Source organism: Actinomadura latina NBRC 106108 (assembly GCF_001552195.1).
In the GTDB taxonomy this organism is placed as follows: Bacteria; Actinomycetota; Actinomycetes; order Streptosporangiales; family Streptosporangiaceae; genus Spirillospora; species Spirillospora latina.
In genome coordinates, this window is record NZ_BCQS01000024.1 from 1 (window position 1) to 46,168 (window position 46,168).

General features: G+C 76.9%; 52 protein-coding genes. 32 read left to right on the forward strand and 20 right to left on the reverse strand.

Annotated elements, in window-relative coordinates:
- A partial coding sequence (locus tag AL2_RS26525) for a DUF885 domain-containing protein (protein WP_067638183.1) occupies positions 1-1,123 on the forward strand: 1,123 nt, incomplete at its 5' end.
- A gap of 31 nt (positions 1,124-1,154) precedes the next feature.
- Here the strand turns inward: AL2_RS26525 and AL2_RS26530 are convergent.
- Both AL2_RS26530 and AL2_RS26535 read right to left on the reverse strand, forming a co-directional pair.
- Positions 1,155-1,460, reverse strand: coding sequence for a hypothetical protein (locus tag AL2_RS26530; protein ID WP_157438381.1), 306 nt, complete (start codon positions 1,458-1,460; stop codon positions 1,155-1,157).
- Between the two features lie 107 nt (positions 1,461-1,567).
- The gene (locus AL2_RS26535) at positions 1,568-2,539 is read right to left on the reverse strand and encodes an alpha/beta hydrolase (protein WP_067638187.1); all 972 of its coding nucleotides are present in this window, start codon (positions 2,537-2,539) and stop codon (positions 1,568-1,570) included.
- 163 nt (positions 2,540-2,702) lie between these two features.
- Between AL2_RS26535 and AL2_RS26540 the strand changes: the two genes are divergently transcribed.
- The gene (locus tag AL2_RS26540; protein ID WP_067638189.1) at positions 2,703-3,242 is read left to right on the forward strand and encodes an RNA ligase 1 family protein; all 540 of its coding nucleotides are present in this window, start codon (positions 2,703-2,705) and stop codon (positions 3,240-3,242) included.
- A gap of 37 nt (positions 3,243-3,279) precedes the next feature.
- Here AL2_RS26540 and AL2_RS26545 read toward each other — a convergent pair whose 3' ends face one another.
- From AL2_RS26545 to AL2_RS26555, 3 genes are all read right to left on the reverse strand, one after another.
- Positions 3,280-3,648 (reverse strand): DUF4180 domain-containing protein, encoded by a 369-nt coding sequence (locus AL2_RS26545; RefSeq protein ID WP_067638192.1) that lies wholly within the window; start codon positions 3,646-3,648, stop codon positions 3,280-3,282.
- Positions 3,641-4,099: a helix-turn-helix domain-containing protein gene (locus tag AL2_RS26550; protein ID WP_210748672.1), complete on the reverse strand. Its 459-nt coding sequence runs from the start codon at positions 4,097-4,099 to the stop codon at positions 3,641-3,643. Before AL2_RS26550 ends, AL2_RS26545 begins: the two co-directional genes overlap by 8 nt.
- A gap of 79 nt (positions 4,100-4,178) precedes the next feature.
- A complete protein-coding gene (locus tag AL2_RS26555) occupies positions 4,179-4,895 on the reverse strand; it encodes a TetR/AcrR family transcriptional regulator (RefSeq protein WP_067638197.1) in 717 nt (238 codons plus the stop codon).
- A 104-nt stretch (positions 4,896-4,999) separates the two neighbouring features.
- On the opposite strand from AL2_RS26555, the gene AL2_RS26560 reads away from it, so the two are divergent.
- On the forward strand, positions 5,000-5,977 hold the full coding sequence (locus tag AL2_RS26560) for an ATP-binding cassette domain-containing protein (RefSeq protein WP_067638199.1): 978 nt from the start codon (positions 5,000-5,002) through the stop codon (positions 5,975-5,977).
- Positions 5,974-6,816, forward strand: a complete 843-nt coding sequence (locus AL2_RS26565; protein ID WP_067638201.1) for an ABC transporter permease — start codon at positions 5,974-5,976, stop codon at positions 6,814-6,816. The genes AL2_RS26560 and AL2_RS26565 overlap by 4 nt, the downstream gene beginning before the upstream one ends.
- A 59-nt stretch (positions 6,817-6,875) precedes the next feature.
- Here AL2_RS26565 and rsgA read toward each other — a convergent pair whose 3' ends face one another.
- A complete protein-coding gene (gene rsgA, locus AL2_RS26570) occupies positions 6,876-7,985 on the reverse strand; it encodes a ribosome small subunit-dependent GTPase A (protein WP_067638203.1) in 1,110 nt (369 codons plus the stop codon).
- A gap of 370 nt (positions 7,986-8,355) precedes the next feature.
- Between rsgA and AL2_RS26575 the strand changes: the two genes are divergently transcribed.
- The 4 genes from AL2_RS26575 to AL2_RS26590 all read left to right on the forward strand — a co-directional run bounded on the left by AL2_RS26575 (position 8,356) and on the right by AL2_RS26590 (position 11,715).
- Positions 8,356-9,366, forward strand: coding sequence for a hypothetical protein (locus AL2_RS26575; RefSeq protein WP_067638205.1), 1,011 nt, complete (start codon positions 8,356-8,358; stop codon positions 9,364-9,366).
- 77 nt (positions 9,367-9,443) lie between these two features.
- Positions 9,444-10,733 carry a hypothetical protein gene (locus tag AL2_RS26580; RefSeq protein WP_157438383.1) on the forward strand — a complete coding sequence of 430 codons (1,290 nt, stop codon included), beginning with the start codon at positions 9,444-9,446 and terminating at the stop codon, positions 10,731-10,733.
- Positions 10,734-10,934: 201 nt separating this feature from the next.
- Positions 10,935-11,234 (forward strand): 4a-hydroxytetrahydrobiopterin dehydratase, encoded by a 300-nt coding sequence (locus tag AL2_RS26585; protein ID WP_067638208.1) that lies wholly within the window; start codon positions 10,935-10,937, stop codon positions 11,232-11,234.
- 7 nt (positions 11,235-11,241) lie between these two features.
- The gene (locus AL2_RS26590; RefSeq protein WP_067638210.1) at positions 11,242-11,715 is read left to right on the forward strand and encodes a TIGR00725 family protein; all 474 of its coding nucleotides are present in this window, start codon (positions 11,242-11,244) and stop codon (positions 11,713-11,715) included.
- On the opposite strand, the gene AL2_RS26595 is transcribed toward AL2_RS26590, so the two are convergent.
- Genes AL2_RS26595 through AL2_RS26605 form a run of 3 tightly spaced genes read right to left on the reverse strand, consistent with a single transcriptional unit; the run spans position 11,712 to position 14,598 of the window.
- Positions 11,712-12,503 (reverse strand): SDR family NAD(P)-dependent oxidoreductase, encoded by a 792-nt coding sequence (locus tag AL2_RS26595; protein ID WP_067638212.1) that lies wholly within the window; start codon positions 12,501-12,503, stop codon positions 11,712-11,714. The genes AL2_RS26590 and AL2_RS26595 overlap by 4 nt on opposite strands.
- An 11-nt stretch (positions 12,504-12,514) precedes the next feature.
- On the reverse strand, positions 12,515-12,754 hold the full coding sequence (locus AL2_RS26600) for a hypothetical protein (protein WP_067638214.1): 240 nt from the start codon (positions 12,752-12,754) through the stop codon (positions 12,515-12,517).
- On the reverse strand, positions 12,751-14,598 hold the full coding sequence (locus AL2_RS26605) for a hypothetical protein (protein ID WP_245666958.1): 1,848 nt from the start codon (positions 14,596-14,598) through the stop codon (positions 12,751-12,753). Before AL2_RS26605 ends, AL2_RS26600 begins: the two co-directional genes overlap by 4 nt.
- Positions 14,599-14,727: 129 nt before the next feature.
- On the opposite strand from AL2_RS26605, the gene AL2_RS26610 reads away from it, so the two are divergent.
- Both AL2_RS26610 and AL2_RS26615 read left to right on the forward strand, forming a co-directional pair.
- Positions 14,728-15,132 carry a cupredoxin domain-containing protein gene (locus AL2_RS26610; protein WP_067638218.1) on the forward strand — a complete coding sequence of 135 codons (405 nt, stop codon included), beginning with the start codon at positions 14,728-14,730 and terminating at the stop codon, positions 15,130-15,132.
- Position 15,133: 1 nt separating this feature from the next.
- A complete protein-coding gene (locus AL2_RS26615; RefSeq protein ID WP_245666960.1) occupies positions 15,134-16,480 on the forward strand; it encodes a hypothetical protein in 1,347 nt (448 codons plus the stop codon).
- 44 nt (positions 16,481-16,524) lie between these two features.
- Here AL2_RS26615 and AL2_RS37705 read toward each other — a convergent pair whose 3' ends face one another.
- Positions 16,525-16,785 carry a hypothetical protein gene (locus AL2_RS37705; protein WP_157438384.1) on the reverse strand — a complete coding sequence of 87 codons (261 nt, stop codon included), beginning with the start codon at positions 16,783-16,785 and terminating at the stop codon, positions 16,525-16,527.
- 75 nt (positions 16,786-16,860) lie between these two features.
- Positions 16,861-17,385, reverse strand: a complete 525-nt coding sequence (locus AL2_RS26620) for a pyridoxamine 5'-phosphate oxidase family protein (protein WP_067638219.1) — start codon at positions 17,383-17,385, stop codon at positions 16,861-16,863.
- An 87-nt stretch (positions 17,386-17,472) separates the two neighbouring features.
- Here AL2_RS26620 and AL2_RS26625 point away from each other — a divergent pair, with 87 nt between their 5' ends.
- Both AL2_RS26625 and AL2_RS26630 read left to right on the forward strand, forming a co-directional pair.
- Positions 17,473-17,943 carry a PPOX class F420-dependent oxidoreductase gene (locus AL2_RS26625; RefSeq protein WP_067638221.1) on the forward strand — a complete coding sequence of 157 codons (471 nt, stop codon included), beginning with the start codon at positions 17,473-17,475 and terminating at the stop codon, positions 17,941-17,943.
- 120 nt (positions 17,944-18,063) lie between these two features.
- On the forward strand, positions 18,064-18,435 hold the full coding sequence (locus tag AL2_RS26630) for a VOC family protein (protein WP_067638223.1): 372 nt from the start codon (positions 18,064-18,066) through the stop codon (positions 18,433-18,435).
- Here the strand turns inward: AL2_RS26630 and AL2_RS26635 are convergent.
- Positions 18,432-19,817: a cytochrome P450 gene (locus AL2_RS26635; protein WP_245666962.1), complete on the reverse strand. Its 1,386-nt coding sequence runs from the start codon at positions 19,815-19,817 to the stop codon at positions 18,432-18,434. The two genes, AL2_RS26630 and AL2_RS26635, sit on opposite strands and share 4 nt — an antisense overlap.
- 61 nt (positions 19,818-19,878) lie before the next feature.
- On the opposite strand from AL2_RS26635, the gene AL2_RS26640 reads away from it, so the two are divergent.
- Positions 19,879-20,688, forward strand: coding sequence for an IclR family transcriptional regulator (locus AL2_RS26640; protein WP_168444859.1), 810 nt, complete (start codon positions 19,879-19,881; stop codon positions 20,686-20,688).
- Positions 20,689-20,702: 14 nt separating this feature from the next.
- On the opposite strand, the gene AL2_RS26645 is transcribed toward AL2_RS26640, so the two are convergent.
- Entirely contained in the window at positions 20,703-21,584 is an 882-nt protein-coding gene (locus AL2_RS26645; RefSeq protein WP_067638225.1) for a LysR family transcriptional regulator, read from the reverse strand.
- Between the two features lie 84 nt (positions 21,585-21,668).
- Between AL2_RS26645 and AL2_RS26650 the strand changes: the two genes are divergently transcribed.
- The 8 genes from AL2_RS26650 to AL2_RS26685 all read left to right on the forward strand — a co-directional run bounded on the left by AL2_RS26650 (position 21,669) and on the right by AL2_RS26685 (position 28,806).
- Complete coding sequence (locus tag AL2_RS26650) at positions 21,669-22,769, forward strand: aminotransferase class V-fold PLP-dependent enzyme (protein ID WP_083946936.1); 1,101 nt, start codon at positions 21,669-21,671, stop codon at positions 22,767-22,769.
- Positions 22,770-22,864: 95 nt separating this feature from the next.
- Positions 22,865-23,890 carry an NAD-dependent epimerase/dehydratase family protein gene (locus AL2_RS26655; protein WP_067638227.1) on the forward strand — a complete coding sequence of 342 codons (1,026 nt, stop codon included), beginning with the start codon at positions 22,865-22,867 and terminating at the stop codon, positions 23,888-23,890.
- A gap of 37 nt (positions 23,891-23,927) precedes the next feature.
- On the forward strand, positions 23,928-24,596 hold the full coding sequence (locus AL2_RS26660; protein ID WP_218003711.1) for a glycosyltransferase family 2 protein: 669 nt from the start codon (positions 23,928-23,930) through the stop codon (positions 24,594-24,596).
- On the forward strand, positions 24,593-25,261 hold the full coding sequence (locus tag AL2_RS26665) for a TIGR04282 family arsenosugar biosynthesis glycosyltransferase (protein WP_067638229.1): 669 nt from the start codon (positions 24,593-24,595) through the stop codon (positions 25,259-25,261). The genes AL2_RS26660 and AL2_RS26665 overlap by 4 nt, the downstream gene beginning before the upstream one ends.
- Positions 25,258-25,875 (forward strand): class I SAM-dependent methyltransferase, encoded by a 618-nt coding sequence (locus AL2_RS26670; RefSeq protein ID WP_067638231.1) that lies wholly within the window; start codon positions 25,258-25,260, stop codon positions 25,873-25,875. The genes AL2_RS26665 and AL2_RS26670 overlap by 4 nt, the downstream gene beginning before the upstream one ends.
- Positions 25,851-26,996 (forward strand): molybdopterin-dependent oxidoreductase, encoded by a 1,146-nt coding sequence (locus AL2_RS26675; RefSeq protein ID WP_083946942.1) that lies wholly within the window; start codon positions 25,851-25,853, stop codon positions 26,994-26,996. Before AL2_RS26670 ends, AL2_RS26675 begins: the two co-directional genes overlap by 25 nt.
- Positions 26,993-27,403, forward strand: a complete 411-nt coding sequence (locus AL2_RS26680) for a hypothetical protein (protein ID WP_067638233.1) — start codon at positions 26,993-26,995, stop codon at positions 27,401-27,403. Before AL2_RS26675 ends, AL2_RS26680 begins: the two co-directional genes overlap by 4 nt.
- Entirely contained in the window at positions 27,400-28,806 is a 1,407-nt protein-coding gene (locus AL2_RS26685; RefSeq protein ID WP_067638235.1) for a hypothetical protein, read from the forward strand. Before AL2_RS26680 ends, AL2_RS26685 begins: the two co-directional genes overlap by 4 nt.
- Positions 28,807-28,825: 19 nt before the next feature.
- Here the strand turns inward: AL2_RS26685 and AL2_RS26690 are convergent, their stop codons facing one another.
- Entirely contained in the window at positions 28,826-29,593 is a 768-nt protein-coding gene (locus AL2_RS26690) for an SDR family oxidoreductase (protein WP_067638237.1), read from the reverse strand.
- A 70-nt stretch (positions 29,594-29,663) separates the two neighbouring features.
- Between AL2_RS26690 and AL2_RS26695 the strand changes: the two genes are divergently transcribed.
- Complete coding sequence (locus AL2_RS26695; protein WP_174550886.1) at positions 29,664-30,521, forward strand: LysR family transcriptional regulator; 858 nt, start codon at positions 29,664-29,666, stop codon at positions 30,519-30,521.
- A gap of 52 nt (positions 30,522-30,573) precedes the next feature.
- Here the strand turns inward: AL2_RS26695 and AL2_RS26700 are convergent, their stop codons facing one another.
- Positions 30,574-31,578 carry a 3-oxoacyl-ACP synthase III family protein gene (locus AL2_RS26700; RefSeq protein ID WP_067638281.1) on the reverse strand — a complete coding sequence of 335 codons (1,005 nt, stop codon included), beginning with the start codon at positions 31,576-31,578 and terminating at the stop codon, positions 30,574-30,576.
- A 155-nt stretch (positions 31,579-31,733) separates the two neighbouring features.
- Here AL2_RS26700 and AL2_RS26705 point away from each other — a divergent pair, with 155 nt between their 5' ends.
- From AL2_RS26705 to AL2_RS26715, 3 genes are all read left to right on the forward strand, one after another.
- A complete protein-coding gene (locus tag AL2_RS26705; protein WP_067638239.1) occupies positions 31,734-32,795 on the forward strand; it encodes an ACP S-malonyltransferase in 1,062 nt (353 codons plus the stop codon).
- Positions 32,795-34,582 (forward strand): acyl-CoA dehydrogenase family protein, encoded by a 1,788-nt coding sequence (locus AL2_RS26710; RefSeq protein ID WP_067638241.1) that lies wholly within the window; start codon positions 32,795-32,797, stop codon positions 34,580-34,582. Before AL2_RS26705 ends, AL2_RS26710 begins: the two co-directional genes overlap by 1 nt.
- 154 nt (positions 34,583-34,736) lie before the next feature.
- On the forward strand, positions 34,737-35,312 hold the full coding sequence (locus AL2_RS26715; RefSeq protein WP_067638243.1) for a TerD family protein: 576 nt from the start codon (positions 34,737-34,739) through the stop codon (positions 35,310-35,312).
- Positions 35,313-35,378: 66 nt separating this feature from the next.
- On the opposite strand, the gene AL2_RS26720 is transcribed toward AL2_RS26715, so the two are convergent.
- On the reverse strand, positions 35,379-37,112 hold the full coding sequence (locus AL2_RS26720) for a class I adenylate-forming enzyme family protein (protein ID WP_245666964.1): 1,734 nt from the start codon (positions 37,110-37,112) through the stop codon (positions 35,379-35,381).
- A gap of 191 nt (positions 37,113-37,303) precedes the next feature.
- Between AL2_RS26720 and AL2_RS26725 the strand changes: the two genes are divergently transcribed.
- Positions 37,304-38,083, forward strand: a complete 780-nt coding sequence (locus AL2_RS26725) for an HAD-IIA family hydrolase (RefSeq protein WP_067638245.1) — start codon at positions 37,304-37,306, stop codon at positions 38,081-38,083.
- Positions 38,084-38,115: 32 nt separating this feature from the next.
- Here AL2_RS26725 and AL2_RS26730 read toward each other — a convergent pair whose 3' ends face one another.
- A complete protein-coding gene (locus AL2_RS26730) occupies positions 38,116-38,523 on the reverse strand; it encodes an ester cyclase (protein ID WP_067638247.1) in 408 nt (135 codons plus the stop codon).
- A 53-nt stretch (positions 38,524-38,576) separates the two neighbouring features.
- Between AL2_RS26730 and AL2_RS26735 the strand changes: the two genes are divergently transcribed.
- Complete coding sequence (locus AL2_RS26735; RefSeq protein ID WP_067638249.1) at positions 38,577-39,200, forward strand: IMPACT family protein; 624 nt, start codon at positions 38,577-38,579, stop codon at positions 39,198-39,200.
- 59 nt (positions 39,201-39,259) lie between these two features.
- On the opposite strand, the gene AL2_RS26740 is transcribed toward AL2_RS26735, so the two are convergent.
- Positions 39,260-40,045, reverse strand: coding sequence for an alpha/beta fold hydrolase (locus tag AL2_RS26740; RefSeq protein ID WP_067638251.1), 786 nt, complete (start codon positions 40,043-40,045; stop codon positions 39,260-39,262).
- 125 nt (positions 40,046-40,170) lie between these two features.
- Here AL2_RS26740 and AL2_RS26745 point away from each other — a divergent pair, with 125 nt between their 5' ends.
- Together AL2_RS26745 and AL2_RS26750 are read left to right on the forward strand one after the other, a co-directional pair.
- Positions 40,171-40,485: a TetR/AcrR family transcriptional regulator gene (locus AL2_RS26745; protein WP_067638254.1), complete on the forward strand. Its 315-nt coding sequence runs from the start codon at positions 40,171-40,173 to the stop codon at positions 40,483-40,485.
- Positions 40,486-40,501: 16 nt separating this feature from the next.
- Positions 40,502-41,269, forward strand: coding sequence for a sulfite exporter TauE/SafE family protein (locus tag AL2_RS26750; RefSeq protein WP_067638256.1), 768 nt, complete (start codon positions 40,502-40,504; stop codon positions 41,267-41,269).
- A 54-nt stretch (positions 41,270-41,323) separates the two neighbouring features.
- Here AL2_RS26750 and AL2_RS26755 read toward each other — a convergent pair whose 3' ends face one another.
- Both AL2_RS26755 and AL2_RS26760 read right to left on the reverse strand, forming a co-directional pair.
- Positions 41,324-42,274 (reverse strand): GlxA family transcriptional regulator, encoded by a 951-nt coding sequence (locus tag AL2_RS26755; RefSeq protein ID WP_067638258.1) that lies wholly within the window; start codon positions 42,272-42,274, stop codon positions 41,324-41,326.
- Between the two features lie 7 nt (positions 42,275-42,281).
- On the reverse strand, positions 42,282-42,893 hold the full coding sequence (locus AL2_RS26760; RefSeq protein ID WP_067638260.1) for a cysteine hydrolase family protein: 612 nt from the start codon (positions 42,891-42,893) through the stop codon (positions 42,282-42,284).
- A 180-nt stretch (positions 42,894-43,073) separates the two neighbouring features.
- On the opposite strand from AL2_RS26760, the gene AL2_RS26765 reads away from it, so the two are divergent.
- The 3 genes from AL2_RS26765 to AL2_RS26775 all read left to right on the forward strand — a co-directional run.
- A complete protein-coding gene (locus AL2_RS26765) occupies positions 43,074-44,432 on the forward strand; it encodes a carboxylate-amine ligase (protein ID WP_067638262.1) in 1,359 nt (452 codons plus the stop codon).
- Positions 44,429-45,577, forward strand: a complete 1,149-nt coding sequence (locus AL2_RS26770; protein ID WP_083946938.1) for an iron-containing redox enzyme family protein — start codon at positions 44,429-44,431, stop codon at positions 45,575-45,577. Before AL2_RS26765 ends, AL2_RS26770 begins: the two co-directional genes overlap by 4 nt.
- On the forward strand, positions 45,574-46,168 hold a 595-nt coding region (locus tag AL2_RS26775; RefSeq protein ID WP_067638264.1), incomplete at its 3' end, for a HemK2/MTQ2 family protein methyltransferase. The genes AL2_RS26770 and AL2_RS26775, both read left to right, overlap by 4 nt.

The window sequence follows — 46,168 nt, forward strand, 5'->3', positions numbered from 1 at the left end:
GCATGGCGGGGGTCCGCTGGCGGGTGCGCTGGAGGGGGCGGTGCGGGCGGCGTCGGCGGCGCTGGCGGAGTTCGCGTCGTTCCTGACGGGGTGGCTGGCGGCGCGGGCGCCGGAGCGGGACGCGCTGGGCGCCGACCGGTACCTGCTGGGGGTGCGGGATTTCCTGGGGACGGAGCTGGATCTGGCGGAAACGTACGCGTGGGGCTGGGAGGAGCTGGCGCGGATCGAGTCGGAGATGGCGGGTGCGGCGGGGGAGATCCTGCCGGGGGAGCCGCTGCCTGCGGTGATGGCGGCGCTGGACGCCGATCCGGCGTACCGGGTGGCGGGTGCGGAGGCGTTCCGGGGGTGGATCCAGGAGCTGGCGGACCGGGCGATCGCGGAGCTGGACGGGGCGCATTTCGATATTCCGGAGCCGTTGCGGCGGATCGAGTGCCGGATCCCGCCGGTGGAGTCGGGGATCTACTACCTGGCGCCGGCGGAGGACCTGTCGCGTCCGGGGACGGTGTGGTGGACGGTGGAGGATCCGTCGGCGGAGATCGTGACGTGGACGGTGCCGACGACGATGTTCCACGAGGGGGTGCCGGGTCATCATCTGCAGCTGGGGGTGACGACGCTGAATCCGCGGCTGAACCGGTTCCAGCGGGTGGCGGGCGAGTTGCATCCGGGGCATTGCGAGGGGTGGGGCCTGTACGCGGAGCGGCTGATGGGCGAGCTGGGGCATTACGCGGATCCGGCGCACCGGCTGGGGATGCTGGCGGGTGGGCAGCGGTTCCGGGCGGCGCGGGTGATCCTGGACATCGGGTTGCATCTGGAGCTGCCGATTCCGGCGGGGGCGGGGTTCCATGAGGGGGAGCGGTGGACGCCGGAGCTGGGGTCGGAGTTCCTGCGGTCGCACAAGGGCCCGGATCCGGATTCGGTGGTGGCGTTCGAGATCGACCGGTATCTGGGGCGGCCGGGGCAGGCGATCGCCTACAAGGTGGGGGAGAGGGTGTGGCTGGAGGCGCGTGAGGCGGCGCGCCGACGGGCCGGTGCGGCGTTCGATCTGAAGGAGTTCCACCGGCGGGCGCTGGATCTGGGGCCGATGGGCCTGGATCTGCTGCGCGCGGAGCTGGAGCGGGTCTGATTCAGACTGGGGCTGACCCGGTCAGATTGGGTCAGACGGGTTCGGACTGGTTCGTGGGGCGGGCGAGGGCGGCGGCGGTTTCGCGGAGCCGGCGGCGGGCGCGGTGGTGCGCGGGGTCGGCGCCGGCGGCCGGCCGGGGGGCGCCGGGGGTGGCGCCGGACGGGTCGTCGGGTGTGCTGGCGATGTGGCAGGCCCGCTCGTCGCCGGTGTCGAGGACGTGTTTGACGTACTGGGGCGGCCAGCGCAGCAGGATGCGGCGGCCGCAGGTGGGGCAGGCCCATTCCTCCAGCCCGGACTCGGCGGCCCGGACCATCCGCAAGTGGTGCGTCCTCTGCAAGGCGGCGACCTCCCTCGACCGTCGGCGTGTCCCGGCTCGGATTGTGAGTGTGTGATTTCCCACGTCAAGCCGGTTAAACGGGCCGGGCAAGCGGCTTTAAGGTCGGGTCAACGGGTTTCGGGGCGGTCCGGGGCCCGGGTGAGGGCGTGCTGGACGGCGGCGCCGATCTCGGCGACGGCTTCGGCGGGGCGGCGCGCGAAGGCGCCCCAGCCGAGGAAGCCGTGGTCCAGGCCGGTGCCGGTGATGAGGGTGACGGGGACGCCGGCGGCGTGCAGGCGGGCGGCGTGCCGTTCGGCCTGGGGGCGGAGCCGGTCGTGCTCGGCGGTCGCGATGATCGCGGGCGGCAGGGTGGCGGGGTCGGGGTCCAGCAGCGGGGAGACGTCGGGGCGGGTGGGGTCGGTGCGGCGCAGGTAGGCGCGCAGGGCGCGGTCCACGCCGGAGCGGGGGAGTTCCAGTCCGTCGGGGTCGGGCAGCGGCGGTGGGACGTCGCGCAGGTCGAGTGCCGGGTACAGCAGCACCTGCAGGACGGGGCGGTCGGGGCCGGGGGTGCGCAGGATCCCGGCGGCCGCGGCGGCGATCTGGCCGCCGGCGCTGTCGCCGGCGACCGCGACCCGGGCGGGGTCGGCGCGGAGGCGGGCGGCGTTGCGGACGGTCCAGCGGACGGCGGCGACGGCGTCGTCCACCGCGGCGGGGAAGGGGTCCTCGGGCGGGCGCCGGTAGCCGACCGACAGCCAGGCGACGCCGCTGGCGAGGGCCAGGGTCCGCACGACGGGGTCGTAGGAGTCGACGTCGCCGAGCACCCATCCGCCGCCGTGGAAGTACACCAGCACGGGGGCGGGGCCGTCGCAGGCGGGCCGGTAGAGCCGTGCGGGCAGCGGCCCGGCCGGTCCGTCGACGGTGAGGTCCCGGACGGTGTCGACGGGCGGGCGCGGGGACCGGGTGAGGTCGGCGGCGTGCTCGCGCCGCGCGTCCTCGACCGTCCCGCCGGGCCCGTCCGGCCGGGCGGATTCCGCGGATCCGGCGGGGTCGGCGAGGCGGCGGCGCAGGAACGCCAGGTACTGCGGATCGCGGCCCTTCACATCCGGGAGCCTACGTCCTGGGGGCGCGTTCAGGCGGGGGGTGCCGAGGAAAACCCGTTGCCGCCCGCGGCGCGGCCGGGGCACTCTGATCATGGGCGCCCCGGATCCCGTCCCCGCTGTCACCCTGGGGGCGGGATCCCGCGCGCTGCGACCGGGAGGAACCATGCGCAAGATCCCCACGGTGTTCGTCCGCGACTGGGACGGCGACCCGCGCCATGTCACCCGCGAGCCCGACCCCGGCTGCGCGTGGGTGTTCGCCGGCGAGGGCCGCGCCACCCGCAAGTACGACGGCACCTGCGTCCGTTTCGACGGCGAGCGGTGGCTGGCCCGCCGCGAGGTCAAGGCCGGGCGCCCGGCCCCGCCCGGCTTCACCGCCGTGTCCACGGACCCGGCCACCGGCAAGACGACCGGGTGGGAGCCGGCCGAGCAGTCGGCGTTCTGGAAGCACCTGCGCGCCGCCATCGGCGAGGACGCCTTCCCGTCGGGCACGTACGAGCTCATCGGCCCCAGGATCAACGGGAACCCGGAGGGTGCCGACCGGCATCTGCTGGTCCCGCACGGCGCCGACGACCTGGGCGACGTCCCGCTCGACCACGACGGGCTGGCCGCCTGGCTGCGGGCCCGCCCCTACGAGGGCATCGTGTGGCACGCCCCCGACGGCCGCATGGCCAAGCTCAAGCGCCGCGACTTCCCGCCCGCGTGACCGGCCCGGCCGGCCCGGCCGCCTGACCGGCCGGTGCTCACCGGGCCGTGCGCAGGCGGGCGCCGAGGGCGGGCAGGTCCGGGACGAACCACACGTGGCCGGCGGCGTTCGACTCGCGCACCAGGGCGGCCAGCGCCGGGCTGGCCGCCACGTGCGCGGACACGTCGCCGACCACCGCCAGCCGCACCCGGTAGTTGACGAACTTCTGCATGACCTCCCCGGCGAACCGGGTGCCGAGGGTGAAGAACCGCTCGTCCAGCCGGGACGCCGGCACCGCCACCACCTCCGCGCCCAGGTAGGTCGCGCCGATCAGGTCGAGGGCGTCGCGCTCGGTCGCGACCGGCGGGCCGTCCGGGTCGCATACCAGCACCCTGGTTCCGGCCAGGTCCCGGATCTCGTCAGCCATGCGGTCCCTTCCCGTCCAGCAGCCCGTTGCCGCCGCCGATCACCTCGTCGAGCAGGCGCAGCACGTCCGCGGTCGCGGCGGCCCCGCCCAGGATCACGATCTTCAACCGGCTCCGCTCCTCGTCGTGGACGACCTGCAGCCGCAGCGCCCGCCCCGGGTCGCCGGTGCCGACGCCCGCCTGCACGAGGGTGGCGAGCCGGGCGGCCGCGTCCCGGCCGACGCCGTCGACCTGCACGATGCTCGACACCTCCACCGCCGCCCCGCCCGGCCCCGGCTCGGGCCTCGGCTCGGGCCGGCCGGTCAGCTGCTCCAGGGCGGCGCGCGAGATCCGGTACTGCTTGCCGATCCGCACCGCGTTCAGCCGGCCGTCCCGGATGTAGCCGCGGACCGTCCGCACGTGCAGCCCGAGCAGGTCCGCGACCTCCTCGACCGAGTACATTTTCTCCGTCATCACTCCCTAAGGTAACGCATATAGGGAGTGATAGGGATGGTTGGGGAAGGCGGTCTGCCCGACTACGGCTTGCGGGCGTTCAGGGCAGGGCGGCGGCGATGCAGTCCAGGACGCGGTCCAGTCCGTAGCGGAACTGCTCCTCGGCGGTCATGTGGGGGAGGCGCGCGTCCCTCACGATCCGCTCGAACATCGGGTAGCGGCCGGTGCCCAGCAGTTCGCGGACGTAGGGGCCGCTCTCCCGCATCCAGCGTTCCGGCGTCATCCCGCCCCGGCGGGCCTCGCGGGCCCACTCGATCTCGCCGCGGACCACGCGCTCGACGTAGCCGTTCAGCATGTCCAGCAGGACGAGCGTCTGGTCGATGGGGATCCCGACGTCCAGGGCGCCGAGCGCGAACTCCGCCAGCCGCAGCCGGTTGGGGCCGAGGGTGGCGCGCGGGCGGTGCAGGCTCGCCAGCCACGGGTGGCGCAGCCACACCTCCCGGGTGTTCTCGGCGATCAGCGTCAGGTCGGCGCGCCAGTCCCCGGACGGGCGGTCGGGTATGCCGGCCTCCAGCAGGACGTGGTCGGTCATCAGCTCGATCAGGTCGTCGCGCGAGGGGACGTAGCGGTACAGCGACATCGCGCCGGTGCCGAGGTCGGCGGCGATGCGGCGCATCGACGCGGCGTCCAGGCCGTCGGCGTCGGCGATGCGGATCGCGGCCTCGGTGATCTGGGCGCGGCTGTAGGCGGGGCGCGGCCCCCGGCCCTGCCGCTCGGGAACCGACCAGATGCTGCCCTGCCGCTCGGCGCCTGCCACCGGACCTCCTCGTCGTCGTTGCGGGCATCCTAGTTGCGTACGACGTACCCAGTTGTCTACCGTGGCATCCACAAGATGCGTACACCGTACCCAGAGGGGGCGTCGTGACCGACGAACCGATCGTGGTGGCCGAGGCGCTGCGCAAGCGCTACGGCACCACCCAGGCCCTGGACGGCCTCGACCTCGCCGTCCCCGCCGGGACCGTCTGCGGGGTCCTCGGCCCCAACGGCGCCGGCAAGACCACCGCCGTGCGGATCCTGGCGACCCTCGCCGACGCCGACTCCGGGCACGCCCGCATCGCCGGCCACGACGTCGCCCGCCGGCCCGACCAGGTCCGCGCCCGCATCGGGCTGGCCGGCCAGCACGCCGCCGTCGACGAGAAGCTCACCGGCCGCGGCAACCTGCGCATGTTCGGCCGCCTCTACCACCTGCCCCGGCGCGAGGCCCGCCGCCGCGCCGACGAGCTGCTGGAGCGGTTCGGGCTGGCCGGCGCCGCCGACCGGCAGGTCGCCGGCTACTCCGGCGGCATGCGCCGCCGCCTCGACCTGATCACCAGCCTGATCCTGCGCCCCCAGGTGCTGTTCCTGGACGAGCCCACCACCGGCCTGGACCCGCGCAGCCGCGGCGAGATCTGGGACGCCGTCCGCGGCCTGGTCGCCGAGGGCACCACCGTCCTGCTCACCACCCAGTACCTGGACGAGGCCGACCGGATCGCCGACGACATCGCCGTCATCGACCACGGCCGCGTCATCGCCACCGGCGCCCCCGACGAGCTGAAGGCCTCCATCGGCGACCGCCTCGACGTCGTCCTGGACGACCCCGCCACCGCCGGCACCGCCGCCGACGTCCTGCACGCCCTCGCCGGCGCCTACCCCGTCCTGGACGGCGGCCGCCTCTCGGTCCCGCTGCCCGCCGGCGCCGTCCGGCTCGCCGACGTCGTCCGCGAACTCGACCGCGCCGGCGTCGCCGCCGCCGACGCCGGGCTGCGCCGCCCCACCCTCGACGAGGTGTTCCTGCGCCTCACCGGCGACGCCGCGGCCCCCGCCGCCGGCGGCGGCCGGGAGAAGGAGACCGCCCGATGACCGCCCTCACCGCCCCGGTCGCCCCGGCGTCCCGCGCCGGGCGGCTGCGCTGGACCCTCGCCGACGGCCTCACCCTCATCGGGCGCGAACTGTCGCGCATCCGGCAGGAACCCGGCGAGCTCGTCGCCGCGCTGATCTTCCCCGCGGTCATGGTCGTGCTGTTCGGGTACGTGTTCGGCAGCGCGATCTCGGTCCCCGGCGGCGGCGACTACCGCGAGTACCTCATGCCCGGCCTGTTCGCCATGGTCACCTTCACCTCCACCATGGCCGTCACCCTGCGGGTCGCCACCGACGCCTCCCGCGGCGTCATGGACCGGTTCCGCTCCATGCCGATGGCCCGCGCCGCCGTCCCGTTCGGGCAGACCGGCGCCGAGATCCTCAACGGCCTGCTCGGCATGACCATCATGGCCGCCGCCGGGCTGATCGTCGGCTGGCGCGCCCGCAACGGGATCTGGCCCACCGCCGAGGCGTTCGCGCTGCTGGCCCTCATGCGGTACGCGCTGGCCTGGGCCGGCTGCTACCTCGGCCTCGTGGTGAAGAACGAGCAGACCGCCGACCAGCTCATCCCGCTGGTGTTCCCGGTCACCATGCTGTCCAACTCCTTCGTCCCCACCGGCGGCATGCCCAGGGTCCTGCAGGTCATCGCCGACTGGAACCCCGCCAGCGCCCTCACCGCGGCCTGCCGCGACCTGTTCGGCAACCCCGGCGCGTCCGCCGCCGGCGCCGACCCGGCCTGGCCCATCGCCCACCCCGTCACCGCAACCCTCGGCTGGGCGCTGCTCCTGCTCGCGGTGTTCGTGCCGCTGTCGGTGCGGACCTACCGGCGCCGCGGCCGGTGACCCCTGCGGCCCGGTGACCCCGCGGCCCGCGGCGGAAACCGCCGCGGGCCGCGGTCACCTCAGCGGTCCCGGCCCCGCTCCCGGTACATGCGCCGCTGCGCCCTGCTGATCGCCTTCCGGCGGTCCTCGCGCTCGGAGCGCAGCCGCGCGTCGGCGCGGGACGCCGCCCACTCGTTCTCGCGCATCAGCCGCCGGTAGCTGTCCAGGCGGCGGCGCGGCAGCGTCCCGTCCTCGACGGCGGCCAGCACGGCGCAGCCCGGCTCGGACCGGTGCGCGCAGTCCGCGAACCGGCACCCGGCGGCCAGCTCCGCCACGTCGGCGAACGTGCGCTCCAGGCCCCCGGACGCCTCGAACAGGCCGACGCCGCGCAGCCCCGGCGTGTCGATCAGGACGCCGCCGCCCGGCAGCGGCAGCAGCTCCCGCCGCACGGTGGTGTGCCGGCCCTTGCCGTCGCCGTCCCGGACCGCGCCGGTGGCCAGCGCCGCCGCGCCCAGCAGCGCGTTGCCGAGCGTGGACTTGCCCGCGCCCGACGGCCCGACCAGCACCACCGTCCCGGCCACGACGGCCCGGACGGCGTCGACCCCGTCGCCGGTCGCGGCGCTGCACGCCACCACGTCCACGCCGGGCGCCGCGGCCGCGGCCGCCGCCTCGGCCTCGGCGGTGCCGGGCACCTGGTCGGCCTTGGTCAGCACGACCACCGGCCGCGCGCCGCTCTCCCAGGCCAGCGCCACCAGCCGCTCGATCCGCCCCGGGGCCGGGCGGGCGGCCAGCGACACCACCACCGCGACGGTGTCGACATTGGCGGCCAGGACCTGGCCGCGCGAATCACGCGACGCCGACGACCGCACGATCGCGGTCCGGCGCGGCAGCAGCGCCGCCACCGCCGCCCGCCCGTCCGGGCCGTCCGGGCGCAGCGCCGCCCAGTCGCCCGTGCACGGCACCGACAGCGCATCAGCGGACAGCGGATCAGACAGCAGATCAGCGGACAGGGCCGCCGTGGACGCCCGGGCCGGGCCGTCCTCGGTGACCACGTCGCACAGGCCGCGGTCGACCGCGGCCACGCGCGCGGGCATCAGCCCCGCCGCGCGATGAGAGGTGAACTCGATCTCCAGGGCCTCGTCCCAGCCGTAGGCGGCGAGAGGGGACGGGCCCGCGAATGCGGAAGACAATGCTTGGAACCCTTGCGTGAAAGGGGCCCCGGCGCACGGACGCCGCAACGATCGTGCGGGATCAGGTCAGCCGGCGGCCCGGAGGATGAGGACGGGACGAGTGCTGCGGGCAGCAGCGACCGAGGCGACGGCCATACATCCCCACCTCCTCACGCGTTCCCGCGCGACATTACCCGCCGGCCCGCCGCGCCGCCAGCCATTAACGCGGCGCCGCCCCCCGGCCCCTGGGGCGGCGAGATCGGCCCTGACGGGAAGGCGCCGCCTGACGGCCGCACGGCGGCTCCCTCCGGCCGGGCTCCCCCGGGCGGGGGAGAGGGATCGGCCGCGGCGGGGAGGCGCCGCCCCGCCCGCCGGCCGCAGGATCACTGCCATGGCCACCACCCGCGTCGCGCAAGCCCGCGACCCGTCCGAGGAGCAGGCCGCCGCAGGGCGCCGCCTGACGGCCGCCGCGCTCGCCCTGCTACTGGCCTACGGGGCGCTGCGCGCGTACTGGGCGGCCGGGCACCGGCCCGGACGGCTGTCGCCCACCGGCACCGACCTGCTGGTCTTCACCGGCTGGGGCAGCGCCGCGCTGTGCGGGGCCGCCGCGCTCGTCCTGGCCGCGCTGGCCCTCCCGCGCACCGCCGGCCGCGCCCGCACCCCGCTGCTCGCCGCCGCCTGGACGGCCGCGGTGTGCCTGGTCGCCTCGGCGGCGCTGCTGCTCCTCGACGTCGTCGGCGCGATCCTGCCCGGCCTCGGCATCGGCCTCTACCCGCTGGGCGCGCTGTCGCGGGCCGCGTGCGCCGCCGCCGGGATCCTGACCGCCCTGGCGGCCCGCGCCCACGCCCGCCGCACCCGCGCCGGATGCGGCGCCTGCGGGCGGGCCGCGGCCGCGCCCGGCCCGCTGGAGCACACGCCCGCGTGGGCGTACGGGGCCGCCTACCTCGCCGCCGCCGGCTGCCTCGCCCGGATCATCGCCCAGGCCGCCGTCGGGTTCGGGGAGTCCCCGCTGACCGGCGGCGCCTCGGCGGTCCTGTTCGAGACCGGATTCGTGCTCGGCGGGACCCTGCTGCCGCTCGCGCTCGTCCACCCCTTCGGGCGGACCTGGCCGCGGTGGGTCCCCGGCCTGGCCGGACGGCCCGTCCCGCGCCGGCTGGTGCTGTGGCCCGGCACCGCGATCTCCGGCGGCCTCACCGTCTACTTCGGCGTCGGGCTGCTCCAGATGATCTGGGAGCGGCTCCACGGCCGCAACCCGTTCCCGCCCGGCGGCGGCCTCGACCTCCCCGAGACGTTCTTCTGGATCGCCGTCCCCGCCTACCTCGCCTGGGGCGCCGGGATGGCCGCCGCCGCCCGCGCCTACGCCCGCCGCACCCGCCGCCCCTGCCCCACCTGCGGGCACTGACCGCCGAACCGGGGGAGTGACGGCGCCGAACGGAAGTTATGGTGATTTGGGGGCGGATCGCGATAAGGGGCGTGGCCGTGGACGGCAAGGACCAGCAGGACACCGACCGGCAGGACACCGACCAGCGGGAGAGCGGGCTCGCCGAGCGGGCCCGGCGCGCAGACCGGGACGCCGCCGAGCGGCTGGCGGAGATCTGGGACGGGCTGGCGCCGGCCGCCGCGTCCGCCGCGCGGCTGGCCGCGCAGGCCGGGGAACCGGTCCGCGACGCGGCCCGGGACGCCGCCGCGCTCGCCGCCGAACGCATCCTGGAGCAGGTGTCGGGCACGCCCGCCATGAAGACGATCGAGCGGGCGGCCCGGGACACCGCCGTCCGCGCCGCGCGCGCCGCCGCCGAGCGCGCCGTCACCGAGGCCCGCGCCGCCGCGGCCGCCAACCCCGCCACCGCGGGCGCGTTCGAGGCCGCGACCACCGCGATGACCCTCGCCGAGCAGCTCGCCGGGCAGGCCGCCCGGCATCCCCTGGCCGCCGCCGCGCGCCGCGCCGCCGCCGAGAGCCCCCTCGCCCGCGCCGCCACCGGCGCCGCGCTGGAGACCGCCCGGGACGTGGCGGGGCGCACCGCGTCCGCGCCCGTCGTGCAGGCCGCCACCAGGGCCGTCGTGGACGCCGCGATCGACACCGTCGCCGACGCCGCCGTGGACGCCGCCATGATCGCCGGCCGCGACGTCGTCGCCCGGGTCGTCCGCGAGACCGCCGACCAGGCCGCCCGCGACATCGCCGCCGCCCTGCGCGACACCGCCCGCGACACCGCCCGCGAGACGGGCCTGGCCGACGAGCTCGCGCCGCTCACCGGCGCGGCCGGCGAGCTGGCCGCGCGCGCCGCCGGGTCCGAGACCGCCCGCGCGGCCGGGGACCTGCTCACCGCCGCCAAGGACAGCGCCTTCGCCCGCACCGCCCGTGACCTGGCCGTCCGCGCCGCGGGCCGCGCCGCCGCCGGCGCCATGGAGGCCGTGCTGCGCGAGCTGCTGCGCGACGCCCTCAGGCTCGCCATGAAGGAGCAGCTGCGCGGCATGATCCTGGACGTCTCCCGCGACGTCGTCGTGGACGTCGCCAAGACCACCTGGACCACCGCCACCCGCCCCGCGCCCGTCAAGGCCACCGTCAAGGCGACCGTCGTCGAGACGGGCGCGCGGACCGGCGACCCGTGGGAGCGGGCCACCGCCCCGTCCACCACCGTCGAGGTCGAGGCCACCGCCGAGGTCGAGGTCGAGGGCGGCGTCGTGGGCGGCGCCGAGGCGGGCGGGCAGGCCGGTGATCCGTGGGCGCGGGCCACGGCCGAGATCACCGTGGAATCCCCGCCCGGGGCGTGAACCGGCCCTCAGAAGATCGACCCCAGTAGCGGAAGGGAGCGCTGGGTCGCCGCGGACCACACCGCCACCACAGTCGGCGGCACAGTTGGCGGCACAGTTGGCGGCACGGTCCTGTACGACCTGGCGCCGGGCGCGGGGTGACCGGCGTGCCGCAGTGGGAAGGGACAACAGCATCAGCGCCGACGAACAGGGAGCGACACGATGGCCGACACGCTCGACGACGCCGCCGTCGCGGAACGCCTGGGCGGGCTGCCCGCCTGGGACCGCGACGGCGACGCGATCCGCAGGCAGGTGAAGGCGCCCTCGTTCATGGCCGGGATCGACGTCGTCACCGATGTCGCCCGCGCCGCCGAGGACGCCGACCACCATCCCGACATCGACATCCGCTGGCGGACGCTGACGTTCACGCTGTCCACCCACAGCGCCGGCGGCCTCACCGGCAAGGACTTCGACCTCGCCGCCGTGATCGACGAGATCGCGGCCCGGCACGGCGCCGGGTAGCCGCGTCATGGCCGTCCAGGTGGCGGTGTGCGGGCCCGGCGAGTGCACCGAACGCGAATGGGACCTGGCCTACGAGACCGGGCGGCTCCTCGCCGGGCGCGGCGCCGTCGTGCTGTGCGGGGGGCTCGGCGGCGTGATGGCCGCCGCGGCGGCCGGCGCCCGCACCGCCGGCGGGATCACGGTGGGGGTGCTGCCCGCCGCCGACCGCGCCGCCGCCGGGCCCGACCTGACCGTCGCGGTCCCCACCGGGCTCGGGCAGGCCCGCAACAACGTCCTCGTCAACGCCGCCGACGCGCTCATCGCCGTCGGCGGGTCCTGGGGGACGCTGTCGGAGATCGCCCTGGCCATGAGAGCGGGCCGGGTCCCGGTCGTGCAGCTCGGCGGCTGGCGCGTCCTCGACGGGGACGGACGGCCGGCCGGGGCGATCGTGCACGCCGCCGACCCGCCCGGAGCCGTCGCGGCGACCGGCCTCTGGGCCTAGTGCGCGGAGAAGCCGCCGTCCACGAAGATCGACTGGCCGGTGACGTAGCCGGACGCCGCCGACGCCAGGAACACCGCCGCGCCCGCGAAGTCGTCCGCGCGCCCGTTGCGGCCGGTCATGGTCCGCTCGGCCAGGGCCCGCACCTTCACCGGGTCGGCCGCCAGCCGGGCGTTGAGCGGCGTCATCACGAACCCCGGCACCAGGGTGTTGGCGGTGACGCCGCGGCCCGACCACGCCTCGGCCTGCGAGCGGGCCAGCGCCACCAGGCCCGCCTTGGACACCCCGTAGGCGCCGCTGGTCACCGACGCGCGGAACGCCTGCTGCGAGGCGATGTGGATCAGCCGCCCGAAGCCGCGCCCGGCCATCCCGGGCCCGAACCGCTGCCCGAGCAGGAACGGCGCGTCCAGGTTCACCGCCATCGTGGTGTCCCACACGTCGGCGCCGAGGACGTCCATCGGCGGGCGCAGGTTGACCGCCGCCGCGCTGACCAGGATGTCGGGCTCCCCGAACGCCGCCGCGGCCTCGTCGGCGGCCCCGGCGACCGCGTCCCGCGACCCCAGGTCGGCGCTGACCCACGCCGCCCGGCACCCGTGCCCCTCCAGGTCGCGGACGGTCGAGGCCAGTTCCCCCTCCCGGCGGGCGATCACCACGACGGACGCGCCGGCCCGGGCGAGCGCCTCCGCGATCGCCCGGCCGATCCCGGAGCTGCCGCCGGTCACGAACGCGACCCGTCCCTCCAGCGAGAACAGCTCCGACAGGTACGGGACGGGGGACGGGAGGCCGCTCATGACGGCGGAGTCTACGGTTCCGGCGTCCGGCCGCCGGAGGGCGGGTCCTCGGAGGAAGAGGCACCGGCCGGCGGGTCGCTGGCGGGCGGGTCGTCGCCGCGGCGGCGGCGGTCCCGCCAGATCACCACGGCGATCACCGCGACGACGATGAACGTCGGCACGAAGAACGGCACCGCGGTGATGATCGGGTGGGTCGCCAGGACACCCGTCCCGGGGGCGGCCACGTCAGCGGCCAGGGCGGCGGCGGTCACGTGGCCGCCTCCGCGGCGTCCGGGGCGGGGGAGGGGGCGGCCTCGGGCAGCCGCCGGGCGATCCGCGCGACGCCCCAGCCGAGCGCGATCACCAGCGCCAGCGTGCACGCCAGGACGACCGCCGAGCACACCGCCCACAGCCAGCCCGGCACGTCGGTCTTCAGCTCCCGCTGCAGGACCGACCGCTCGCTCTGCACGTCCCGCGTGAACCGCGCCGGGGCGGGCAGCTCCCGCGCGCCGATCGCCGGGTCGGCGGGCATGTAGACCGGGACGCCCGCCAGGGTCCGCCCGTCGTGGACGCGGATCAGCGTCTTCCAGCTCCCGTGCAGCGGCATCGGCTCGCTCGTCCGGTAGACGCCCTGGCGTTCCCTGACCAGGTGGTCGACGTGCAGGCCCTTGCCCTGCCAGCCCGTCACCGTCACCCACGCCGGCCCGTCCACCGCGCCGGCGGGGGAGAACTCGATGCGGGCGCGCGCGGTGCGGTGCGCGGCGTCGCCGCGCACGTCGGTGAGCGTGACCGTGGCGGTGCGGCCCGCCGGGACGTCGATGATCAGGCCGTTGGCGACCGCCGCCGACACCGCCAGGATCGCCCCCGCGAAGATCCCGCGCGCCACCGCCGGCCGCGGCGTCCGGCCCGCCAGGCCCTCGGCCAGCAGCGCCCCGCACAGCCCGCCCGCCACACCGCCGGCCACCGCCATGGCCATGCCCTCGGCCAGGATGTCGGGCGTCCACGGCAGCCGGAACGCCGCCTGCCCGTAGGCGTACTCGGCGCCGAACCCGGCCGTCCCGATCAGCAGCCCCGACACCGCGCCCGTCGCCAGGGGCCGCCGCGCCAGCGCCAGCGCCGCGATCTCCACGCACAGCGCCTCGGCGAAGTACAGCGGCACCGCCGCCCACAGCTCGCCGATGACGCCGGCGACCGCGACCGACACCCCGCCCCGCACCAGCATGTAGAACGCGACGGCGAGCAGCGCGGCGCCGCGTCCCGCCCACAGCCGCACCGCCACCAGCGCGCAGCCGGCCGCCAGCGCGATCAGCAGCGGCTGGTGGACGAGCCGGAACTGCGGCACCCCGAAGTCGTACTCGGCCTGGAACACCGACAGCCCGATCAGGAGCCCGCCGCCGAGCATGCACCGCCGCGCGTAGCGGATCCAGCCGGGCGGCTGATCGGCCGCCGGGCTCGCGCGGCGGCCCTCCCGCTCCAGGATCATCATCGCCACCAGCGACAGCCCGGCCCCGCCGATCAGCATCAGGTGCGTCGGGCCCCACAGCGTCACGTCCTGCCCGAAGATGCGGTGCCACACGTCGTCGAGGGGGAAGCCGAGCAGCGCGTAGAACCCGGCGCCGGCCAGCAGCACGCCGCCGGCGGGCGCGTGCCAGTCCCGGGTGATCCGCACCGACGCGGCGCCGGGGCGCTCGCCCTTCGGCAGCACCACGGCCAGCACGCCGGCGGTGAAGATGCCGAACAGCCCGATCAGGATCGGGTAGTGGGCGATGTTGGCCAGCGGCCCCTCGTCCCGGCCGTGGGAGATGTGCAGGGAGATGTCCCAGTACATGCCGAGGAGCGCGATGAGCAGCGACACCATCGCGACCTGCAGCGGCAGCGCCGCCCACCCCGGGACGCCGCGGCCGGCGCCGCGCTGGGCCAGGGCCGCCAGCCGGGACAGCGCGGTGATGCGGCCGGTGCGGTGCCCCCACCCGAAGACCAGCAGCACCGCCGTGAGCGCGGCGGCGCCGGTGGAGGCGATGAGGATCTGGTCGAGGGCCGCGCCGCCCGCCGGTTTCGCCGGCGCCTCGGCGGCCAGCCGCAGTACGGCCCCCGGCCCCGTCATGTGCTCCACCACCGGTGCTCCCTCGCCGCAGGAACCAGAACAGAAGGGGCGGACGCCCCGGAATGGAGTATGTCATCTTCTAATGTGTCATTGTCTAGTGTCACAATCTGTGGTGTGGGACACCGGAACGAAAGGGACGCCATGGGAGCGCGGATCATCGCCGGGGCCCTCGCGGCCGCCGTGACGCTGGCGGCGGCCGGCTGCGGGGAGCCCGCGCCCGCCGCCCCGCCCGGGACGCCCGGCACGGCCGCGCCGTCCGGGTCGGCGACGCCCACCGGGGCGCGGGTCGTCCGGATCGCGGTGACCGTGACCGGCGGGAAGGCGCGCACCGCGCACCGCCGCGTGAAGGTCCCGCGCGGCGCCGCCGTCGAGATCACCGTCACCGGCGACACCGCCGACGAGTTCCACCTGCACGGCTACGACCGCGAACTGAAGATCACCCCCGGCCGCCCCGCCACCCTGAGGTTCACCGCCGATACGCCGGGGGTGTTCGAGGCCGAGCTGCACCACTCCGGCGCCCGCGCGTTCGAGCTGCAGGTCGGCTGACGTGCTCGTCACCCTGTCCGCCGCCGTGTCCGCCGTGCCCGTCACCGGCGCGCACGTCCTCGCCCACGGGCTCGGCGGGCGCACCGACCTGCCCCTGGACGCCGTCGCCGCCATCGCCGGCGGCGGCATCGCGGTAGCCGCCTCGTTCGCCGCGCTCACCGCCGCGTGGAAACGGCCCCGGCTGCACCCCGGGGCCGGGCGGCCGCTGCCCGCCGCGCTCGCCCGCGTCCTGGACGCGCCCGCCCTCACCCTCGCGGGACGCCTCCTGGCCCTCGCCGCGACCGCGTTCGTCGTCACCGTCGCGTTCGCCGGGCCGCCCGAGGCGAACGCCAACCTCGCCCCGTGGGCGCTGTTCGTGACGTTCTGGGTCGGGCTCGTCCCCGCCAGCGTCCTGCTCGGCCCCGTGTGGCGGCGCGTCAACCCGCTGCGCACCCTGCACGCCGCACTGTGCCGCGCCACCCGCACACCCCCGGCCGGGCGCCGCGCCCTCCCCGCGCGGCTCGGGTACTGGCCGGCGGCCGCGTGGCTCACCGGGTTCGTGTGGCTGGAACTGGTCGCGCCGGACCGGTCCGACCCGCGCGCCGTCGGGACGCTCATCCTCGCCTACGCCGCCGCCAACCTGGCCCTGGCCTGGTGGTTCGGCCGCGACTGGTTCACCCGCGGCGACGGGTTCGAGGCCTACTCCAGCCTCCTGGCGAGGCTGTGCCCGATCGGGCGGCGCGGCGACGGGACGCTGGTGCGGCGCACCCCGCTCACCGGCCTCATGACCGGCGCCGCCGAACCCGGCCTCACCGCCGCCGCGTGCGTGCTCATCGGCTCCACCGGGTTCGACGGCATCACCCGCACCACCTACTGGCGCGACAACGTCGACCCCACCAGCGTCCCCGCCGGGACGTCAGGGCTCGCCGCCGCCATCGGCGCCGTCGCGCTCCTGTACGTCGCGGCGCTGCGGCTCAGCGCCCGCCTCACCGGCCAGGACCCGGCCGCGCTGCCCGGCCGGTTCGCCGCGACCCTGCTGCCGATCGCGCTCGGCTACACCCTCGCGCACTACTTCTCGTTCTTGGTCCTGGAGGGCCAGACCACGTTCATCCTCGCCAGCGACCCGTTCGGGACGGGCGCGAACCTGCTCGGCTCCACCGGCAACAGGATCGACTACGACCTCGCCGGGCCGGTGCTCACCGCGCAGGTCCAGGTCAACGCCATCGTCCTCGGCCACATCGCCGGGACCGCCGCCGCGCACGACCTCGCCCTGCGCGGCCCGGGGCGGGCCCTGCGCGGGCAGCTCCCCGTCGCCGCCGTCATGGTCGCACTCACCTGCGCCGGCCTGTTCGCCCTGCTGAGCGGCTGACCGCCTGCGCCGCTCCACCTCCCTGGCCGCGACGCCCACCGCGATCAGGACCGGTACCGCGAACTTGGCCGCCGCCGCGACCGCGCCCGCCCACGACGGCGCGGGCAGGTCCGGCAGGGCGGGCCGGGGAAGGTCCGCGCCGCCGCCACCGCCACGTGCCGCGAGGCGTAGAGCACCGGATGCGCCCGCGCGAACGCCTCCCGCCGCGCCGCCCGCGTCCCCTCCGGCGGCGCGAACGCCGCCGCCTCCCCGGCGGCGGCGCCGCCCTCCGCGGGCTCGCCGCTCAGCGAAATTCCCCCTGCCATGCCGCAAGTCTCGCCACCGCCCGGCACCGCGCCCAACGCCCGAACGGCGACGGGACCGTAGACCAAAGTCGATGATCAGGAGTCGAAGCGCCACCGGGCCGCGCCGTACGGCTCCACCGTGCTCAGCGCCACCACGGTCCGGTAGACGAGCCGGTACAGGTGCCAGGGCGGCGGGCCCGCGCTCTGCGCGCTGTAGGGCGCGGTGAAGGCGTCCCCGTCGACCTGCGCGGGCCAGCCGCCCTCCCGGTAGGCGGCGGCGACCGGCTCCAGCACGGCCGGGTCGGTGACGCGTTCCGCCTCCCCCTCCAGCACGACGTCCCCGCTCGGCGTGCGGACCGACAGCGTGCACGCCGGGTTCGCCGCCAGGTTGCGGGACTTGCGGGTGCCGGGCCCGCTGACGAAGAAGACCTCGCCGTCCCGCCACAGCGGGCCGATGCCCGCCGAGTGCGGGCGCCCGTCCGGCCGGACGGTCCCCAGGAACGACGCGGTCTCCATCCGCGGCAGAGCCGCCACCAGCGCGTCCCGGACGTCCTCCCACGCCAGTTCCCCGGCGCCGTAGATGTCGAGGTTGCGGACCTCGACGGGTTCACGATCGGTCATCGTCGTCCTCCTTCGAGTGGATCCTGCAGATGTAGACGGCGCCGCGGCCCCGGACTCATCGGCGCCCGGTTCCCTAGAGTGGGGATCATGGCTCCTTCGATCGCCACCGCCGACCGGGTCGGCCGCCCCGCGCTGCTGGACTTCCTGCGTCCCCGGCACCACGCCCTGCTGTCCACTGCCCGCGCCGACGGGCGCCCCCAGATGTCCCCGGTGACCTGCGGCGTCGACGGCCGGGGCCGCATCGTGGTGTCCACCTACCCAGAGCGCGCGAAAGCGCGCAACGCCCGCCGCGACCCGCGCGTGTCGGTGTGCGTGCTGTCGGACGACTTCAACGGCCCCTACGTCCAGGTCGACGGGACCGCCGAGGTCATCGACATGCCGGACGCCGCCGACGCGCTCGTCGACTACTACCGGTGCATCGCCGGGGAGCACCCCGACTGGGACGAGTACCGGGAGGCGATGCGCCGCCAGGACAAGTCCCTGATCCGCGTCACCATCGACCGGTGGGGCCCGATCGCGACCGGCGGGTTCCCCGCCCGCCTCGCCCCCGGCGACTAGACCCCCGGCTGGCGCGGCAGCCGCGCCGCAGGACTCCGCGAAACCGGCGACCGGTACCTGACAGAGGATGTCAGCTTCTCCTGGAAGCCTGGGGGCGTTCCAACGACAGAGGAGTTGCCCATGCCCGGTATCGCGGAGCTCGCCGCCGTCACCCTCGACTGCCCCGAGCCGCCGGCCCTCGCGGCGTTCTACGCGGCCCTCACCGGCGGCGAGGTCACCTACGACACCCCCGAGATGGCCGCCGTGAAACTGCCGAACGGCCTGGACGTCTACTTCCAGGGCGTCGCCGGCCACAAGCCGCCGACGTGGCCGGAGGGGGACCGGCCCCAGCAGTTCCACCTCGACCTGTACGTCGACGACCTGGACAAGGCCGAGGCCAGGGTCGCCGAGCTCGGCGGGAGCAGGTTCGCCTTCCAGCCCGGCGGGGACCGGTGGCGGGTCCTCGCCGACCCCGCCGGGCACCCGTTCTGCGCCTGCCTGCGGCAGAGCTAGCGCGGCGGCAGCACCCGGACGGGCAGGCCGCCGCGGGGCCGCATCGCGGTCACGCTCGTCGGCGTGACGGCGGGGGAGACCAGGCGCAGCCGGGTGCGGCGCAGCAGGCACGCCAGCATCGTCTTGATCTCCACCGTCGCCAGCGTCGAGCCGATGCAGCGGTGCGGCCCGCCGCCGAACGGCAGGTACGTCGACGGGGTGGCGGGGCGGTGCAGGTCCGAGGCCGGGTCCCAGCGTTCGGGCCGGAACCTGCCCGCCTGCGGCCACACCCGCGGCATCCGGTGGGTGACGAACGGGGAGTACAGCACCATCGCGCCCGCGGGGATCCGGTGCCCGGCGTAGGTGAAGTCCTCCACGGGGACGCGGGCGCTGAGCACGGCGGGCGGGAACAGCCGCAGCGTCTCGTTCACCACCCCGTCCAGGTAGGTGAGCGCGGGCAGGTCGGCGGCCGTCACCAGGCGGTCGCCGACCACCTCGGCGACCTCGCGGCGCGCCCGCTCCTCGGCGCCCGGGTGGGCCGCCAGCGCGTACACCGCCCACGCCATCGCCGCGCTGGTGGTGTCGTACCCGGCGGAGATGAGGCTGATGACCTGGTCCTGCAGCTCCTGGCGGGTCAGGCCCGTGCCGTCCTCGTCGCGGGCGGCCATCAGCATGCCGAGCACGTCGTCGTGGGCGCCGCCCTCGGCGCGGCGCCGGCCGACCTCCTCGTCCACCCGCCGCGCCACCTGCGCGCGGGCCGCGGCGACGTGCCGCATGTACGGGTTGGGCAGCGACCGCAGCGCCATCTGCAGGACGAAGTTCCGGTCGATCGCGGCGAGCGCGACCTGCAGCCGCCGCCCGATCACCTCGGCGTCGGCGGCGAGCCGGTCCCCGAACAGCACCTCCACGGTGCTGCGGCGGATCACCGTCCGCAGCTCGGCGTAGGCGTCCAGCGTCCGGCCGGGCCGCCACGACTCCAGCGCCGCGTCGGTGTTGGCCGCCATCCGCGCCACGTAACCGCCGACGCGGCGGTGGTGGAACGCCGGCTGGACCAGGCGGCGCCGCCGCCGGTGGTCGGCGCCGTCACTGACGATCAGCGCGGTCTCCCCGTTCACCGGCACCAGCAGGTCGAACGCCTCCCGCCACCGGAACAGCCCCGAGTTGGCGAACACGAACGCGTTGGCGTCCGGGCCGAACAGGTGCACCAGCGGGCGGCGGCGCGTCCCCACGGCCGCGACCCGGCCCGCCTCGGCGTACAGGCGCAGCAGGCTCGCGCACGGGTTCACCGCGAACGCGATCCCGTGCCGCGCCGTCAGCGACGCCGACGGCCCTCGGGCCCTGCGGTTCCTGCTCGGGCGGGTCTGCTGCGGGCGGGTCCCGCTCACCGGGGTCTGGGAGGCCACCGGCCCACTATGGCACGCCCCGGGCGGGGCCCCGCCCGGGCGCGGTGGGAGGATGGGAGCCGTGACCGACGAGATCGGCGCCGTCCCCGGCGGGCGGACGCGGGAACGAGCGGAAGGGACCCCTCACCCCAAACCGGGAACGCAGACGGTGGACCGGTCGGTGGCGGTGCTGCGCTCCTTCGAGGGCGCCGACCGGCAGACCCCCACCGAGATCGCGCACCGGCTCGGCCTGTCGGTCAGCACCGCGCACCGCATCGTGCACGCCCTGCACGCCACCGGCATGCTGGCGCAGGACCCGGTGACCGAGCGGTACTTCCTCGGCCCGACCACCGCGATCCTCGGCCGGCTCGCGCTGGAGCGGATGGGCGCCACCCTCCTGCAGCCGGAGCTGACCGCGCTGCGCGACGGCACCGGCGAGTCCGTCAGCCTCGGCGTCCGGGCCGGCGACGAGGTCGCGGTCCTGCTGCACCTGCCGTCGCCGCACCCGCTGCGCTACGACCAGCCGCCCGGCGACCGCAACCCGATCCACACGTGCGCGATGGGCAAGGCGCTGCTGGCCCACGGCGGCGACCCGGTCGCGATGGACGAGCCGTTCCGCCGCTACACCCCCGCCACCCTCACCACCCGCGGCGAACTGGACGCCGACCTGCGCCGCATCCGCGAGCGCGGCTACTCGGTCAGCGACGAGGAGCGCCTGGCCGGGGTCCGCGCGGTCGCCGCGCCGGTCCGCGACGGCGGCGGCCGCGTGTTCGCGGCGGTCGCCCTGCAGGGGCCCGCGGTCCGGTTCGGCGACGACCGGCTGCCCGGCCTGGCCGAGGCCGTCCTCGCCGCCGCGGGCCGCCTCACCGACCTGCACCGGCACCTGTCCTGAGAGAGCGCGGGCGCTCAGGGGGCCGAGAGCTCGTCCAGCAGCGCCGCCACCGCCGGCGGGCGCGGACCGGCCGGCACGACCGCGCTGATGCGGCGGCTCCCGACCGCCGGCACGTCCGGGACGGCGACGCCCGGCTCGGCGTGCAGGCCCAGCGCCAGCGCGGGCAGCGCGGTGACCGCCAGGCCCCGCGCGACCAGCCGCTGCACCGCGACGTGGTCCTCGGTGGCGAACGCGATGTCGGGGACGAACCCGGCCCGCTCGCACGCCCACCGCAGATGGTCGCGGCACCGCGCGCAGCCCGACGCCCACGTCTCGGCGGCGAGGTCCTCCAGCCGGGGCCGCTCCGCCGCCGCGAGCGGGTGCCCCGCCGGCACCAGCAGCCGCAGCGGGTCCTCGGCCAGCACGACCTCCCGGAACCGGGCGTCGGTGTCGGGCGGCATGTGCGCGTAGCGGAACACCACCGCGATGTCGGTGTCGCCCGCGCGCAGCAGCGCCAGCGCCTCCGGCGGCTCGGCGTCCACCAGCGTGACCGACACCCCCGGCGCCCGCTCCCGCAGCCGGGCCAGCGCGTCCGGCAGCAGCCCCCCGGCCGCCGTCGGGAACACCGCGACCCGGACCCTCCCGGCGCGCAGCCCCGCGATCGCCGCGATCCGCTCCTGCGCGTCGTCCATGCGGGACAGCACGTCCTCGACGTGCTCGACCAGGATCCGGCCCGCCTCGGTCAGCCGCACCCCGCGGCCGTGCCGGACCACCAGCGGCGTGCCGACCTCGGCCTCCAGCCGCGCGATGTGGTGCGACACGGCCGGCTGGGTGTAGGAGAGGGACCGCGCCGCGGCGGTCATCGAGCCGAGCCGGGCCACCTCCCGCAGGATCCGGCCCCGGTGCAAGTCCAGCATCCCCGCAAGGTATCAACCACGCTGATGGGACGCCCAGAAAACCGTACTTTGCGCTATGGGACGCGGGTGCAGCACGATCGGGGCATGACCCTTTCCGCCGAGACCCCTTCCCCAGCCGGGCTCCCCTCCGCCGGGCCCCTGTCCATCCCGCAGGCGCAGCGCGAGTTCGGCGCCGGTGTCGCCTACCTCAACACCGCCACCTACGGGCTGCCGCCGCGCGCCGCGCACGAGGCGATGCTCGCCGCCGAACGCGACCGGGCCGCCGGGCTGATGGTCCCCACCGACCTGGACGAGGCGGTCACGCGGTCGCGGGAGGCGTTCGCGCGGCTGCTCGGCGTCCCCGCCGCACGGGTCGCGTGCGGGCCGCAGGTGTCCTACTACGTCGGCCTGGTCGCCGCGTCGCTGCCCGCCGGCACCGAGGTCCTGGTCGCCGACGGCGACTTCACCTCGCTGCTGTTCCCCTTCGCCGCCCGCCCCGGACAGGCCGTCCGGTCGGTGCCGCTGGAGCGGATCGCCGAGGAGGTCACCGCCCGCACCGGCCTGGTCGCGGTGTCGGCGGTCCAGTCCGCCGACGGCCGCATCGCCCCCATGGACGACCTGATCGACGCGGCCCGCGCGCACGGCGCCCGGATCCTGCTGGACGCCACCCAGGCCGCCGGCTGGCTGCCGCTGCCCGCCGGCCGCGTCGACTGGCTCGTCGCCGGCGGCTACAAGTGGCTGCTCGGCCCGCGCGGCACCTGCTTCCTCACCGGCACCGCCGAGGCCCTGGACGCGCTGCCGCCGATCGGCGCCGGCTGGTACGCCGGCGCCGACATCTGGGACTCGGTCTACGGGCTGCCGCTGCGCCTGGCAGGCGACGCGCGCCGCCTGGACCTGTCCCCGGCGTGGCAGTGCTGGGCGGGCCACGCCCCCGCCCTGGAACTGCTCGGACGCGTCGGCGTCGAGGCGATCCACGACCACGACGTGGCGCTGGCCCGCCGGTTCGCGGCCGGGCTCGGCCTGCCGCCCGGCGACTCGGCGATCGTGTCGGTCGCCGCGCCCGACGGCACCGCGGACCTGCTGCGCCGCGGCGGGGTGATCGCCACCGTCCGGGCGGGACGGCTGCGCTGCGCGTTCCACCTCACCACCACCGAGGCCGACGTCGACAGGGCCGTCGAGATCCTCGCCCCCCTCCTCCCCGCGTAACCCGCGGGGCGAAGTTCTTACAAGGTTCGAACAAGGTGGCTTGACCGGGCCCTGCGCGCCGTCCCGGCCGGGCCGCGCGGCCTACCTTCGTCGCCATGAACGTACTGCTCACCGGGTCGGCCGGATTCATCGGCTCGCACATCGCCGCCGCGCTGACCGCCGCCGGGCACCGCGTCCGCGGCCTGGACCTGCGGCCCGACGGGCTCGGCGGCCCGCCCGCCGACGTCCGCGACGCCGCCGCGGTCGCCCGGCGGCTCGCCGGCGTCGACGCCGTCTGCCACCAGGCCGCCAAGGTCGGCCTCGGCGTCGACGTTTCCGACATGCCCGGCTACACCTCCGCCAACGTGCAGGGCACCGCCGTGCTGCTGGCCGAGATGGCCCGCGCCGGCGTCACCGACCTCGTCCTGGCGTCCTCGATGGTGGTGTACGGGGAGGGCGCCTACATCTGCGGGCGGCACGGCGGCGTCCGGCCCCGGCCCCGCCCGGAGGACGCGCTGCGCGCCGGGCGGTTCGAGCCCGCCTGCCCCGGCTGCGGGCGGCCCCTCACGCCCGGCGCCGTCGCCGAGGAGACCCCGCCCGACCCCCGCAACGTCTACGCCGACACCAAGCTCGCCCAGGAGCACCTGGCCGCCTCGTGGGCGCGCGCGACGGGCGGGTCGGCCGCCGCGCTGCGCTACCACAACGTCTACGGGCCCCGGATGCCGCGCGACACCCCCTACGCGGGCGTCGCGGCGATCTTCCGGTCCCGGCTGCTGAACGGCGAGGCGCCGCTGGTGTTCGAGGACGGCGGGCAGCGCCGCGACTTCGTGCACGTCCGCGACGTCGCCCGCGCCAACGTGCTGGCGCTGGAGCGGGTCGCGGCCGGGCCGCCCGAACCGGGCGGGCTGCGCGCCTACAACATCGCCAGCGGCGAGCCCCGCACCATCGGCGACATGGCCGGCGCGCTCGCCGCGGCGTCCGGCGGCCCGGCGCCGCGGGTCACGGGCGGTTACCGGCTCGGGGACGTCCGCCACATCGTCGCCCGCCCCGACCGGGCCCGCCGCGAGCTGGGCTTCTCCCCGGCGGTGGTGTTCGCCGACGGCATCGCCGAGTTCGCCCGGACCCCCGTCACCAGTTCGTAAGGGTTGTCCGCCCGTCACCGAAAGTAGCGTCAGACCCGTGATCGATGTTGTTCTCCCGTGCCTCAACGAGGCCGAGGCGCTGCCCTGGGTGCTGGCCCGGATGCCCGACGGCTTCCGGCCCCTGGTGGTCGACAACGCCTCCACCGACGGTTCCGCGCGCGTCGCCGCGGGCCACGGCGCCCGCGTCGTCGCGGCCCCCGACCGCGGGTTCGGCGCCGCCTGCCACGCCGGGCTGCTGGCCGCCGGCACCGAGGTCGTGTGCGTCATGGACGCCGACGCCTCCCTCGACCCCGCCGAGCTGCCCCGCCTGACCGGCGCCCTCGCCGGCCTGGAATCGGCGGGCGGGCCGGGGCTGGTGCTGGGGCGGCGGCGGCCGTCCGGGCGCGGCGCCTGGCCCCCGCACGCCCGGCTCGGCAACGCCGTCCTGGCCCGCTCCCTGAACCGGCGCGCCGGCACCCGGCTGCGCGACCTCGGCCCGATGCGCGCCGCCCGCCGCGCCGACCTGCTCGCCCTCGGCCTGCGCGACCGCAGGTTCGGCTACCCCCTGGAGATGGTGCTGCGCGCCGCCGCCGCGGGGTGGCGGATCGGCGAGATCGACGTCGCCTACCGCCCCCGCACCGGCGCCTCCAAGGTCACCGGCACTCTGGGCGGGACGGTCCGCGCCGTCCGCGACATGCGCCGCGTCCTCGCCGAGGCCGCGTCATGAGCGCCGCTTCCGTGAGCGCCGATGCCAGGGGCGCCGCCGACGTCATCGTGATCGCGAAGGAGCCCGTGCCGGGGCGGGTGAAGACGCGCCTGACCCCCGTCTGCACCCCGGCCGAGGCCGCCGCGCTCGCCGAGGCGGCACTGCGCGACACCCTCGCCGCGGTCGCCGCCGTCCCGGCCGGCCGTCGGACCCTCGCGCTCGACGGCGCCCCCGGCCGGTGGCTGCCCGGCGGGTTCAGCGTCATCGCCCAGCGCGGCGGCGGCCTGGACGAGCGGCTGGCCGCCGCGTTCGCCGACGCCTGGGCGGGCCGCCCCCTGGTCCTCATCGGGATGGACACCCCGCAGGTCACGCCCGCGCTCCTCGGCCGGGCCGCCCGCGAGCTGGGACGGCGCGACGCGGTGTTCGGGCCCGCGTCCGACGGCGGGTTCTGGCTGCTCGGGCTGCGCCGCCCCGACGCGCGGCTGCTGCACGGCGTCCCGATGTCGCGGTCCTACACCGGCGCGGTGCTGCTCGCGCGGCTGCGCGCCGCCCGGCTGCGCACGGGATTCCTGCCGCGCCTCACCGACGTCGACACCCCCGCCGACGCGCACGCCGTCGCCGCGGCGGCGCCCGGCGGGCGGTTCGCCGCCGCGCTGCGCGGCCTGCGCGCCGGGATCCCGGCATGATCGGCGCACTGTACGAGGAGGCGCTGCGGGGCCGCGCGCCCGTCGAGATCGAGCACGCCGACGGCCGCCGCCGCCCGCTGCCCCTCCAGGACTGGCTGGCGGCCCGCCCCGGCGACGGCGGCCTGCTGGACCGCTGCGAGGGCGCCACCCTGGACGTCGGGTCGGGACCGGGCCGCCTCACCGTGGCGCTCGCCCGGCGCGGCCTGCCCGTCCTCGGCATCGACCTGGCCCCCGCCGCGGTCGCGCTGACCGTCGCCGCCGGCGGCCCCGCCCTGTGCCGGGACGTGTTCGGCCGCGTCCCCGGCACCGGGCGCTGGCGGACCGTCCTGCTCGCCGACGGCAACATCGGCATCGGCGGCGACCCCGCCGTCCTGCTGCGCCGCGTCCTGGCGCTGCTCGCCCCCGGCGGCCGGGTCCTCATGGAGGTCGACCCGCCCGGAACCGGAGCGCGCGTCGAGCCGCTGCGGCTGCGGTCGGGCCGCTCGGTCGGCGAATGGTTCACCTGGGCGCACGTGCCCGCCGACGCCGCCGCCGGGCTCGCCGCCGCCTGCGCCGCGACCGTCGCCGAACTGTGGGAGGAGGCCGGCCGATGGTTCGTCGCCCTGCACTGCTGAGACCCCCGGCGGCCGTCACGACGCTGCCGGGCCGGTTCACCAGCCGGCTCCACGACGAGCGGGTCGCGTCCTGGCTCGGCATCGCGCTCGGGGTGAGCATCCTGGTCTCGTTCGGGACCGGGCTGGTCTCCCACTTCATGCAGCAGCCGGCCGGCTGGATGCGCTGGCCGTCGCGTCCGGTGAACCTGTACCGGGTCACCCAGGGCGTCCACGTCATCGGCGGCCTGGCGACGGTGCCGCTGCTGCTGGCCAAACTCTGGACGGTCTACCCCAAGCTGTGGCAGTGGCCGCCGGTCCGCTCGGCCGCCCACGGCGTGCAGCGGCTGCTGGTGTTCGTCCTGGTCGGCGCGGCACTGTTCCAGTTCGTCACCGGGGTGCTGAACGTCGCCTACTGGTACGCGTTCCGGTTCTTCTTCACCACCGCGCACTACTGGACGGCCTACATCCTCATCGGGGCGCTGCTCATCCACGTCGCCAACGAAGGGGGCAAGGCGCGGCGGGCCGTGATGACCCGGCCGCAGGACGCGGTGGGCCGCCGCGGGTTCCTGCTCACCGTCGCCGCCGCGAGCGGGGCCATCGCCGCGACCACGGTGGGGGAGGCCGTCACGCCGCTTGCGCGGCTGGCGGTGCTGGCGCCGCGCCGCCCCGGCACCGGGCCGCAGGACGTCCCGGTCAACAAGTCGGCCGCCGCGACCGGCGTCACCGCGACCGCCCGCGACCCCGGGTGGCGGCTCACCGTGACGGGCCGCACCGCCCGCGAGGTCAGCCTGTCCCTGGCCGGCCTGCACGCCCTGCCGCAGCACACCGTGCGGCTGCCCATCGCGTGCGTGGAGGGCTGGAGCGTGGAGGCGACCTGGCACGGCGTCCGGCTGCGGGACGTCCTGCGCCTCGCCGGCGCCGCCGACGACGCCGACGTCCGGGTCGAGTCGCTGGAACGCGGCGGCCTCTACCGCACCTCGCGGGTCGCCCCGCCGCACTGGCACGACCCGCTGACGCTGCTGGCCCTCGGCATGAACGGCGAGCCCCTCGCCCTCGACCACGGCTACCCGTGCCGGCTGATCGCGCCCAACCGCCCCGGGGTCATGCAGACCAAGTGGGTGCACCGGCTGGTGGTCTCGTGAAGGCCCGGGTCCTCGCGTACGCGGCGGGCCTGGCGCTCATCGGCCTCGGGGTGCGCGGCGTCGTCGCCGACGTCCCGGTCGCCAGGTGGGCCGCGTGGTTCGCCGGGGCGGCGATCCTGCACGACGGCGTCCTGGTCCCGGCGGTGCTGGCCGCGGGACTGGCGACCGGGCGGCTGCCCGCCGGGTACCGGCGCATCGTGCGGGCCGCGCTCGTCGTCGCCGGATGCGTCACCGCGGTCGCGATCCCGCTCGTCCTCGGCTACGGGCGCCGCGCCGACGAGCCGTCCCGGCTGCCGCTGCCCTACGGCCGCAACCTCGCGATCGTCCTGGCCGCCATCACCGCGGTCGCCGCCGCGGCGGCCGCGGCGCGCCTTCTCACCGAGCGCGGGAAGGGGCGGACGCGGTGACCGTCACCGACGCGCGGAGGCGCACCGGGGCGGCGCGGCGGGCCCGGCGCCGCCGCCCCGGGTGGGCCGCGGTCGCGGTGTGGGCGGCCGCGATCGCGGCGGCGTTCGCCGCCGGCTGGTACCTGCGGCGCGCCGGCGTGGCGACCGAGGACCGGCTGCCCCCGCTGCACGCCCGGGCGCGGGGGCGGCCCCTGACCTGGCAGCTGCTGCCCGCCGCGGCGTTCGCGGCGGCGGCCGTGGCGGCGCTGCCCCCGCTCGCGGCGCGGCTGCGGCCGCGGGCGCTGCCGGCGCTGGCGTGGGCCGGTTCGGCCGCGTGGACGGTGTCGCTGGCGGTGAGCGACGGCTGGGACGCCCTGTCCGCGCCGCTGAACGCGCCCACCGAGTACCCGGCGGGCCTGGCGCAGGTCCGCCCCGGGCCGCTGGAGTGGCTGCGGACGTTCACCGAGCGGCTCGGCGGCTACACCACGCACGTGCGGGGGCACCCGCCGCTGCCGACGCTGGCGCTGTGGGCGCTGGAGAGGGCCGGGCTCGCCGGCACCGGCTGGGCGGCGGCGCTCATCATCGCGGCGGGCACGTCCGCCGCCGCCGCGATCACGGTCACGGTGCGGTGCCTGGCGGGCGATCGCGCGGCCCGCGCCGCCGTGCCGTTCCTGGTGCTCGCCCCGCTGGCGGTGTGGATCGCGACCGCGATGGACGCGTTCTTCCTGGCCGTGGGCGCCTGGGGCACGGCGCTGCTCGCCCTGTCCGCCCGCCGGTCCGGGCCACCATCCGGGCCACCATCCGGGGCACGGTCCGGGGCGGGGGCCGCCGCCCTGGCCGCGGCGGGCGGGCTGCTGCTGGGCTGCCTGCCCTACCTGAGCTACGGGCTGCTGCCGCTGTTCGCCGTACCGCTGGCGGTGCTGCTGCTGGCCCGCCCCGGCGCCGCGGTGGCGGCGGCGCTGGGCGCCGGCCTGGCCGTGGCGCCCGCCGCGTTCACGGCGCTGGGCTTCTGGTGGCCCGACGGCGTCCGGGCCACCCTCGACACCTACCTGGTCAGCCGCGGGTCGGCGCAGCGCCCCTACACCTACTTCCTGCTCGCGAACCTGGCCGTGCTGGGCCTGCTGACCGGCCCGGCCGCCGCCCGCGCCCTGCCCCCGGCGGTGCGGGCCCTGCGCGGCGCGGCCCGCACCAGAACGCTCTCCCCGGCGGCCGCGGTGGCCTCCCTCGCGGCGGCGGCGCTGGCGGGCGTGCTCGCCCTGGACGCCTCCGGCGTGACCAGGGGCGAGGTCGAGCGGATCTGGGTGCCGTTCGCCGCGTGGGCGGTCGCCGCCGCCGCGCTGCACCGGCCGCCGGCCCGGGGGTGGCTCGCGGCGCAGGCGGCGACGGCGCTCGCCGTCCAGGCGCTCGTCCTGTCCCCCTGGTGAGGCCTCACCAGGGGGACCCTCACCAGGGGACGGGGCCGTCGTCGTCGAAGAAGCCGCCGGTGGGGCCGCCGCCGTCCAGGGTGGCGAGCCGGATCGCGATGGCGGCGCCCTGCTCGGCGGTCCGCTCGACGACCCGGCCGGACAGGCGCGCGAACTCCGCCGTGAAGTCGGTGGCGCACCCGCCCGGCGCGGCGGCGTTGACCAGGATGCCGGTGTCCCGCAGCCGCTTGGCGTACTGGATCGTCAGCATGTTCAGCGCCGCCTTGGACGCCGGATAGGCTGCGGCCGCGGCGGTGTCCCAGAAGTAGTGGCCCGGGTCGGTCATCGCGGCCATCGACGAGGTGCCGCTGGAGATGTTCACGATCCGCCCCGCCGGCGCCCGGCGCAGCAGCGGCAGCATCGCGTTGGTCACCCGGATCACCCCGAACAGGTTGGTGTCGAACACCTGCCGCACGACGTCCAGGTCGGCCTCGTCGGGCAGGTGCCGCGCGCCGCCGGAGATGCCCGCGTTGTTGACCAGCACGTCCAGGCGGCCCGTCCGCGCGGTGACCTGCCCGGCCGCGGCCTCGACCGACGCCGCGTCGGTGACGTCCAGGGCCACCGCGCGCACGTCGTGCCCGGCGTCCCGCAGCGACGCGGCGGCCTTCTCGCCCAGGGCCGGGTCGCGGGCGCCGAGCAGGACGGTCATGCCGCGGCCGGCCAGGCCCTGCGCGATCGCGTATCCGATGCCCTTGTTCGCCCCGGTCACCAGCGCGGTGACGGTGTCGTTCACCCCTGTGTCGTTCATGCTTCCACCCCACCACCGGCGGGGGCCGCGGCTCCAACACCGATCGCGCCGCCATCAATACCCTGGAGGTATGGACGTGGTGGAAACGCGTGAACTCGCCTACTTCCTGGCGGTAGCGCGGGAACTGCACTTCGGCCGCGCCGCCGAGAGCCTCGGCATCGCGCAGCCGCCGCTGTCGCGGGCCATCGGCCGGCTGGAACGGCGCCTCGGTGTGACGCTGCTGGAGCGCACCAGCCGCCGGGTGACGCTCACCCCGGCGGGGGAGACGCTGCTGGCCGAGGGCGCCGCGGCCCTGGACGCCGTCACCGCGGCCGTCCGCCGCACGCGGCGGGCGGGCGGGGCCGCGCCCCGGCTGGTCCTGGCGATGAAGCCCGGCGGGGACGGCGGCGGCCTGCTCCCGGCGATCCTGGCCGCCTACGAGCGGCGGCCGGACGCGCTGCCGGTGGAGGTGCTCCTCGGGTACGGGGCCGACCACGCGCTGCGGGACGGACGCGCCGACGCCGCCCTGCTCTACACCCCGCGGCAGGACGTCACCGGCCTGGCCACCGAGGACCTGCTGGAGGAGCCGCAGGTCGCCGTCCTGCCGCGCGGCCACCGGCTGGCGGGCCGCGCGCAGGTGTCGATGGCGGACCTGGACGGCGGCGGCGTGCCGCTCGCCCGCCACGGGCGCGGCCCGGACGGGCTGCCGCCGATCACCGACGGCGGGCAGTTGATGCAGCTGATCGCGCTCGGCCGCGCGGTGGCGGTGCTGCCGGCGTCGATGCGGGGGCTCCTGCGCGACGACCTGGCCGCGGTCCCGGTGCGGGACGCGGCCCCGACCACGCTGGTGCTGGCGTGGCCGGAGGCGTCCCGGTCGCGGGCGCTGGCGGAGTTCGTGCGGTCCGCGGCCGCCGTCGCCGCCGGGTCGACCGCCTCCCGCCGGGGCTGACGCGGCCGCGGGAGCACCCCGAACCCGAAGGCGGGCGTGCACGGCGAGCGGGTCAGGCGGGCGGCCAGGTGATGAGGGCGTGCCCCCAGGTGACGCCCGCGCCGAACCCGGCGAGCAGCACCAGGTCGCCGCCGGTGAGGCGGCCGGAGCGGACGGCCCGGTCCAGCGCGAAGGGGATGCTGGCGGCGCCGATGTTGCCGACGTCGTGCCCGACGATCGCCAGCTGCCCGGGGTCGAGGCCGGCGCCGGGGGCCAGCGCGGCGACCAGCCGCGGGTTGGGCTGGTGCGGGACGACCAGGGCCAGGTCGGCGGGTTTGAGCCCGGCGGCCTCGGTGGCCTCGGCGACCAGCCGGGGGAAGATCCGCTCGATGAACCCGCGGACGGCCCGGCCGTCCATGTGGATGGTGTGGCCGAGGCCCGCGAGGGTCTCGGCGGTGGCGGGCGTGCGGCTGCCGCCCGCGGGGATGAGGACGTCGTCGGCGCCCGACCCGTCGGACCCGAGCGTGACCGGGCCGATCCCGTAGGGCGCCGGGACGGGCCCGATGACGGTGGCGGCGGCGCCGTCCCCGAACACCGCGACGGTGCCGCGGTCGGCGGGGTTGAGGAACCGCGAGTACACCTCGACGCCCACGACCAGCGCGTAGGGCGCCGAGCCGCGCTGGGCGGCCAGCCAGCCGAGCGCGGCCTGCAGCCCGAACACGTACCCGGTGCAGGCGGCGGCGACGTCGAACGCGGCGGCGCGGCGGGCGCCGAGCAGGGCCTGCACGCGGCAGGCGGTGGACGGGGCGATCAGGTCGGGCGTGGAGGTGCCGAGCACGATCAGGCCGACGTCGGCGGCGTCCAGCCCGGCCGCGTCCAGGGCCCGCGCGGCGGCGGCCGCGGCTAGGTCGGAGGCGGCCTGCCCGGGCGCGGCCAGGTGCCGGCGGCGGATGCCGGTGCGGTCCTCGATCCAGGACGGGTCGAGGCCCAGGGAGCGGGACAGCTCGTCGCTGGGCACGCACCGCTCGGGCAGGCAGGCGCCGGTCCCGCGGATCGCCCACCGCGTGTCTTCCCTCATGGCCATCCTCGTCCCCCCTCGCACCACGGGCGGTTGTCAGACCCACCCCGCCAGTGAATAATCCCATTTCACGGCTTATATTCCATATCTGCAATTTAAGCGGCCTTTGTTCCCAAATGGGAAAGTCAGCCTTCCTTCCAGGTAAGGAGACCCGCGTGCCGTCCACCGCATTCGATCCCGCCGACGCGCTCAAACCCGGCGACATCTGCGCCTTCCTGTTCCCCGGCACCGGCTCGACGGGAGTGCCCGACCTGCCCGCCCTGTCCGCGGCCGGGCCGGGCGCCGCCCGCGCCGTCGCCGACGTCCTGGACGCCGTCCAGGAGGGACTGCCCGCCGCCGGATGGCCGTCCCTGCGGGCGATCCTGCTGGAGGACCCCGCCGGCTACCGGGCCGCGTCCGCCGTCCCGGGCGTCGCCCAGCTGTGCGCCTACGCCGCCTCCGTCGCCGTCGACCGCGCCCTGCGCGCCGCCGGCGTCCACCCCGGCTACGCCGTCGGGCAGAGCTTCGGCGAGATCGCCGCGCTCGTCAGCGCCGGCGCGTTCACGATCACCGACGGCGCCCGGATGGCCGTCGCCGCCGTCGGCGTCCTGGCCTCCCGCGGCCGCGGCGGCGGCATGGCGCTGCTGGAGGCCGGCGAGGACGGCGCCCGCGCCTGCATCGAGGCCGCCGCCGCGCCCGAGGTGGTGGTCGCCTGCCTGAACGCGCCGTCGGTGACGATCGTGTCCGGGCCCGGCGGCCCCCTGGACGCGGTCGTGGACGCCGCGCGCGGCGCAGGCGTCCGCGCCGTGCGGCTCGCCGTCCCCTACCTGTCGCACCATCCCTCGATGGCCGGCGCCGACGACGAGTGGTACGCGATGATCCGCCACCTTCCCCAGCGGCCCCTGGAACTGCCGGTGCACTCGCCGGTCCGCGGCCGCGCCTACCGCGACGGCGACGACCTGCACCGCGCCATGGCCGACTGCATCGTCAGGCCCGTCCGCCTCCCCGGCACGCTGCGCGCCGTGCACGCCGCCGGCGCGACCGTGTTCACCGAGGCCGGCCCCGGCGACGCGCTGTGCCAGTGCGCGCGGCTCGCCGTCCCCGGCGCGCGGACCCTGGCGCCGCTGCGCGACCGCCCCCGGTACGGCCGCACCGGCAAGGCCGCGCCCGGCGTCGCGCCCGCCGCGCCCGCCGCTCCCTCCGTGCACGCCGGCGGCCCCGGGGCGGGGGAGCGGTGATGGACGCCAAGACGCGGGCCCGGCTGGAGGAGGCCGTCCCGGAGGAGTTCTTCACCTACCCCGGCGGGCTCACCGCCCGCGAGCGCCAGGCCCTCACTTACGCGCGGCTGCGGAGCGCCGGCCTGGCCGCGCCGCCCGCCGCCGAACTGCTGGCCGACCCGCCGGCGCTGTGCGCGCTGCTGGACCGCGCCGCGATCGCCGACCCCGCCCTGTTCCACGTGATGCTGCTGCACTACACCCTGGCGCTCGGCCCCATCCTGCGGTTCGGCGCCGGCCAGGAGGGGGCGCGGGAGGCGCGCGAGGCGCTGGAGTCGATGGACGCGGCCGGGACGCTGCTGATGACCGAGGTCGGGCGCAGCAACAGCCACCTGTCGCCCCGCACCATCGCCCGCCACGACCCCGGCACCGGCGGGTTCGTGCTGACCACCCCCGACCCGCGGGCCGCCAAGTTCCCCACCAACACCGGCCACCCCGGCGTCGCCAAGACCGCCGCCGTCTACGCCACCCTCGTCCACGGCGGCCAGGAGCGCGGGGTGTTCGTGTTCGCGGTGCCGCTGCGCCTCCCGGACGGCACCGTCCCGCCGGGCGTCCGGATCGTTCCGGCGCCCGAGACCACCGGGCTGCAGATCGACTACGCCGCCGTCCTGCTCGACGGCGTGCACGTCCCCTACCGGGCGTGGCTGCGCGACGGCGCCGGCATCGGCCCCGGCGGCGACTTCCACGACCCGGCCGGGTCGCCGGCGGCGCGGCTCACCCGCTCCATGGGCGTCGCCCCGCCGGTGTGGCGGTCCGTCATCTCCGCCTCCGCCGCCATCACCCGCGCGTCGGCGGGGATGCTGCTGGCCCACTCGGCCGGCCGCACCACCCTCGGCCGCCTCGCGCCCCGCCGCCCCCTCACCGACTACCGCAACCAGCAGGAGGCGGTGCTGGGCGCGCTGGCGGCCGCGTACGCGCTCACCGCCGTCGCCGCGCACGTCACCGCGCCCCGCCCCGCCGCCCCGGCCGGGGACGGGGGCGATGGGGGCGATGGGGACGGGGGCGGGCCGGACACCGCGTGGGCGCCGTGGTCGGCCGTCGACCGCGACCTGGCGTTGCTGAAGGCCGCCGCCACCGCCCAGGCGCAGGAGACGGTGTCGGCGTGCCGCGTGCACAGCGGCGCCCCCGGCTTCGCCGCCGCCGACCGCCTCAACGCCTACCGCGGCCTGGCCCACGCCTACCAGAACGCCGGCGGCGACAACGAGCTGATCCTCTACGACACCGCCCGCGCCATGGCCGACCGCGACCGCTACGTCCCGCCCGACCCGGTCGCGGGACCGCCCGACGGCGGCGACCTGGACTCCCCGCGCGTCTGGCTGTACCTGGCCCGCGACGCCGAACGCCGCATGCGCGACCGGCTCGCCGGCCGGGTCGGCGCCGCGCTGGCGGACGGCGGCGACGCGTTCACCGCCTGGAACGGCAACCTCGCGCTGGCCGCGCGGACCGCCGGAGCGTGCGCCGACCGGATCGTCCTGGAGATCTGCGCCGCCGCCGCGGCCGCCGGGCCGGACGCGCCCGGCGCCGTCCTGCGGCTGCACGCCCTGAACGTCCTGGACCGCCGCGCCCCCGACCTGCTCAACGAGGGCGTGGTCCCGCCCGGCATGCTGGACGAGGTGTGGGCGGCCCGGCGCCGCGCCTGCGACGAGCTGGCGCCGCGCGCGGCGGAACTGGCCGCCGCGTTCGAGCTGCCCGCCGCCGTCACCGCACCCGCCGCCTTCCTCACCGGACTCGGCGGGCCCACCGGCCGGTGATCGCGTCCCCTACGCTCGGGACCGGACGAAACGGCACGCCACGCCGCGAATTCGCCAAGGAGCAGGGGGAACCGGCGAGGGATGGCTACCGTTCTCGTTAGACAGACCGATCGCGGGTGTTTCACCCGCAGTCCCGATACGGAGGTAGACAACAGTGGGAGTCAGTCTGAGCAAGGGCGGCAACGTCTCGCTGACCAAGGAGGCTCCCGGACTGACCGCCGTCGTGGTCGGCCTGGGCTGGGACGTGCGGACCACCACCGGCACCGACTTCGACCTGGACGCCAGCGCCCTGCTGGTCTCGGCGGAGAACAAGGTGCTGTCGGACCAGCACTTCGTGTTCTTCAACAACCTCAAGAGCCCCGACGGCTCGGTCGAGCACACCGGCGACAACCTCACCGGTGAGGGCGAGGGCGACGACGAGCAGATCAAGGTCGGCCTGAACACGGTCCCGGCCGAGGTCTCCAAGATCGTGTTCCCGGTGTCGATCTACGACGCCGACGGCCGCCAGCAGAACTTCGGGCAGGTCCGCAACGCGTTCATCCGCGTGGTGAACCAGGCCGACAACAGCGAGATCGCGCGCTACGACCTGTCGGAGGACGCCTCCACCGAGACCGCCATGGTGTTCGGCGAGCTGTACCGCAACGGCGCCGAGTGGAAGTTCCGCGCGGTGGGCCAGGGCTACGCCTCGGGCCTGTCGGGCATCGCCTCGGACTTCGGCGTGAACGTCTGACCCGGCCGCGAGCCTCGCGGGGCGTCCCGGATCGTCCGGGACGCCCCGCTGCGCGTTCCGGCGGGGTCAGCCGAGCAGCCGCTCGCGCAGCCGGGTCTTGAGGATCTTGCCGCCGGGGTTGCGGGGCAGCGGCTCGTCCTGGAACCACAGGTGGGCGGGCACCTTGAACGCCGCGATCCGCGCGCCCAGGAACTCCTGGACCTCCTCGGCGGTGACCGCCGCGCCGGGGCGCGGCACGATGACCGCGCCGACCTCCTCGCCGAGGACCTGGTGCGGGACGCCGATGACGGCGCAGTCGGCGACCGCCGGGTGCTCGTACAGGGCGGCCTCGACCTCGGCGCAGTAGATGTTCTCGCCGCCGCGGATCAGCATGTCCTTGGCGCGGTCGACGATGTAGACGAACCCGTCGTCGTCCAGGCGGGCCAGGTCGCCGCTGTGGAACCAGCCGCCGGTGAACGCCTGCGCGGTCGCCTCGGGCTTGTTCCAGTAGCCCTTGATGACGTTCGGGCCCCTGATCAGCAGCTCGCCGACCTCGCCGGCGGGCAGCTCGTCCCCGGCCGGATCGACGACCTTGACGTCGCAGACCGCGACGGGCGGGCCGACGCTCTCGGGCCGCTCCAGGTAGTTGACGCCGCCGTTGTAGGTGGTGACCGAGGACGTCTCGGTGAGCCCGTAGCCGTTGCCGGGCACCCGCTCGGGCAGCCGCTCCCTGATCGTGTCGACCAGGGCGGGCGCGGCGGGGGCGCCGCCGTAGCTGACGCCGGTGAGGCTGGAGGTGTCGTACTTCCCGAAGTCGGGGGAGGTCAGCACCTGCCACGCCATGGCCGGGACGCCGCCGAACCCGGTGACCCGCTCCCGCTCGATCAGCTCCAGCGCCTTGCCGGCGTCCCACTTGTACATCAGCACGACCGTGCCGCCCTGCAGCGCGCTGGTCACCAGCACCGAGTGGCAGCCGGTGGCGTGGAAGAACGGGACGCTCAGCAGCGTCACCCGCGGCTGCGGCGCGGTCAACTCCTCGATCGTGCGGCCGGCGCGGACCCCGGCCGACATGATCCCGTAGGCGAGGCTGACGGGGTTGGTGGCGATGTTGCGGTGCGTGCCCAGCGCGCCCTTGGGCCGCCCCGTGGTGCCGGAGGTGTAGAAGATCGTGGCCTCGTCGTCGGGGTCGATCGCCACGCCGGGCAGGGACGCCGCGGCCGGGTCGCCGGGGTCGCCGAGGACGTCGGCGAACGGCGCGGCGCCCTGCGGGAGGGGGCCGTCGGGGCGGGCGACCACGCAGGCCACGCCCAGGTCCGCCAGCACGCCGGCGAGCCTCCCGGCGCGCTCGGCGTCGGCGATGAGGACCTTCGCGCCGCTGTCGGCCAGCCCGTACTCCAGCTCGGCGGCGCTCCACCAGGCGTTCAGCGGCACCACGACCGCGCCGGCGACGGCGGCGCCGAAGAACGCCACCGACCATTCGGGGTAGTTGCGCATCGCGATCGCGACGCGGTCGCCCTTGCCGACCCCGTACCGGTCGATGAGCCGCCGCGCGAACGCGGCCGCGGCCGCGTAGTGGTCGGCGAAGGTGAGGCGGTCCTCGCCGTGGACCAGGAAGTCGGCGTCGCCGTGGGCGCGGGAGATCTCCAGGATCTCGCGGAGGGTGGGCGGGGCGTTCTTCCACACGCGGGTCCGCACGCCGCGGATCTCGGCCTCGTCCATCTCGAACAGCCGCCCGGGCGCGGTCATCGCCGCCCTGACCTCGGCGATACCGGGCAGCCGGGCGGCCTGCGGCCCGGTCCCTCGCGCGTCACGGTCCTGCACTTGACGGTCCTGCACGTCGCGCCTCCCGCGGGGTGGACGGCGCGCCGCCGCGCGGCCCGACCGCCGAACACGGTTCGGTGCGCCGTCCCGCGAATCTATGATCCGCGTCACGCGCAGGTCAACGCCCCGGCGCGGCCCGGGACCGCGGCCGGACGGTCCGACCGAAGATCCCCACCTGCGACAATGGGGGCATGACCGAACGCAGGCCGATCGAGTACTGGCTGTCGGACATGGACGGGGTCCTGGTCCACGAGGGCCGCCCCGTGCCAGGCGCCGAGGAGTTCATCCGCCGGCTGTCGGCGGCCGGCACGCCGTTCCTCGTCCTGACCAACAACTCGATCTACACCCGCCGGGACCTGTCGGCCCGGCTCGCGGCGGCCGGCCTGCAGGTCCCCGCCGAGTCGATCTGGACGTCGGCGCTGGCGACCGCCCGGTTCCTGGCCGACCAGCGCCCCGAGGGGTCGGCGTACGTGATCGGCGAGGCGGGGCTGACGACGGCGCTGCACGAGGCCGACTTCGTCCTCACCGACATCGACCCCGACTACGTGGTGCTGGGCGAGACCCGCACCTACAGCTTCTCCCAGATCACCCGCGCGATCCGGCTGATCGAGGGCGGCGCCCGGTTCGTGGCGACCAACCCCGACCCGGTCGGCCCGTCCCCGGAGGGGTCGCTGCCCGCCTGCGGCGCGGTCGCCGCCATGATCACGCGGGCGACGGGGGTGGAGCCCTACTTCGTCGGCAAGCCGAACCCGCTGATGATGCGGACCGCGCTGAACGTGGTCGGCGGGCACAGCGAGTGCACCGCGATGATCGGCGACCGGATGGACACCGACGTCGTCGCCGGCATCGAGGCCGGGCTGGAGACGATCCTGGTGCTGACCGGCGTGACCCGCAAGGACGAGATCGCCCGGTTCCCGTTCCGCCCGAGCCGCGTCGTCGCCTCCATCGCCGACCTCGTCGACCTGGTCTGACCCGCCGCCCGCGGCGCCCGGCCGGCGGCGCGTCAGCCGAGGGCGCCGAGCGCGGTCATCAGGCCCAGCGCGTCCGAGACGACCCAGTACTCGGCGAACCGGCCGTCCTCGGCGCGGAAGAGGTCGTGCCCGCGGAACGACACGCGCGTGCCGGGCGCGGCGGTCGCGCCGGGGACGCCGCCCCGGTAGGAGCCGTGGAAGCTCCACGCGGCCGCGACCATGCCGTCCCCGACGACGGGGCCGGCGTCCAGGGCGGTGCGGACGTCGGTGAAGTACTCGCGGGAGCGGCGGACCTGCTCGGCGGCCCCGGCGGGGCCGTGCACCTCCAGGTTCGGCCAGTGCCCGGTGAAACCGGGCGCGAGGATCTCCCCGGCCACCGCGTAGCCGCCCTCCCACACCTCGAAGAGCCAGCGCCGGTACAGCGCGTCCAAGCAGTCCATGCCCGCCACCCTTCCCGGCGGCGCGCCCGCCCGAACATAGACTGGGAGGCGCCATGCGCATGATCAGACAGGGCGGCTCCCACGAACTGGAGATCCGCAGATCGCGGTTCGTGTGCACGCTCGCCCGCGCCGCCGGTGAGGCCGAGGCGGTCGCGTTCATCGCCGCGCACCGCCGCGCCCACCGCGACGCCACCCACAACTGCACCGCCTACGTGGTGGGCGAGCACGGCGAGATCACCAAGAGCAGCGACGACGGTGAACCGGCCGGGACGGCGGGCGTCCCGATGCTGGAGGTGCTGGTGCGGCGCGGCCTGACCGGCACCGCCGCGGTCGTCACCCGCCACTTCGGCGGCGTCAAGCTCGGCGCGGGCGGCCTGGTGCGCGCCTACTCCCAGGCGGTCGCGGGCGCGATCGACGCGGTCGGGGTCGTGGAGCTGCGCCCGGTGGTGACGGTCACCGTCGGCGTGGACCACGCCCTGGCGGGACGGTTCCTCGGCGACCTGCACACCGCCGGGCACCAGCCCGGCGACGTCCGCTACGCGGCGGCCGTGGAGGCCGACGTCGCGGTGCCCGCCGCGGACCTGGAGGCCTTCGAGGCGTGGGCCGCCGAGGTCACCGCCGGGCGCGCGACGCTGCGGCGCGGCGCGCCCGGCCACATCGAGGTCCCGGTGCCCTGACCGCGTACGGCGGCCGCCCGGCTCCAGGCGAGCAACTCCGCTCAGGCGAGGAACCCTGCTCAGGCGAGGAACGCGGCCAGGACGGGCGCGAGCGCGTCGGGTGCGACGTCGTGGGTCTGGCCGTCCAGGGTGCGGTGCGTCCCGGCGGGCAGCAGCCCGGCGACGCGGCGGGCGGTGTCGCGCATCCAGGCGGGGCTGCCGCCGCCGTCCATGACCAGCGTGGGAACGGTCACGCGGCCGATGAGGACCTCGGGCATCGCGCCGCCGCGGGCGTCGTCCATGACCGCCGAGTCGTAGGCGAGGGTGGGCGCCAGCGCCTCCAGCGCGGGCCACATCGGCGAGCTGCGCGCCTGCGCGACCATCTCCGCCGGCATCCCGACGCCCGTCATGAACAGCGCGAGCGCGTCGCCGCGGCGGCCGTCGGCCAGCAGCCCGGTCAGCTCGGTGTGGTAGGCGCGGGCGCGGGTGAGCCGGTCGTCGTGGCCGGAGTGGAACGGCGGCTCGAACAGCGCGAGCCTGGTGACGGGCAGCCCGGCCGCGGCGGCGCGCAGCGCCAGCACCGCGCCCGACGACATCCCGTACACCGCGGCGGACCCGCCGGCCGCGCCGATCACCGCGGCCAGGTCCTCGATCTCGCGGTCGACGGCGTAGGGCGGGGTGTCGCCGCTGTCGCCGCGGCCCCGCCGGTCGTAGGCGAGGACGGTGTGCCGGCCGGCCAGCAGCCCGGCGAGCCCGGCGCCCGAACCGCGGTCGTTGAGCGCCCCGCCGGCGATGACGAGGGCTGGCCCCGCACCGGTCCGGTCGAAGGCGATGCGGGTGCCGTCCTTGGAGTACACGGTTTCCATGGGGCTATCCTTCCCCGCTTTTCGCGGCCCCGAAGGCCCTCGGCCGCGGGACGTCCCGCCCCGCGGCGCGGACGCCGGATCCGCGGCCCGCCGGGCACCGGTGCGGCGGTGTACCCTTTCCCGCGATGAGCAGGGGGACGGTCGCCGGCGACGAGGTGAGGGCGGGGATCCTCCGGGCCGCCGCGGCGGTGCTGGCCGAGCGCGGCGAGTCGGCGAGCATGAGCGACATCGCCGCCGCCGCGGGGGTCGGCCGGGACGCCCTCGACAGCCGGTTCCCCACCCGCGACGCCCTGCTCCACGCGCTCTACGAGGCCGCCGTGGCCGATCTGACGGCCAGCCTGGACGGCGCACGCCTCGACGGCGTCCCGATCGAGGAGGCCGGCGACGCCGTCACCACGGTGTTCCTGTCCGGCGCGCTCCGGCAGCCGCCGGGCCGCTGACGGTGGTGACGGGGCGGTGACGGGGCTGGAGCCCGGGGTCGTCGCGGGGCTGGTGCTGCTGGGGGTGGCGGCCGGGGTCGGGATCACCGCGGTCGGGCCGGGCGGGGTGCTGATCACGGTGGGGCTGTTCGCGTTCACCGGGCTGTCGCCGGCGCAGGTGGCGGGGACGGCGATCGTCACCAATGTCGCCACGGGGCTGCTCGGCACGGCCGTCTACACGCGGTCGGGGCAGCTGCGGGAGCAGGCGACGCGGCGGACGGCGGCGCTGTTGGCGGGCGCCGCCCTGGTGGGGACGCCGCTGGGCGTGCTGGCGAACGGCCTGGTCACGGGCCGGGTGTTCGGGGCGCTGCTCGGGGTGTTCATCGCGCTGGTCGCGGTGCTGGTGCTGTGGCGGCGCCCGGGGGACGGGCGGGCCGGGGACGGGGCCGGGATCGGGTGGCCGGCGGCCGTCGCGGTGGGGGCGGGGGTGGCGGTGGCCGGCGCGATGTTCGGTGTCGGGGGGCCGCTGCTGAGCGTCCCGCTGCTGATCGCGCTGGGGATGCCGGTGCTGCCGGCGCTGGCGGCGGCGCAGGCCCAGTCGGTGGTGATCGCCGCCGCCGGGACGATCGGGTACGTCGCCGCGGGCGCGGTGGACTGGCCGCTGGCGGCGCTGACGGGCGTCCCGGAGCTGGCGGGCGTGCTGGCGGGGTGGATGATCGCGCGGGCGGTCCCGGCGGCGGTGCTGAAGGGCGCGCTGGTGGTGAGCCTGCTGGTGCTGGCCCCCTACGTGGCGCTGCACGGCTGACCCGCTGCCCGGGATCTGGGCGCGGGGTCTGGGCGCGGGGTCTAGGCGCGGGGTCTAGGCGCGGGCGCGCAGGCGGCGGAGCATGCGGGCGTCGGTGAAGCCGACGGCGCGGGCGGCGGCGTCGGCGGTGGCGCCCTGCGCGATGAGGTGCGCGGCGTGTTCAAGGCGCAGTTCCTGCTGGTAGCGCAGGGGGGTGAGGCCGGTCGCGGCGGTGAACCGGCGGGTGAGGGTGCGTTCGCTGACGCCCGCGGCGGCGGCGAGGCGCCGCAGGGGGAGGGGACGGGTGTAGCCGCCGTCGATGAGGTCCTGCGCGCGGTGCACGGGGTCGGACAGGTGGGCGCGGTGCCGGAGCATGGCGCCGGCCTGCGGCTGGTCGCCGTTGCGGCGCGCGTACACGACCATGGCGCGGGCGACGCGGGCGGCGGCGCCGGGGCCGTGCCGGGCCGCGACCAGGTGCAGGGCGAGGTCGATGCCGCTGGCGATGCCGGCGGAGGTGAGGACGCGGCCGTCGGTGACGTAGAGGACGTCGCGGACGACGACGGCGCGGGGGTGGCGGCGGGCGAGGTCGTCCTGCAGCTCGTGGTGGGTGGTGCAGCGGCGGCCGTCCAGCAGCCCGGCGTGGGCGAGCGCGAACGCGCCGGCGCAGACGCTGGCGACGGTGCCGCCGGCGGCGTGGTGGCCGGCCAGGCGGCGGGCGGCCCGTGCGGAGATCGGCGGGGCGTGGGGCGTGCCGGCGCCCCAGCGCCATCCGGGGACCAGGACGGTGTCGGCGGCGGTGAGGTCCGGCCATGCGGCGGGCGCGCGCAGCGGCAGCCCCTGCGCGGTGGGCACCTCCCGCCCGTCCTGCTCGTCCTGCTCGTCCTGGTGCGCGGCCCCGGGCTGGTCGGCGACGTAGGCGAGCCGGTAGGGCAGGCCGTTGTCGGCGGCGGTGGAGAACACCTGGGCGGGGCCGGCCAGGTCGAGCAGGTGCAGCCCGGGGACGAGCAGGAAGACGATGCGGTTCACGATCCGGTCAGCCTACCGGCGCGGCCGCGGGGTCGGTCCGAGGGGCCAGGTCGTCGAGGCCGGCGATGGCGGCGAAGCGGCCGGCGAGCGCGTACTCGGTGCGGGCGATGACCTGGTCGACGGGAAGGGTGGCGGGGTCGGCGAGGATCTCGGCGAGAGGCCGTCCGGACGGGGCGTCGCGGTGCTCGATGGGGAAGGTCGCGGTGGCGTCGGTGACGAAGGTGACGCGGTAGCCGAGCTCGGCGGCCAGGCGGGCGGTGGTCTCGCAGCACTGCTCGGTCTGGATGCCGCAGACCACGACCTCGCCGATGCCGCGGGCGGTCAGGAGCTGCTGCAGCCCGGTGGTGGTGAAGGCGTTGCGGGACGTCTTGGTGAGGACGGGTTCGCCGGGCCCCGGCGCCAGGCCGTCCATGAGGCGGACGTGGCCGAGGTCGGGGTCGAACACGCCGCCGGTTCCGGGTTCGGCGTGCAGGATCCACACGACCAGGTCGCCGGCGGCGCGGGCCGCGGCGGTGAGGCGGGCGGCGCGGGACGCGATGTCGGGCGCCGACACCGCGTCCCAGAGGGGGCGGCGGCGGAAGGACTCCTGGACGTCGATGACGAGAAGCGCTCGGTTCATGCCACCGATCCTGGCCGGTCCGGGCGGGTCGCGGCAGGCATGATCCCGGCGCGCTGCGGAACGATCCGGTCACCCGCCCGGGACGGCCCGGCGGAAGGATCTTGGCCGGTGGCGGGAGGGGACGTCCTGGAAGGGCATTCCCCCCGGTGGACGGGGTGCGCACGATCGAGGGGGCAGCACATGGGCGTGCACGGCACGGGCGGGAACGGCGCGGGCCGGAACGGGACCGCGCGCGGCGTCCCGGCGGGCGCCGGGGCGGCGACCGTCGGGGTGGAGGAGGAGTTCCTGCTGGTGGACGCGGTGTCGGGCGAGTGCGTCCCGGACGCCGGGCGCGTCCTCGCCGCGGCCGGCGCGCACCGGTGGGCGGGGTCGGGCGGCTCGTTCCAGCCCGAGCTGCTGGCCTCGCAGGTCGAGGCCGCGACGGGGGTGTGCCGCGACCTGGCCGACCTCGGCGGGCAGCTGCGGTTCGCGCGGGCGCGGCTGGCGGCGGCGGCCAGGACGGGCGGCGCCCGGCTGGTGGCGTCGGGCACCCCGGTGCTAAACGGCCGCCCGCCGCCGCCCGCGCGCGGCGACCGGTTCGCCGAGATCATGGCCGCCTACGGGGACGTCGTGGAGGACTACCAGGCGTGCGGCTGCCACGTCCACGTCGGCGTCCCGGACCGGGAGGCCGCGGTGGCGGTGGTGAACCACCTGCGGCCGTGGCTGCCGGTGCTGCTGGCGCTGTCGGTGAACTCGCCGTTCGACCATGGCCGCCCGACCGGCTACGCGGGCCGCCGGATGGTGGAGATGGCGCGGTTCCCGGGGGCGGGGGTGCCGCCGTGGTCGGCGTCGGCGGCCGCGTGGGACGCGCGGGTCGCGGCGCTGGTGGAGGCGGGCGTGCTGGTGGACGCGGCGATGACGTTCTGGCTGGCGCGGCCGTCGCCGCGGTGGCCGACGGTGGAGGTGCGGGCGGCGGACTCGGCGGCGACCGCGGACGAGGCGGTGCTGCAGGCGGCGCTGGTGCGGGGCCTGGTGGGCGCCGCGCTGGCCGATCTGGCGGCGGGCCGGGAGGCGCCCCGCGCGGACGGGCAGGTGTGCGCGGCGGCGCTGTGGAACGCGGCCCGGCACGGCCTGGGCGGCGCGCTGGCCGACCCGGTCACGCTGCGGGCCGTCCCGGCGTGGCGGCTGGTGGACGACCTGGTCGCCCGCGCCGCCCCCGCCCTGGAGGACGCCGGCGACCTGGACACCGTGTTCACGCTGCTGGAGGCGGTCCGCAGGGCCGGGACGGGCGCGGACCGCCAGCGCCGCGCCGCCCGGCACGGCGGCCCGCGCGCGGTGGTGGAGATGCTGGCGCGGCAGACCGTGTCGGGCGGGCTCACCGGGGAACCCGGCGCGCCCCCCGACCTGGTCCCCGACCTGGCCTCCGACCTGGCCTCCGACCTGCCGCCCGATCCGCGGCCCGGCGTGCCGGATGCGGCCCCTGGGGAGGAAACGGACGTATGGGACGCGCGTGAGCGGGTACCGGAGCCGGACGCCCCCCTGACCACGGAGGAGACATGACCGCTCCGCAGGCCCCGGCCCGGGCCCGCGCACGTGCCGGCACCGGCGCGCCCGGTGCGGCCGCATCCGGCGCGGCACCGGCACCGCCGCCGCCGCGCGGCCCGCTGTCGCAGGCCGTGATCACGGCCCTGAGGGCCGGCCCGCCGCCCGGCGACCCGGCCCGCCTGCCCGCCGCCGCCGCGGCCGCGTCCGCCGACCCCTACGGCGACGACCTGCAGCTGGCCCTGCACGCCTGCTACGAACTGCACTACCGGGGCTTCGCCGGCGTCGACCCCGGCTGGGAATGGGACCCGGCGCTGCTGCGGCTGCGCGGCGACCTGGAGGCGGTGTTCCTGGACGCGCTGCGCCGCGACGTCCCCGCCGGCGGCGCGGGCGACGACGTGGCGGGCGCCCTGGAGGAGCTGCTGGTGGAGCCGGTGGACGCCCGCGGCGTCTCCCACCACCTGCGCGACGACGGCGAGCCGTGGCAGCTGCGCGAGCACGCGGCACTGCGGTCGGTGTACCACCTGAAGGAGGCCGACCCGCACGCGTGGGTGATCCCGCGGCTGCACGGCCCCGCGAAGACCGCCCTGGCCGCGGTGGAGAACGATGAGTTCGGCGGCGGCCGCCCCGGCATGATCCACCAGGACCTGTACGCCGGCCTGCTGGACGACCTGGGCCTGGACCCCTCCTACGGCGCCTACGTGGACGCCGCCCCCGCGGTGATGCTCGCGACGGTGAACATGATGTCGCTGTTCGGGCTGCACCGGTCCCTGCGCGGCGCCCTGGTCGGGCATTTCGCCGCCGCGGAGATCACCACGGCGCCGTCCGCGCGGCGCATGGCCGCGGCCCTGGAACGCTTCGGCGCCGGCCCGCGCGCCCTGCTGTTCTACACCGAGCACATCGAGGCCGACGCCGTCCACGAGCAGGTCCTGCGCCACGACGTGATCGGCGCGCTGCTGGCCGCCGAACCCGCCCTGGCCGGGGACGTGGTGCTGGGCGTCCGCGCGACCGGGCTGCTGGAGGACCGCCTGGGCGCCCACCTGCTGGACCGCTGGGGGGCGGGGCGAACGGCGCTGCGCCGCCCCCTGCCCGGGACACCGCCCGGCACAACGTCAGGCACGCCCTCCGGTGCGCCGTCGGCCGAGAGAGGGGGCGGGCGATGATGCTGCTGAGACCGCCGGGGGTGTACCGGCCGCAGTCCGACACCTCGCTGCTGACGGGCGCGCTGGCCCGGACCCTGGCGCACGCGGGGGTCCCGCGGGGCGCGCGGGTGCTGGAGATCGGCACCGGGACCGGCGCGGTGGCGCTGGCCGCCGCCCGCGCCGGCTGCGAGGTCGTCGCGGTGGACGTGTCGGCGCCCGCGGTCCTGGCCGCGCGGCTGAACGCGCGGGTGCGGGGCCTGCCGGTCCGGGTGCTGCGCGGCGACCTGTTCGCGCCGGTGGCCGGCGAGGTGTTCGACGTGATCGTCGCCAACCCCCCGTACGTGGCGGGGGACGCCGATCCGGGGGCGGTGCGCGGCCGAGCCCGCGCCTGGGAGGCCGGCCCGGACGGCCGCGCGCTGCTGGACCGGATCTGCGAGCGGGCCCCGCGGCATCTGGCGCCGTCGGGGACGCTGCTGATGGTGCATTCGGCGCTGAACGGGGTGGCGGCGACGCTGGTGTCGTTGCGCGCCGCCGGGATGCGGGCGTCGGTGGTGGCGCGGCACCGCGAGCCGTTCGGGCCGGTGATGCGGGGCCGCGCGGCGCGGCTGGGGG

What these genes read in the sequence shown, in the direction of transcription:
- AL2_RS26540 (WP_067638189.1), top strand. Translation starts at nt 2,703, where the DNA reads ATGCGCAAGATCCCCACGGTGTTCGTCCGCGACTGGGACGGCGACCCG.
- AL2_RS26545 (WP_067638192.1), bottom strand. Translation starts at nt 3,648, where the DNA reads ATGGCTGACGAGATCCGGGACCTGGCCGGAACCAGGGTGCTGGTATGC.
- AL2_RS26550 (WP_210748672.1), bottom strand. Translation starts at nt 4,099, where the DNA reads ATGACGGAGAAAATGTACTCGGTCGAGGAGGTCGCGGACCTGCTCGGG.
- AL2_RS26565 (WP_067638201.1), top strand. Translation starts at nt 5,974, where the DNA reads ATGACCGCCCTCACCGCCCCGGTCGCCCCGGCGTCCCGCGCCGGGCGG.
- AL2_RS26575 (WP_067638205.1), top strand. Translation starts at nt 8,356, where the DNA reads ATGGCCACCACCCGCGTCGCGCAAGCCCGCGACCCGTCCGAGGAGCAG.
- AL2_RS26585 (WP_067638208.1), top strand. Translation starts at nt 10,935, where the DNA reads ATGGCCGACACGCTCGACGACGCCGCCGTCGCGGAACGCCTGGGCGGG.
- AL2_RS26590 (WP_067638210.1), top strand. Translation starts at nt 11,242, where the DNA reads ATGGCCGTCCAGGTGGCGGTGTGCGGGCCCGGCGAGTGCACCGAACGC.
- AL2_RS26595 (WP_067638212.1), bottom strand. Translation starts at nt 12,503, where the DNA reads ATGAGCGGCCTCCCGTCCCCCGTCCCGTACCTGTCGGAGCTGTTCTCG.
- AL2_RS26610 (WP_067638218.1), top strand. Translation starts at nt 14,728, where the DNA reads ATGGGAGCGCGGATCATCGCCGGGGCCCTCGCGGCCGCCGTGACGCTG.
- AL2_RS37705 (WP_157438384.1), bottom strand. Translation starts at nt 16,785, where the DNA reads ATGGCAGGGGGAATTTCGCTGAGCGGCGAGCCCGCGGAGGGCGGCGCC.
- AL2_RS26620 (WP_067638219.1), bottom strand. Translation starts at nt 17,385, where the DNA reads ATGACCGATCGTGAACCCGTCGAGGTCCGCAACCTCGACATCTACGGC.
- AL2_RS26625 (WP_067638221.1), top strand. Translation starts at nt 17,473, where the DNA reads ATGGCTCCTTCGATCGCCACCGCCGACCGGGTCGGCCGCCCCGCGCTG.
- AL2_RS26630 (WP_067638223.1), top strand. Translation starts at nt 18,064, where the DNA reads ATGCCCGGTATCGCGGAGCTCGCCGCCGTCACCCTCGACTGCCCCGAG.
- AL2_RS26645 (WP_067638225.1), bottom strand. Translation starts at nt 21,584, where the DNA reads ATGCTGGACTTGCACCGGGGCCGGATCCTGCGGGAGGTGGCCCGGCTC.
- AL2_RS26650 (WP_083946936.1), top strand. Translation starts at nt 21,669, where the DNA reads ATGACCCTTTCCGCCGAGACCCCTTCCCCAGCCGGGCTCCCCTCCGCC.
- AL2_RS26655 (WP_067638227.1), top strand. Translation starts at nt 22,865, where the DNA reads ATGAACGTACTGCTCACCGGGTCGGCCGGATTCATCGGCTCGCACATC.
- AL2_RS26665 (WP_067638229.1), top strand. Translation starts at nt 24,593, where the DNA reads ATGAGCGCCGCTTCCGTGAGCGCCGATGCCAGGGGCGCCGCCGACGTC.
- AL2_RS26670 (WP_067638231.1), top strand. Translation starts at nt 25,258, where the DNA reads ATGATCGGCGCACTGTACGAGGAGGCGCTGCGGGGCCGCGCGCCCGTC.
- AL2_RS26675 (WP_083946942.1), top strand. Translation starts at nt 25,851, where the DNA reads ATGGTTCGTCGCCCTGCACTGCTGAGACCCCCGGCGGCCGTCACGACG.
- AL2_RS26690 (WP_067638237.1), bottom strand. Translation starts at nt 29,593, where the DNA reads ATGAACGACACAGGGGTGAACGACACCGTCACCGCGCTGGTGACCGGG.
- AL2_RS26695 (WP_174550886.1), top strand. Translation starts at nt 29,664, where the DNA reads ATGGACGTGGTGGAAACGCGTGAACTCGCCTACTTCCTGGCGGTAGCG.
- AL2_RS26700 (WP_067638281.1), bottom strand. Translation starts at nt 31,578, where the DNA reads ATGAGGGAAGACACGCGGTGGGCGATCCGCGGGACCGGCGCCTGCCTG.
- AL2_RS26710 (WP_067638241.1), top strand. Translation starts at nt 32,795, where the DNA reads ATGGACGCCAAGACGCGGGCCCGGCTGGAGGAGGCCGTCCCGGAGGAG.
- AL2_RS26725 (WP_067638245.1), top strand. Translation starts at nt 37,304, where the DNA reads ATGACCGAACGCAGGCCGATCGAGTACTGGCTGTCGGACATGGACGGG.
- AL2_RS26730 (WP_067638247.1), bottom strand. Translation starts at nt 38,523, where the DNA reads ATGGACTGCTTGGACGCGCTGTACCGGCGCTGGCTCTTCGAGGTGTGG.
- AL2_RS26735 (WP_067638249.1), top strand. Translation starts at nt 38,577, where the DNA reads ATGCGCATGATCAGACAGGGCGGCTCCCACGAACTGGAGATCCGCAGA.
- AL2_RS26740 (WP_067638251.1), bottom strand. Translation starts at nt 40,045, where the DNA reads ATGGAAACCGTGTACTCCAAGGACGGCACCCGCATCGCCTTCGACCGG.
- AL2_RS26745 (WP_067638254.1), top strand. Translation starts at nt 40,171, where the DNA reads ATGAGCAGGGGGACGGTCGCCGGCGACGAGGTGAGGGCGGGGATCCTC.
- AL2_RS26760 (WP_067638260.1), bottom strand. Translation starts at nt 42,893, where the DNA reads ATGAACCGAGCGCTTCTCGTCATCGACGTCCAGGAGTCCTTCCGCCGC.
- AL2_RS26765 (WP_067638262.1), top strand. Translation starts at nt 43,074, where the DNA reads ATGGGCGTGCACGGCACGGGCGGGAACGGCGCGGGCCGGAACGGGACC.
- AL2_RS26770 (WP_083946938.1), top strand. Translation starts at nt 44,429, where the DNA reads ATGACCGCTCCGCAGGCCCCGGCCCGGGCCCGCGCACGTGCCGGCACC.